This is a genomic window from Nostoc sp., assembly GCF_036917395.1.
GTDB lineage: Bacteria > Cyanobacteriota > Cyanobacteriia > Cyanobacteriales > Nostocaceae > Nostoc.
Genome location: NZ_JBALDI010000079.1, coordinates 115,343 through 161,283, shown reverse-complemented (window position 1 = coordinate 161,283; position 45,941 = coordinate 115,343). Strand labels below are relative to the sequence as shown.

Below are 45,941 nucleotides of genomic sequence, written 5' to 3'. Positions count from 1 at the left end.
ATGCATACGCCGAAATAACAAATGCATACGCCGAAATAACAAATGCATACGCCGAAATAACAAATGCATACGCCGAAATAACAAATGCATACGCCAAAATAACAAATGCATACGCCGAAATAACAAATGCATACGCCGAAATAACAAATGCGTACGCCATGATTACTCAGCAGTCGCCTGCGTGGGGAAGAAGCCTTTTCGGGGTGTACTGATTTTTTTTCAATTTCTTAAAAGTTTTGATCACGCTTGTTTGATCATTACTGCTAAATTCATCACACATTCCGGAAATTGGCGCTTTAATGCTGGAAAAACCGGACAAGGCGCTTGTTCTTGTAAATTATCCGGCTTACTCCAAGTAAAGGGGGCTTTCTGCGCTGCTGACATCCACACCAGACGCTTTGCTCGTGTCATTGCAACGTAGAGTAAACGGTACTCCTCAGATATTTTCAAATGCTTCGCTTGTTCCCATGCTTGCGTAACATCTGGGATGGTAGATTCTCCGTGGAGAGCAGCACGAATTTGGGCGCGGGCTACTTCTGATAAGGTAAAATCCCCTAAGAACTGGCTTTGGGGAGGAACCCAAAATCTACCAGGAATCAAGTTTTCGTGGAGGAAGGGAAGAAACACATAGTCCCAATCTAGCCCTTTGGCTTTGTGCATGGTAATAATAGTCAGTTGACCGCGACGAGTGTAACGTTCTTCCGAATCTTCGGTTTCCACTGGTTCAAACCGTTCGGAACTGACGATTTCACTTAAAGCTGACAGCATTCCCCCCATCGAACTATTACCAGCTATCTGCTGGTTTACCCGTTCTGCGAGTTTGTCAGCAGTTGCCAATTCTGCCTGGTCATAATTTAAGGTTAAGGCAAGAAAGGAAATTAACTGGTACAGAGGCAATTCCAAGCGAGCGCGGAGTAAACTGCGACACAAGCGAGCGGCTTTTTGGACTGTTTCTGACTGGGGTGCTGCTAAGGGACCAGGATACAAAAATTCTTCTGGGAGACTAGCAAGGGCGTTGAGGTCTTGGGTAGGAATTAATTGGCGCTGTACCAATGCCTCTAAGGCGGCTTTGAGGTAGTCGGGGGAGTGGGGACGATCGCAAAATTGCAGCAATGCTAAAATCTCTTGGGGAACATGGGAACGGCGATCGCGTTCTCCCACATCGTAGAGTATAATATTATGCTCTTTGCACACAGGTGTCAGAGCCTCTGCTAACCATCTTCCTTGGCGATTTTCTCGCACTAAAATCGCTGCACTATTTTGTGTTGGATCTTCGCTAAATAACTCGATCACTCTTTGAGATAACAATTCAACGGTGTGATGAATGTCACGCGGGGTATAAAGTTCTAATCCTCGTCCTATTGGTGCTGGGTTGGCGTTATTTTGCGGATCACCAGCTTCAACAGGGTGAATTGTTTGCAAGCGAAATGGTACTTGTCGATTGTCAGGAGTCTGTTGTTTTTTATTGGTTGTTGCTAACCACTGATTATTGATCCATTTGAGGGCAAAGTTAGCAGCTTCAATGATAATTCTAGTACTACGTCCAGCTTGATCCATCGTTGCTAATCGTTTGATGCGATCGCACTCTTCGCAAAATTGCCGAAAATAAATTGGATCGGCTGGGGTAAAGGTGGAGTTAATCGCTTGGTTGGGGTCGCCAACTCGTACTAGATTGAGTGAGGAATTAGGAGAGACGCGATTAATCGCGTCTGTACTGAGGAGTGAGGAGTTATCTCCCTTGTCCCCATCACTCGCCAAAATTTCTAACAGCTGCGTCTGTAGGGGGCTAGAATCTTGGGCTTCGTCTTCAAAGACGGCGAATACTTGGTTTTGCTCGATGCGACGGGCGCTGTCGTTTTCTAAAACGCGTAGTGCAGCTAAAATCATATCGTCGTAGTCGATGAAATCACGCGATCGCATTAAGTTTTGATATTGCTCATATAATCCCGCCGCTACGCTCAAAATTGCATATTCGTCTGTGGTTTGTTTACTCCACTCCCGCAATAATTCTGGGGATATCCCAGAACTTTTTGCTTCATGAATTACCGTATTAGCCAATTCCGGCAATACTTCTGTTCGCAGCACTGATTGGCGACGCAACCTTTCTGTCTCTTCTCCGTCAAATTGATGACCTTCTAATAACCGCAAATATATTCCTGGATTATTCGCAATCCATTGCTCTACGGCTGTGCGGATAAAGCGGTGACTTTGGGTTGGTGTAATTAATGTGACATTTTCTAACTGCAAACCCGATAAATCTGAATGGCGACTGGCAATATTCAACGCTAGACCATGTAGGGTATAGACAAAAAAGCCCATCTGAGGTAGGGATAATTCCTTTAAGTCTTTGCGGATCTTCGCTTTAATATTGGCAGCAGCGGAGCGAGTAAAGGTGACAACCACCAATTGACGGCGGGAGGATGAACGTTCATACTGACGGGCGATCGCGATCGCCGCCGCCGCCGCCATCCCAGTAGATTTGCCTGCACCAGGAACGGCAGAAATAGCTAGAGGGCCAGATTGCCAGTCAGCCATTTGTTGTTGTCCAGGGCGCAGACCGTTGCGGATTGCTAGAATCTTCTCACGCAGGTTAGGAAGAGGCGATCGCTCAGACAATTCTGAATGGAGTGATTCTTGAGCCACAGAAGCAGTAAATTTAGAGTCTGACATATCAAATTTTATATTTTAAATAGATCAGGACTTACGCATTGACAGAAAAGCCAAAATAACAGGTATAGTTTTCAAGGCTTATAGCTAGATTTTTCAATGATATTTTAGCGATCGCACCCAATCAAGGGTGATTGACCAAAGCCTGAAACAAGGTATTTACGTTGAGGCACAAGATAGTTATTTTGTACAGTGCGTAAGTCCTATAGATGTAGCCCTTTCAAGGTGACTCGAAAAATCTCGTTTTTTCTCTCTGCGCTACGGGCAGTTTGCTCAAGTCGGGAAACCCGCCCACGCAACTACCCTCCTCTGTGCCTCTGTGGTTTAAAAGTAATTTATCTAACCACTCCAGACGCAGAGAACACAGAGGTAAGAAGTTAAAAAGAGGTTTTTTGACTAACATTTTTACCCACCTTGAAAGGACTAGTCCTATAGATGTTGAATGTAATTCCCAAACCACAGATATGAATAATCTTTGGTGATTCTCTGTAAATATATCTTAAGCCCCCCTTAAAAAGGAGGGTTGGGGGGATCTTCCGGCTCGAAATATCACTAATTAGTACACTGAGGCGTAAGTTTGCCTAACGTTTAACAAGGAGATTTTGCCCCTTGTTAAGACCCAAGTCTTGTTAATTAAGATGGTATGTGGATTGACGCGCCCGCTGCACTAGTTAATTCGCAGCTAAGTCTAATGATTAAGAATGTAGAATAATTAATATATCGGTTGTTTACTATTAAAATAATAATCTAATTTTTGTTACGAGAGTGTATATAGCAACCCTGAATCATTCGTGAAAAGTAAGATACCCGACAACTTTTATGAAGTCGGGGATCTGGACACCGTGAATTTTCATAAACTTAAATATTCTGTCAATCCTGTGACTAAACAAATTAGCCAAGCGTTATTTGTTCAGTCACGGGATTGTTAAGAAATCTAAAAACGAAATCTCAAGCGATGCCTACGGCGGGCTGTATCTACGCAGCCTCACCTGAAGATTGATTATAGGCACAATGCAGATCCAACTATTGCCCGTTTTCATGAACTGCTATAAAAACCAGAAATACCGGGCTAACTTGTACAGTTGAAAATGACTTTTAGACTAGCTCTTTGAGATTTTACTGTTCTTCCACAGTTGATTCACTAAAGATAGCTACGTACAACCATCCTGCTAAGATAGCCCCGAAGATAGGAGCTATCCAGAACAGCCAGATTTGCGAAAAGAGTTCTGCACCTGCAAATAGAGCAACTCCAGTACTACGGGCAGGATTAACCGAGGTATTGGTTACAGGAATACTAATCAGGTGAATTAAAGTGAGTCCAAAACCAATTGCCAGTGGTGCAAATCCTTTAGGAGCACGGCTATCAGTCACACCCAGAATAATCAGCAGAAACATGAAAGTCATCACAACTTCAGTAATCAGGCAAGCAAACAGCGTGTAACCACCTGGAGAATGAGTACCATAGCCGTTGGTAGCCAGTGGGTTGAAGCCAGTCAGCGTAAATCCAGTTTTGCCGCTAGCAATCAGGTAGATAATGCCCCCAGCAACAACTGCGCCGATCACTTGAGAGAGGATGTAAGGTAGTAAGTCAGACCCCGGAAAGCGCTTACCTGCCCATAGTCCAAACGAAACAGCTGGGTTGAAATGACCACCAGAAATATGACCAAAAGCATAAGCCCCTGTGAGGACAGTAAGCCCAAATGCCAGAGATACACCTACTAATCCAATGCCCAATGGAAAAGAAGTATTCTCGCTGATTTTTGCAGCATCTTCTGTGTAGGCGGCGGCTAGAACAGCACTACCACAGCCACCTAAAACAAGCCAGAATGTGCCGATAAATTCGGCCAAACAACGTTTCGTCAGAGACATTTTCGGAAAACTCCTTGTTCAGCTATAAACGAGTAATGGCTATGTTGAATAATGCTTGAGTCATTCCTGTCAACAGGAAATCTATTGCGTTTGTTTCGTTATGAAACTAAATCGAAAAAATAGTAATTTGTTTTTTCCTCAATAATTGTGATGATAAAATATGCAGATGCTGGAAAAGCTAAAATTCCCTAAAAATGCTTAATTTATGAAGAATTTTGCTCTCATGATATAAAACTCATATTTGATTTTTGAAATATCCGTAGCGTAGCAAGTGCGTTTTTTTCAAAAATAAAATCGTATTGGTATATATCTGTTGAGATTCTTGATCCAGTGCGTTCTCTTAAAAGTTATTACAAAATTTAAATAGGTTTTGTGCTCTATACACTTTCATCTGAAAAAAATTGGGTTTTTCCTGTTACGGTCGTTACTTCATGACTGTTCAAGGGATATTATCATCCCTCAAAATGTGGACTTAGAGACGATTTATAAAGTAAAAATAAAATTCTTGTAGCGGAGCAGTGCGTTGTCCGGGTTCCCCGGCTTGTACCCATACGGAGAAGCAAGCAAGAGCGTCTCCCTTATGAGAAGCAACTGGCGTTGTCTTAGGCGCATATTTCGATATGATTTGTCACAAAAAATATGACTCTCGGCGATCACGCACCGCTATATAATACGTTGCGTTAGGCTAAAGCCGTAACACACCTTAACTTTTGATTTACTTTATAAATAGTCTCTTACACAGTTCAACGAAAAATCAAGGGTTTAGGCAAAGCACTGCGGAGCCAGTGCCAACTTCATGTTAAGAGAATTAAAGCAACTGGCGGCATTGGCCAAACAGAAAATTGAACCAATGCCGCCAGTTGCTATCTACTGTTTGGACAGTCTTAACAGATCAGATCACGTAGTTAGTTCTGTCTAAAATTAAATTTATTCGTCAATCTGCCAGGAATCCTTAGTTAATTCTTCATCCAGAATTTTCTTAGGACGAACAATGATAATAATTTGTCCTAGTAGAGGAATTTCTGGCTCATTTTCAAACCACTGAAAATCTAATTCACCACCATTTTCAACGACAAAGTAGCTAGAGACATCCCATTTTCGTTGGGCACGATCTACCACAACTACGACTGGCCCTGTTTGGGTTTGGGTTTGGATGGGGAAGCGATCGCTATTCGCTAAAATCACTACTGGATCTTCCGCCGCCAACAGCACTTGCCAACCTGGTAATGGTACCCAAGCTTGCTCTCCAGAAAACTTGACTAGGCGAAATGGTTCAATTTCTGTGACTATGGGCACAGCTTGCAAGTCTTGCCGTGACAATGGCAACTCGCCTACCACGGGCAAAATTCGGGGTAATTGTTCTTCAAATTCCAGGCGGTAAAAGGGTAAAATTGGCGCTGGACGCTGGGGAACGCTAGTAAAATCAGTCAGTAGCTGTTCGATTTTTTGCCTTGCTGCTGGCGTGTGAGCAAAACGCAAACCTTTGGCAATCAGGCGCGATCGCTGTTGTAAATCTGCATTTTGACGTGCCAGTTTCCAAACTTGGTGAGCAACAGCATCCCCAGGATGAGCAGAAAACCCTTCTGGCAAAGTGCGGAAATACGAAAACTCTTTAATTGCTTTTGCTACTTCCTTCACCTCATCCGCGTCGATTTTGTGGACGAAGATCAGTTCGGCGGCGGCGGCGCGTTCTTCTTGGGTAAGCAAACGCAGTTCGTATAAAACATCACTGCCACGTGTGGCGTAGTGCGATCGCGTTTCTTCCGATACTCCAGAGTTTTCTAAAGAATTGTAAACTTGGGAACCAACAACCACCTGATTTTGTTGAATCGGCTCAAATCCAGTCGCCTCAAAAATGTCTTGGGGATTGTAACCGGTTTTTAGCAATGAGGCGATCGCCGTTCCCCATTCCACCCAGTTGCCTTGTTTTTGCCTCAGCCTTCGCAGTAATTCTTGTGCTACATCGTTGGTAGTATTTTCTTCGGGATTCTGAGCGTTGGGTGGTAGATCAGTCATAATCGGAGTGCGAGCTTCAACTTGAGAGGTTAATTAACACCTCATGAGCAAGTCTTATTCTAATCTATGAACTACCCAGACCTACTGCCTTGAGTTCATCTGTAGAAACTTATCTCGACTTTAATTGTGTGGAATACAGATTGTCGGGTAGCACAGTTAGCTGTGCACCCCTACTGCACGTAGAAGGTTTGTTAAACTACCTCATCCATCACAAAAATTGCCATATTTAGGCTGATTTAGTTGGTTTTTCTAGTGCGACTTTTTTTAATTTAGATATTTGGGCAGGTAAATATCCTCTGTAGCACTCATAATAAACGTATTGAAACATGCAAATTAAGTCCGTAAAAACCCTTGATAGTTTCCAGCTATTCTCAACTAAACTTGGTATGGAATATAACAAGATAGTGAATATTTAAAGGAAATATCTTATGGATAAGGCCAGTCTCGAAATTGATAAAGTCCAATATCAAGTGATGACTCTCGAACGCTCAAAAAAGCTTAAAATCCTGGTAGTTGACGATGAGCCAGATAATCTCGATTTGCTTTATCGCACTTTTCGACGCGACTTTAATGTTCTCAAAGCTGATAGTGGGGTGAACGCCCTAGAAGTTTTGGCAGCAGAAGGGGAGGTAGCGGTGATTATCTCCGATCAACGGATGCCACAAATGAAAGGAACTGAGTTTCTCAGCAAGACTGTACCTCAGTTTCCCGATACGGTGAGGATAATTCTTACTGGATTTACTGATATTGAAGACTTGGTAGAGGCGATTAATGCCGGACAAGTCTACAAATATATTACCAAGCCTTGGGACCCAGGGGAACTGAAGGCAGTGGTGCAAAGAGCAGCAGAAACTTACGACTTGCTCAAGCAACGTACAGAAGAATTACGCCGTGCTCATGCTGAAATGGCGCTGCTAAGTGTTTTGGTACAGATAACTCAAGCAGCTTCTAGCTTAGAGGAAACTCTCACTCCAATTGCTAGGGCTGTGAGTCAGACTTTTGGAGCAGAAGGCTGTATCCTACAACTTACAGATGGAAATACTCTGGTTGCGACTCAAGGAACTTACAGCGATACAGGTACAATAGAGAATTGGCTATCTCTTGACCCACTAACAAGGGAAGCGATCGCCACCGGGCAAATGCAAGTTTCCTTAAATGTACTTAAAGACACTAAATTAGTTGATGCTATTCACTACAACAACACGGGTGTGCAAGCACATTTAGTTATCCCAATTAGCTACCGTAATGAACTTTTGGGTGTATTGTCATTACAGTGGAAACAACCCTGCACTTTGCGGGAAGATGAATTAATGCTAATTAATTTATCAGCCGAACTGCTGGCGATCGCTCTTACTAGTAGTGGTTACCATAAAACAAAAATTTAGCCTATAGTCAAGAGTCCAAAGTTGAACTCTTGACCCTTGAATTTTGAACGCCAGTTCAACGCCACTCCCCTCAACGGAGGGAACCCCGCACATGACTGGCTCCCCTTGACCCTTGATTCTTGACCAATGACTAACGAAATTCAGTCCATTTTTAACCGTATTGCTCCAGTTTATGACCAGTTGAACGACTGGTTGAGTTTGGGACAGCATCGAATATGGAAGGAAATGGCAGTTAAATGGAGTGCAGCTAAATTAGGTGATACTACATTAGATTTGTGTTGCGGTAGTGGTGATTTAGCCTTACGTTTGGCACGGCGTGTAGGAGCAACAGGACAGGTGTACGGAGTAGATTTTTCCCCAAACCTGCTAGAAACTGCTTCATTACGTTCCCAAAGGCAGTACCCTCAACCTGCTATCACCTGGGTAGAAGCCGATGTGCTTAATTTACCCTTTGATGACAACCAATTTGATGCCGCAACAATGGGCTATGGTTTAAGAAATGTTAAAGATATTCCCCGTAGTCTCCAAGAGTTATACCGTGTTTTGAAGCCGGGTGCTAAAGCCGCAATTTTAGACTTTCATCGACCGAGTAATCTTCAGCTACGTACCTTTCAGCAGTGGTATTTGGACGGTTTCGTGGTCCCAGTTGCCAATTATTTAGGTTTAAAAGAAGAATATGCTTACATCAGTCCCAGCTTAGACCGTTTTCCCATCGGAAAAGAGCAAATAGAGTTAGCACGTCAAGTTGGTTTTGCTGTTGCCACACACTACCCCATCGTGAACGGTATGATGGGAGTGCTGGTAGTCAGCAAATTTTAGATTTTAGATTTGGGATTTTCGATTGGGGACTGCGGAATAGGTAATGGCTAATGGATAATTGTTAGTAGTTAGTGGAAAAATAACTCATAACTAATAATCGCCAATTACCAATCCCCAATCCCTAATTTCTAATCTAGAATCCAAAATCCAAAATCCAAAATCCAAAATCCTGTGGACTGGTCTCATCTTTGGCTTTATGTGTCTCCCCCGGTACTGGGTGGAATTATTGGCTATTTCACAAATGATATAGCCATCAAAATGTTGTTCCGTCCTTACCGAGCAATTTATGTTGCTGGACGAAGAGTACCCTTCACCCCTGGATTGATTCCCCGCAACCAGGAACGTCTGGCTCTGAACATTTCCAAGACAATTATGGGGTCACTGTTGACACCACAAGAATTGCAAAATCTAGCGCGGCGATTGTTGCAAACAGAACGCGTGCAGGCAGGAATTCTCTGGTTGTTGCAGCTGGCGATCGAACAAATCAAAACAGATAAAAACGAGAAAAGTGCTAAAATTGTGGCGGGAATTTTGCGGGATTTGCTAGGGGAATCCTTGCCACGATTACTCAAGGTTTTAGCGCGACGTGAAGACTTTTTGGAAGTGCAGATCAATCAAATTTTTGACCAGATATTGCTGGAATTTCAACTGAGTGAAGAACAAGCTACGCGGCTTGCTGATTGGTTGTTGCAAGCAGTTTTACCGCCGGATATGCTGCGTCAAGCAATAATTGATTTTTTGACCGATCGCACAATTCAAATTATTGATGAAGGCTTCCGCGAAAAAACCAGTGGTACTTATTGGGTAGTAGCAAATTTGTTTGGCTTACGTAATACTCTTACACGGTTACGAACTTTTTGCTTGGATGAAAAGGAGGCTACTAATACTCGCTTGCAGGAATTGACTCAAGATTTACAAATGCGCGATCGCATTAGAAAATTACTGCAAAATTTATCATTACAAAACTTGCCAATGGGTACGGTGCGTCAACTTAGAAAGACCACCCGCGAAAGTGTCCGCCATTATCTGCAAAACAGTGGCAGTGATTTTTTACAAGGATTAACTGATTCCGTTGATTGGGAAAATATTGCTGGAGTCCTACTGAATCGTCTTAGTACTTCACCTGTTGTCAGTACTTCTTTAGAAGTCATGAGTCAAGAGTTGGCTCTACTTTTAGATAAGTATTTAGAAAAAGATTTAGAAGTAATTGTGGCGCAGGCAATTCCGATTTTGTCGATAGATCAAGTGATAGTTGACCGGGTAAAATCAACTTCCCCGGCTGATTTAGAAGCTGCAATTGAGGGAATTGTAAAAAATGAATTGCAAGCGATTGTGACTTTAGGCGGTGTTTTAGGTTTTGTCATAGGGTTATTGCAGACAGTGTTTTTAATCTTAAGTCAATATTAATTTTTTGTTTTTGTCTGTAAGTTTTTGTCAAATTATAGTTACAAGTTACACATATTCTGAAATGAGTGAAATTGAGCGATGTCTACGACATCGCTCTCGTTTTTATTCAGAGACACCCGAATTCATCCGTGAGGTAATAATTACGAATTACGTAGCTTGCTTCTTGCCCAAGGCGAGTATTACTAATTACCAATTATCTCTGTTTGCAATAATTGTACATCTTCAACTGATAAACCAGTTAATTTTGTCACTTCCTCTAAAGACATTTGGCTTTTGAGCAGATTCGCAGCCACCAGGCGAATGCCTTCTGCCTTACCTTCTGCTCTACCTTTTGCTTTAGCTTCAGCCTCAATTTCTTGATAAATTACAGATTCGCGCATAATGTCTCGGACAGCAATGCTCATTGGTGTCAATTTAAGCCAAAACACTTTTAAAGCCTTGTTTCCAGGTTCTACCCACCCCTGAAAAGAACTCACGTTAGCTTACAGCCGGATTGAAAACTGAGAGGGGAGTGGCAGTGATACCGCGCACAAAAATATCTACACAGGTTTCGATATAGTCTTCACAGCTATAGCTGCGTTGATTGAATTTTGCACTGCGGCATAGCATTCCAGCTAACAGCATTCCTGTAAACATATCGACTGCTGGAAATGGTTCGAGGTCTGCTCTGACGATGCCTCGTTTCTGACTCGATTGCAGGTAAGCTATCAGTTTTTCACCTAAAGGCTTGGCAGCTTCTTGAATCACTTGTTTGGCTGCCTCTGGATGACGTTTAGCTTCTCCAATGAAGGTACGAATTAAGTCCTCGTGTGCCTCTAGCATACTATTGTAAAGACGGGCATACTGTGTTAGATCAATTTTTAGATCCTGCGTCCACGCTTCGGGGTGTGCAAGGGCTTCTGTCTGGAGTACAAAGGCATTTTCGATTACTGCTCCCAGAAGTTGTTCTTTGCTAGCAAAGTGGCGAAATAAAGTTACCTCATTCACACCAGCAACACGAGCTATTTCACGGGTAGTTGCTCCTTGAACACCTAAACTGGCAAATACCTGCGAGGCAGCTTCTATCAAACGTCTACGGGTGAGAGTTGATGAACGGATGGTTTTATTCATTTATGCTGGCAAGTACTTACTTACATCGTAGGTTATGTAAAAAAAGTGGTGGCAATTTGGGATAAAAGAGTAATAATAAAAGTTGTCTTATTCGACACTAAAGTTCTATTAAGATTAACTATGAGTTTTTAAAATATATAATCATATAACTATTTTACAATCCCAAATTTCAGAAATACGAGATGTTTTTCTAAAACTAATCGAACTTTATCAAAAAAATAAACTCACAATTGGCTCTAACTTCAATCAATTTCATCATATTGTGGTAGCTAATGCTTTACTCATTTTAGTAACTGGCACAACTACCCCACTTCTTAAATAATGAGGTGCTCTTTGGATGGCAGTAAATCCCAGTCGTAAATAAAACCCTTCAGCATAAAGGCTAGCAGTTGTAATTACCTTATCTATACCTTGATCAGTTGCTTGCTCGCAAAAATGCTGAACTAAAGCACGCCCGATGCTTTTACCTTGATATTTAGGATGGACATACAGCCCGATGAGTTCATCAACAATAAAACTAGCGAAACCTATAACAACATCTCCCTCAATCGCAACCCAGAAAGTTTCCACTTTCATCCTCTTTAAGATATTTGAACCATCGGGCTTGTCGCAGTTATTACGCCAAGCTAAAAGTTCTTTTTTTGTGTAGAAAGTTGCAGGCAGAGCTTTGATAGCAGCAATATGAATTGCACTCAGCACCCACGCATCTGTTTCCTTAGCAGGTCGAAGAGATATTTCGTTAGCGCTCATAGGTTCAGGGCAGACATTCACTGATCCAAAGTTATCAAGTTTGGTTATGAGAAATTTTAGTTGCCCCAGCTTTGCCCGTCATAGACATCGCAACACATCAACTAGCCAAATTCTCAACTGCTTTACTGATATTAGCAGTTTGCAATTGAGTTACAACTCGCTGGACAATCTGCCGTCTGATTTCCTGAACATTTTGACTCGCAGCTGTAACCTGAGCAAGTACAGCCGCAGGGGCAGTTTGGGGAGAACCACTGTTAAAAGGAGGTTGGGGATTGTATTCAATCCCTAGTTGAATTGCTTGAGCGATCGCTTCCCCAAATAACTCAGCTGCTAAAGCCAGCCCAAAATCAATGCCAGCTGTCACACCGCCGCCTGTAATTCGATTGCGATCAATGACAACTCTTTCTGAAACTGTCTCAACTCCCAACATCTCAAGCAAATCCAGCGATCGCCAGTGAGTAGTAGCGCGATAGCCCTGAAGCAAACCAGCCGCCGCCAGCAGCAGAGAACCAGTGCAGACAGATGTAATGTAGCGGGCTTGTTTGGCTTGGGTTTTGAGAAAGTCGAGAAACTTTGGATCTTCCATCTTGGCATTGATACCTGGGCCTCCTGGCACAAATAACACATCTAAGCCTGGGGCTTGAGCAAAGGTTGTGTCCGGTAGAAAGGTAAGGCCGCAATCGCTTTGAATTGGTTCGAGTGTTTGGGCCAGCAGATATAATTGCGCGTTTGGCAATTTGGCAAAGACTTCGTAGGGGCCCGTGAAATCTAACTGCGTCACATTTGGGAACAATACTATTCCAATGGATAGAGAAGAAACTTGTTCATTTACAGTCATTATTTATGTCCTCGTTAAAAATACTCAAGATGCCGATACTTAAGCAAAATTATAATGTATCTAGTTATACTATTTACCGACAATCTTCAGCCAATTGCTCACCCAAGCTCAATAGTATAACTCCTGAAATATAAACACCTATAATCCTATCGACAAAACGTATAATTAGAATTAAAGTACGGTAAGTCTATCGACAATACGTTTATTATAGATAAAGCAATAAAATAACCAACTTCAAAAGACAAATTTTGAAGTAATCAAGCAATATCGTTTGATATTTGGCTAGTTTTGCTGTGTTTACTTGAATATATCCTCAAAGCTTGCTTATTAGAGTATTTACCAAGCCAGAAGACATCATAAAGTCAAAAGGAGTGAATGTGATCAACGCCATACAGATTAACGAAAATTTGACAACCACAGGACAAGTCATACCAAAACAGCTTGAGCAAGCTATCCAAGAAGGTTTTAAGTCCGTTCTAAATCTGCGATCGCCTGATGAACTAGGATTTTCCCAGGATGAGCAAAAAGTAGCAGAAGCATTGGGGCTGCATTATACGAATGTTCCACTCAAGGTGGATTTAAAAAATTTGAATGAAGAGGCGATTACCAAAATCCTTATGATCCTAGAACAAATCCCTAAACCAGCAGTTGTGCATTGTGCAGCCGGGATGCGATCAACTGGAATCGCGCTATTGAGTATCGCTATCCACGAGGGATTAACACCAGAGGAAACCTTAACAAGAGCTAAGAATCTGGGTTTTGGATTCTTTGAACACGCTGGTGTTAGTCCCAGGCTGAAGCAATTATTTGTGGACTACGTTAACAAACACGCGAAAGTAGCTGTGCCTACTCACTGAAATATCTGTACTTAGCTAACAATAAGGCATGTATATCAATACTTTGTAAGACTTGGGGCTTAAGCCCCTTGTTCAGGTATTGTGCGGCATTATTTAATGCGATCGCCCCAAGAGAGTCGCGCAAAGATATAGGATTTTATGAATTTCAACGCAAGTATCACACACCTACAGCTAAAAAACAATCTCTGTTAAAAATACCTTCACAAAAAAATAAAACGTAAAATATCAAGGTCTAAATCTGCGTTTTGACTAACTATTGCTAGTTCCTCGTATCCCACAAGTTCCCGATTTTTAAGCTAGCTTCACTGTAAATAATACGTAAATAGGTATGCTAAAAACTACAAAAATAGATAAGTAAGCTAAAGTAGGAAAAAATACAATTCTAAGTAGTGACCCTTAAAAAAATAAAGGTTATAGTAATTAAATTAACTAACTCTTTATGTAACAGGTTAGCTGGATAATGCTTATAAGCCAGTCAAAAAGCTGAAATGCACTGAAAAATTAGTGTTTTAAAATTTGGCAAAAACTATACCGAAAACGTCAACTTTCGGCTAAATTTTTGTGCCTTAAAACAGCAATACTCGCAGGTTAATATCTCAAGTTCCTGAAAAATTGATTTAGGTAGATAGAAGTTATGGCAATTATCAATGGTACTAACGCTAATGACATCCTTAATGGCTTGGGGAGGAATGATAACCTCTATGGTTTCGAGGGCGATGATGTCCTCCATATTAGCAATTCTTCTGGAAAAAACCTCTTAGACGGCGGCTCTGACAATGATAAACTTTATGCTACAGCTACCACTGGCAATAATACCCTCAAAGGAGGAAGTGGGGATGATTATTTAGATGTTTCTAATTCTTCTGGGAAAAACCTCTTAGATGGCGGTTCTGAGAGTGATCAAATTTATGCTATAGCTACCATTGGCAACAATATCCTCAGGGGTGGAAGTGAGAATGATTATCTAGATGTTTCTTCTTCTTTTGGGAATAACACCCTCTCTGGAGATACGGGAAATGACGAATTTTCGATTCAGGATAGTTTTGGCAAAAATATTGTTTCAGGCGGAACTGGCTCTGATAAATTTTACGCCTATGGAGTCAGTGGTGCTAACACCCTGAATGGGGGGGATGGCGATGACTCCTTCTATTTCAGGGCCCCATCTACCTCTCCTTCTTTTTTAGTGACTCAAAGGGTAGATGGGGGTACGGGTTCGGATTATTTGGAAGTCAATTACAGTAGTGATACTACCGAGGGAATCACCTCGACTTTCAATGCAACCACTAACCAAGGCTCGATTACATCTGGCATGAATCGAGTTAGCTACAAGAATATTGAACGATTAAATATCACTGGTACAGCCTACACTGACAATATTGTTGGGGGCAATGGCGAAGATGTACTCAACGGAGGCACTTCTGGTAATGACACTATTAGTGGGGGTGCAGGTAACGATTACCTTGATGTTTCCTACTCGTCTGGCAATAACATTGTGAATGGAGGCGATGGTAACGATGCCTTTTACATCTATGGAGTCAAGGGTGCTAACATCCTGAATGGAGGGAATGGCGATGACTCTTTCTATTTGAGCGCCCCATCTAGCGCCCCCTCTGTTTTAGTGACTCAAACGGTAAATGGGGGTACGGGTTCGGATTATTTGGAAGTCAATTACAGTAGCTATGCTACCAAAGGAATCACCTCGACTTTCAATGCAATCACTAACCAAGGCTCGATTACGGCTGGCATAAATCGAGTTAGCTACAAGAATGTTGAACAATTAAATATCAGTGGTACAACTTACGCTGACAAGATTGTGGGGGGTAATAACGGCGATATGCTTTATGGGTATAATGGCAACGATCTCCTGACTGGAGGGAGAGGCAATGATGCTCTGTACGGGGGAGATGGGACTGATACTTTTGCGTTCAATAATTATAGTGAAGGCATTGATAGTCTTAATGACTTCAACACAACTGGTGAAGTTATTCAGGTATCGGCTGCTGGTTTCGGCGGCTCTTTAACAGTAGGTACACTCTCAGCTAGTCAGTTTACCATCGGATCAGGTGCGAGTGCGATCGCTCAACGATTTATTTACGACAATATTACAGGCGCACTGTCCTTTGACCAAGATGGCAGCGCTGGCGCTTTTACTCAGGTACAATTCGCGCAACTCAGCAGTGGACTCTCACTAAGCGCAACCAATTTCGTTGTAGTCTAACTGGATGAGTCAAGCGTACAAAATCAAGGCGATCGCATAATACCTGGTAATTAAAAGCTTTTGGTTGAAGGGCGTGAGGGATGCGATCGCCTTTAATATAGCCATCAAGCTATATAGGACTTACGCAAAATATCTCTCAAACTTTCATTTCTCCGTGACCTCTGCGCCTCTGTGGTTCGATTTTCCGTTAGCTGTGCGTAAGTCCTGTATAAAGAGAATTAGCACTTGCCCAAAAATCTCAAAATCTTATCAAGATATAAGAAATTACGACGGGCTGCGCCTACGCCAGACTCCGAAAAAACGGCTTAACACCACCTCACCTCATAAATTGTTAACACCCTTGTTCCCAGATATAACGAAGGTGGTACACTACATCCATGCTAGGGGTGCCTAACCAGGCTGAGATCACACCCTTAACACCTGAGTCTGGGTAATACCAGCGGAGGGAAGCTGTTTATTGAGGAATATACAATATGCGGACAGAATGGGTTGCTAAACGACGTGGGCAAAGTAATGTATCTCAAATGCACTACGCCCGCCAAGGTGTTATCACCGAAGAAATGCACTACGTCGCCCAGCGGGAAAACCTCCCTGCGGATCTCATTCGTGAGGAAGTGGCGCGGGGGCGAATGATTATTCCCGCTAATATTAATCACACTAATCTAGAGCCGATGGCTATTGGCATCGCCTCCAAATGTAAGGTAAATGCTAATATCGGCGCTTCCCCAAACTCTTCCAATCTTCAGGAAGAAGTGGATAAGCTGAATCTGTCAGTGAAGTATGGTGCTGATACCGTGATGGATTTATCCACAGGCGGCGGTAATTTGGATGAAATTCGTACCGCCATCATCAAGGCTTCACCTGTTCCCATTGGTACGGTGCCGGTTTACCAAGCTTTAGAAAGTGTCCACGGCACAATCGAAAACCTGACTGCTGATGATTTTCTCCATATCATCGAAAAGCACGCCCAGCAGGGAGTAGACTATCAAACTATCCACGCAGGGATTTTGATTGAGCATTTGCCTTTGGTGAGAAACCGCATCACTGGTATTGTCTCTCGTGGCGGTGGTATTTTGGCGCGGTGGATGCTGCATCACCACAAACAAAACCCGCTTTACACCCACTTCCAAGACATTATTGAGATTTTTAAAAAGTACGATGTCTCCTTCAGTTTAGGAGATTCACTCCGTCCCGGTTGTACCCATGATGCCTCAGATGAAGCACAATTAGCTGAATTGAAAACCCTTGGACAGCTAACTCGCAAAGCCTGGGAAGATAATGTCCAGGTGATGGTGGAAGGTCCTGGACACGTGCCAATGGATCAAATTGAGTTCAACGTTCGTAAGCAGATGGAAGAGTGTTCTGAAGCACCTTTCTATGTGTTGGGGCCATTGGTGACAGACATTGCTCCTGGTTATGACCACATCACTTCAGCCATTGGAGCAGCGATGGCTGGATGGTACGGTACTGCAATGCTGTGCTATGTAACACCCAAAGAACATTTGGGTTTACCAAATGCCGAAGATGTTAGGAATGGGTTGATTGCCTATAAAATAGCAGCTCATGCGGCTGATATTGCCAGACATCGCTCTGGTGCAAGGGATAGAGACGATGAACTTTCAAAGGCGCGTTACAACTTCGATTGGAACCGTCAGTTTGAATTATCACTCGATCCAGAAAGAGCTAAGGAATATCACGATGAAACTCTGCCAGCAGATATCTATAAAACTGCTGAGTTTTGTTCGATGTGTGGGCCTAAGTTCTGCCCAATGCAAACTAAGGTTGATGCTGATGCGCTGACCGAATTAGAGAAGTTCTTGGCGAAACAGCCTGTGACTCAAAGCTAACAGATTGTCTTCTGCCGTTACAATAGTTTTTCATCAATAGGACTTACGCAAAACTACACGCGCTCTGGGGCAATTCATGAATTGCCCCTACCTAAAAACCAGGGTTTCGGCTATTGTTTGCGAACTGCCGAGTAAAAAGACTCAACTGCCGAGTGAAAAGGCTCAACTGCCGAGTGAAAAGGCTCAACTGCCGAGTAAAAAGGCTCAACTGCCGAGTAAAAAGGCTCAACTGCCGAGTAAAAAGACTCAACTGCGGAGTGAAAAGGCTCAACTGCCGAGTAAAAAGACTCAACTGCGGAGTGAAAAGGCTCAACTGCCGAGTAAAAAGACTCAACTGCCGAGTTCAGAGGTGGTAATGAATACAAAACTCACCTTGATAGCGCTAGGGGTTGGATGGGTATTTTCCAAGGTAGGTTGAATTATGCGATCGCAAATATATGAAACAAAAAATGCTCTGCCGATTGTGATTCTCAAAGGTGGTTTTGCAGGATTGTTTACAGCACTCCATCTCAGAAATTTACAGAGTTCCGTCCGATATCATTAGTAATTAGCTGTATATTCAATCCAAATATTGTGAGATTTCTTTTTCCCAGTGATTACTTCAATCCGAAGAAAGCCGATTCAGCATACTTGGAGCAAGTTACTTGTATGCAAAATGCTGGGTTTGCAACTTCCGTTATTTCTTTGGAGTCGCTGGGATCTGGTTCATCAAAGATTATCCCACTCCCTACTCCTGATTCAAAAGTGGTCTATCGGGGTTGGATGCTCTCGCCCGGAGATTATGAGTTATTAGTTAGTGTTGTAGAGAGTACAGGGACAGGTGTCTTAACTTCTAAGGCTGAGTATCTAGCCACACATTATCTGATCAACTGGTATCCCCTGATTGCTGATTTAACTCCAGAGACTAAATTTTATTCCGTCGATGATGATTTAGAGAGTGAGTTGAATCGACTTGGCTGGAATGGATTTTTTATCAAAGATTATGTTAAGTCTCTCAAAACCTCAGTTGGTTCGATGATTGATAAGCCTTCGGAAATTAAAACAGTGATTGCCCAAATGCAGACATTTCGGGGCAGTATTGAGGGAGGTATTTGTGTGCGGCGGATTGAAGATTTTGTGTCTGAAACCGAGAGGCGTTACTTTGTCGTATCTGGTAAACCTTTTGCCGCTTTACCAGATGAAGAAATTCCAGAGATTGTTTCTGAGTGTGCCAAGCGGATTAGAAGTCAGTTCTTTTCTGTGGATGTAATAGAGCGTAGAGATGGTATTAAGCGGATTGTAGAAATTGGTGATGGCCAGGTATCAGATATTGTTGGATGGACGGCTGAACGTTTTACTCAACTGTGGGTATGATGATTGAAGCTTTGCGATCGCTATGCGTTTACAACTATTTTCATGTATTTGAACTATATCTGTCGTCAGGGCACAGCATTGCTGTGCCCCTACCGCGTAGTCTATTTACCTGAAAATAGCTGTAACCGAAGGATATTGGTTTAAAATCCAATTTCAATGGTCAAGCTGCGAATCTTTCCTGTATCTGTCTCAGCTTTATCTGCAACTTCAAGAGTCCAGGTTCCTTGGGGACTTTTACCTTTGAAGGCAGCAAGTTTAAGGGTGTTTACCTCGTCATAGGTTGTTTTAATATTATCTGTAGCTCCGCCCTGGCGATCGTGCAGAATGATCGGAAGTATGCCTATTTGCACCGGGGGAAGGAGAGTAACTACAAGATCACCAATATAAGTATGCTCGATGTCTACATTAACTTTGATGGATTTCATCAGGCTGGTATTAGCGATCGCCACCGACAATGTTGATGTTTGCAAGTCGTTAATTGGGATATCTTGCACTGCCTTGAATATGCTAATGGGCGATGTTTGAGCCGGCTTGGCCAATTCTACAGCTTTGAGAGCATTCATTCGACCGTAACCGTAAAAGGGACTACGACCATTGGCATCATATTTACCTTTAGCTGGATCAATGCGATCGCAGGAGCGTTTAATAATATCTCGCACTTCGTCCCAACGCAGATTTGGGTTTCTGGCAATAATCAAAGCTGCTACACCAGCTGCACCTGGACAAGAACTGGAAGTTCCGCCGAATTCGTTCGTGTAGTTGCCTCCGGCGTCACCCAGATTCCGATTAACTGAATTATAGCCAACGACACCAGAGCGATCGGTTGTCCAAATGCCAGGGGTTTGAGAACTGTCACCATTGTTGCTGGGGAAGGCACACCAAACCGCCTGACCAAAGTCGCTGTAAGCGCTTCTCGTGCCAAAGTCGTTACAAGCTGCCACCGCAATCACCTTTTGGTAGCTGGCGTAGCCATCATTATCCACGCTTTCGTTACCATTGCCAGCTGCAAATAAAATTACACATCCCTTGCCGTTGCGTCCTTTATTGATTGCAAAATCCATAGCAAGTCGTGTGGAGTCAGGTAGAGGTGCTTTTTGGTTGTGTACAGGATCGTTTGGCTCAAACCAAGTCCCATCTGCTGGCCCCCAGCTACAAGAAATGACATCAGCACCATTTTGAGCCGCCCAAACAAAAGCATCTGCTTCGTCTTGTGACCCTAGCGCTGAAGCTAAACGAATTGGCATCAGCTTTGCACCTGGTGCCACACCAGATGCACCAAAGTTGCCGTTTGCACAAGCTACGCCTGCACACGCTGTGCCGTGGTTATTGTCGTTTCCCGGTCTGGGATTGTTAGTTTTACGTGTGACATCACGCGGGGCAACAATTTTTCCAGAGGAACGGAACTCTTCATGATCGAGATCCATACCGTCATCGATAATTGCAATAATCGTCCCTGTGCCATCGCTTAATTTCCAAGCTGCCTCAACGTTGGCATGGGCGTTAATTATCTTACCATTAATTGTTATTTGCTTTAAGTGCCACTGCTGCGAGAAAACCTGACGTTGGCGTGATTCACGTGCTAGTTCAGGATGGCACAGTTCGACTGATTCCTCATTCAGAAGTCTCTCGGCGATGTCAAAGATGGCTATACCAGTGTTTGCAGGTGCACTGACAAAGTAAGCATTTCGTGCATATTCAAGTTGGCGTTTAATTGTTAAGCTGTAACGTCTTAATACTTCTTGGCAAACCCTTAACTCTTCTTCGTTATCGAATTTAACGAAAAGGTTTTCGGTGTAGACTACAGGTTGTTTGGATACTGGATCGAGAAGGACACGTCCAGCAAATTGGACTTTAGACTCTTTGTTGAGAATTTCACGGGCGTGATCGCGCAAACCGACACCCTGAGTCGGAACTTTCGATCGCAGAATTTCTACACCCGCTTGCCGAAACCGCGTTACTAACTCGAATTGATTGAGGATATTGCGAGCTGTGGGTGATACAGGTGCGACTTCAAATGGTCTTGCACCGACAAGAGTAGTACGGCTTTCGGTACGCACTACAACGTGTTCGTTACTGATAGCAAGTTCATACTGTTGGCCGTTCTGTCCACCATAGCGAACCTGAACCATAGTTTAATCTCCTGGGATATTGAATGTCTATTGGGCATTGGGGAGCCAGCGCCGTGGGCGGGTTTCCCGACTTGAGGCGACTGGCGTCATGGGACATTGGGCATTGGCAAACCCTATTATGCCCAACTTTTAAAGCTTGTTACACGCAGTGTGCGCGGGTAGCGTTTTTAATGCAAGCCGATGCATTAACAATGTAAGCTGACGCGTTGGCATTGTAAGCTGATGCATTGGCATTGTAAGCCGACGCATTGGCATTGTAAGCTGACGCGTTGGCATTGTAAGGTGACGCATTAACAATGTAAGCCGACGCATTGGCATTGTAAGCTGACGCGTTGGCATTGTAAGCTGACGCATTGGCATTGTAAGCCGACACATTGGCATTGTAGGGTTATTGCCAAATTTAATTCGCTACGAATTAATGAAATGCTGTACTGAGTTCATCCAAGCTTTCGATTCTTCTTTCCAGACAAGAGGGATTAAAAGTCAGGTTGTTTTAAAAATCTTCACTATCAATAAAGGCGTATAGTTTGCATCCCGATGAAAGATTTGTATTCCATAAGTTAGATGCATCTAAATAAATTATAAGATAGTTCGTCATTGCGTTGGCGCAGCCTTCCCGTAGGGTACGAAGTGTTCGCGGTAGCGTCGTTTAAGAGTTGCAATCTTAGTCTTTGCGATCGCAACTCTACCAGACGCTACGCGAACACTTCACTGCGTTACGTACCCTACAGTTAGGCTTACGCCAACGCAATGACATTTTATATTTAATTTCGCCCAACTACTTACCCCTGAAAAACGTTATAACATCATTAGAACTTGAGAAAGATGTTTTACTTTCCGGCTGAGTATTTTCTACAGGTGTACTCTTTACCCCTGATTGCTGAAGTGAGATTTCAAAAAGACTACTTTTGTGAGTATCCTGAACAAATTCGCGTTGGCAGCGATGTCTACGACGGGCTACGCCTACGCACTGCTGTATCCTACACTCGTAAGCCTGGGTACTATGCAATACATTACAATCAACCCAAGACCGTGGCATCAGGAGCAGTTTTACACCTTAACGATGGTGCAATCGCAGTTTTTCCAGGCGAACCTAATCAATCTGAACAGGGGATAGTAAGCCCAATTTACACACTACAACCCAATGGTTCTTTGGCAGTACCAACTGGACTGGTTTTCATCCGCTTTGCTGAAGACGTTGATGTGGAGTCCCAGCGCGAAGTAATTAATCAAGCGGGTTACGAAGTAGCGCAAAGTCTTGACTATGCACCTCACGCCGCTTGGTTGCGTGCCCAATCAGGTAATATTGCAGATGCGATCGCCGGAATTCCTCAATTAGAAGCGATACCTAAAGTTGAGAATATCAAACCTCAGATGCTTATGGAAAAAGGTTTGAGACTAGGGCATTGATTTTGTCGCAAATGAGCATGATATTTTTCATTACAGCTATTTTCAGGTAAATAGACCACGCTCTACGGGCACAGCATTGCTGTGCCCCTACGGTTCAGTCGAAGCACTTTCCCCAAGTGCGCGACAAGTTGTAAAGTTCTCATCCTGGCTGAACCCCCCTTTTTAATGTGTTGGGGGGATATCTTATCTATAATCTTGCTTTTGAATACTTCCCAAACGAGCCGCATCACGAATATTGTAGTCGGATCGAGTAAAGCGATTTAGCTGCATCTCAAAAAAATCTCGATTGGCTTGTAAATGCTTGGGATTTTGGTCATCTAAAGGATATAAAAGTGCAGTTCGCAAGGCTTGGATTACCGCAGAAGTCACACAGTACATTGACCGTTGAAAACTAACTCCCAACTGAATCAACATATCTTCTTCACCGCGGCAATGTTGGCTGTAATAATCAACAAGATATGGTGGCAAAAAATGCAACATGTCTTGCATTAATAATGTGGGGGGAATGCCAGCAGTACCCACTGGAAATACATCAGCGTAAAGAATGCCATAATGAAAGTCTTTCTGGTCTTCCGGTACTTGACGCGCTTGAGCATTATAAGATTTTGTGCCTCGGAAGGGTGCGGTGCGGTAGAAAACAGCTTCTACATAAGGTAATGCTGCTTCATATAGCCACATGAAGCCCTTGGATTTGGGGACAATTTCGTAACATTCACCACGAATATAAACATGATGGTAAATGGGACGACCTGCGATCGCAAATATACCATTAACTAAGAAACTCATCGCCTCTGGGACGCTGCTAATGGTACCTTCGTCATAGCGATCGGACATTTCAAAGAATACTGGGGCCATGACTTCCCAGAATAAGCCCAGATTTGCGTAGTATGACATCTGGCGGCACTGCTCCAAAAACATCTCTGGAAATAGCTTGTAAAGCCCCAGCATTAGGGGGTTCCCTTGGAAGTAAGCTTTAATTGCCCTATCGGCGTTGGCTTTGTATTCTTCAGAATCTAAGTAAGGGTCAAATTGTCCACCCATCCCTCTGTGCCACAACATCGCCCGCATACAAGCTTCAGCAAATTCCATGTTAATGCGATCGTGAAACAAGTGATGCAACAACTTCGGCATTTTGAAGGTTTCACCTTTCTCAATAAATGCCAAAAGTTCTGGATGTGCAGTTGCTTCACCGCGCCAAATTCGTAAATCAGCATCATCGCCAGCGTAATGATTATGCCGTTCTAAATACTCTTTGGGTAAGAAGTATTTAAAGAAGGAAAGCGGATTTAAAAATTCTTGTTCAGCAATATAAAGTAGGTCACGCCAGTAAAAATCCATCGGCACAGCATAAGCTTTGTATAAACCGATGATTTGCATCAAATTTTCTGGGGTATCGGGTAACATTGCACCGCCTGCTTCTAGACGATGAATTACTTCAGGAAATTCATGCTTGGAAGGAGGTAATTTAGTAGGTGTTTTAATTGCTGTCATAGTGATGGTGTTTGCTAAATTGCGTAAATTTCTAGCGAATAAAATTCCCAAACTCTGCGTTTAAATTCCAACTATCAATTATTTGGTACTTCAGAGATTACGGTTTTTTCCAAGGAGGGAATTACAGCCACCATTGCTGTAGTTGTGGATTCACTCCAACGCACTAACCAAGTAGGTTGTACTCCCAAAAAGATGATAAAAGCTGCCAAAATTAAAGCTGGCATTTTTTCAGACCAAAGGGCTTTAGGATAGTAGGCTAAGTTATCGAGTCTGCCAAAACAAGTGCGGTTGAGGAGGATAACAAAATAAACTGCGGTTAATCCACTAGCTATTACACACAAAATTGTCGGAATGGGAAAGATAGAGAAACTACCTTGAAAGACGATAAATTCGGCGATAAATCCTGTTAAACCGGGAATACCAGCACTAGCCATGCCACTTAAAACCAGTAAGGCACTAATTAGAGGTAAACCACGGATAGGACTCATCAAACCATTGAGTTTATTTAATTCGCGGGTGCCAACTTTGGCTTCTACGACTCCCACCAAATGGAAGAGGATTGCAAGGATGATACCGTGGCTAAACATTTGGGCGACTGCCCCCACAAGTGCTAAGGAAGTACTGGCAGCACCAGCTAGCAAGATATAGCCCATGTGACCGACGGAACTGTATGCTACCATGCGCTTGATATCATTTTGAGCGATCGCAATTACTGCTCCATAGATAGCGCTGACTGCTCCCCAAATTGCCAGAGTCGGTGCAATAATACTCCAAGCATGGGGAAACATACCCAACCCAAATCGCAGCAGTCCATAGGTTCCCAGCTTTGCCAACACGCCACCAAGAAGAATGGCAATTGGTGCTGAAGCCTCAACGTAAGCATCGGGTAGCCAAGTATGGAAAGGAACTAAAGGAATTTTAATACCAAAACCTAATACTATCCCTGCTAGTAAAAGGATTTGCTTTGCTGTTGACAGATTTTCTGTAGAAACTGCATCAAAAGCAAAATTTGTAGAACCACTTAGCCATACCATACCTAAGAATGTAGCCAGAATTAATGCTCCTGAAACGGCAGTATAAATCAGGAATTTAATCCCAGCATAACCCCGTTTTGCCCCTCCCCAAATGGAAATTAGTAAGTAGAATGGGATTAATTCTAGTTCGTAGAACAGGAAAAATAGCAGCAAGTTTTCAGCTAGGAAAGCACCTGCGACTCCTCCACTTACTAATAAAATCATGGAGTAAAACAGCCGGGGGCGTTCAGTTTCTTTACTACTGCTATAGATAGCAATCCAGGTGAGCAGGCTATTTAACACCAACATCAAGATAGAAAGCCCGTCCACACCTAGTTGATAGCTCAAACCAAGGGTTTCATTCCAAGGTAAATACTCTTGAAATTGCATTCCAGGATTGCTGATATCAAATTTCAGCAGGATAATAAGGTTCCAGAAAAGAACTATCCCTGAAAAAATTAATGCTATTAAACGAACGCGATGTTTAGGGATACTTACAGGTAATATTGCTATGAGAATAGCAGCGAAAATTGGGAGCCAAATCAAGACACTTAACATGGTATAATTGCCCTTTAATTTTGGTTATTTACCCTTTGTCTTTTGTCCTTTATGATTTACTTTTAGGGACTTCCAAGAAATAAATTATCCAAAGAAACGAACCACAGGCACACAGAGAAGCCAGTGCGCCCTTCTCCCAAAGGGAGACGCCAAGGGCGATGCGGTTAAGAGACTTGTCCCTTGCGCGTCTCCCTTAGGAGAAGCAACTGGCGCGACACAGACAGAGGAAAAATGAGAGGATTTTTGCGTCAGTTTTGGGACATTTTTTTGGAAGTCCTTTAGCCAATGACCAATACTACTCTTAGAGAGGCTGTGCCCTAAGCGTAGGGATGCCGCAGGCTTTACGACTGCGCTCAGTACAAGTGACTAATGGCAAAGGACAAAAAACTAACTTACTAGACTAATTTCTCCAGTATCTAAATCGTAATAGCCACCCACTATTTTCAGCTTTTCAGCTTTGATCAACTCAGATAGAACTGACGATGATTGCAATCTTTTAATTTGTGCCAAAATATTTGCTTTACAAACATTTTCTACCATATCTCCTGATTTACCTTTTGAACTTTCTACACTTGGGTTAATTGCTTCCAGCAAACTTCCAATATTTCCCGGTACTGGAGCACCTTTAATCGCCGCTTGTACCGCACCACATCTTTCATGCCCTACTACCATGATGACTTTGGTGCCTAATACTAAACTGCCAAATTCTAAACTACCAATTTGCTGTGTTGTGGCAATATTACCAGCTATCCGGCAAACAAATAAATCTCCAAGCCCTTGATCAAAAACAATCTCTGAAGGTACTCGTGAATCTGCACAACCGAGAATAGAAGCGAAAGGCTTTTGACCTTTAGCAACTTCGACTAAACGTGAATAGCTTTGGTCAGGATTACGACGTTTTCTCTTGGCAAATCTTTCATTTCCATCTAATAACTCTTGCAGTGCTTTATCGGGCGTAATATCTTCTTCTACTGGTTTTTTTTCGGCTGCAAGTAAGTTTGAACCAAGTCCGACTGTCAATACACCTGTACCGATCGCACCTGCACCAAACTTAAATAAACTTCTTCTAGAAAGATTGATTTTGTGACGTTGTATGCTCATGGAATTATTCTCAGAATATTAAACTATCTGTTTGTAAGAAAACGGTGATTAACTACCTGGGTGTAATAATTTGGAAAATCAAATCTAAAAACTGCACTCCCCAAAATGGCCAACTTACCCACACTCCTAAAACACTTACTCCTAAAAGGACGGTTAAGGCGTAAAACTGGGTTTGTCCAGAGGTGCTGTATTTGAGACTCTCGCCACCTAATAGCGAAAATAAACCAACCAAATTAACGATGCCATCAACTACAAAGCGGTCAATCATATCGGCAAGTTGAGAAATCTTGGCAACGCTGAAAATAATCGTCATTCGATAGATATTGGGAGTGTAAAAATCGTATGCGATTAAGTCTTGTAAACCTTTCCAAGGCAAACGAATCGGTTTAGGAATATTCCCTAAATAAATTATGCCAGTAATAGTGCAACCGAGAATACTCGACCACATTAAAAGTAGTGCGACATCTTTATTGAGGTTTGTCCAATCTGGTAAAAGTGATAAGCTTTGCAACACTAAAGAAAGATGTAGACTGACACCAAGTAAAATCATTGTTGGCAGAATCATCGGCCAGTGGACTTCAGGCGATCGCTCACTCATTTGCGTAGGTTTACCACCAAAAATTAAAGCGAATTCTCTCGTTAAACTGACGGCTGTCAAAGCATTTACCGCTATCAATACTCCCACTAACCAAGGTTGGGTTTTCCATAACCCATCTGCTAATTCCAGCATCGCCGAAAAGCTACCCAGGGGTGGAAAACCAATTAACCCCAAACTTCCAACGATAAAGGCGATTCCGGAAATTGGGCGGCGTTTCCACAGTCCACCAAGTTGGGTTACGTCTTGGGTGATGCTATTCCAGATAATTCCGCCGGTACTCATTACCAATAGTGCTGCGGATATGGCATGGGTAAGGACTAACAATAGTGCTGCTTCGTCTTGTTGGACTCCCACGGCGATGAATACTAAACCCATGTATGCACTGACAGAATAGGATTGGCAGCGTTTGAGATCAATTTGAGCGATCGCAATTAAAGAAGCACCCAGTGCTGTCACTACCCCAATCCCCACCATCGCCGAGGAAACTATGGGCGACAGGCTTAATACCGGTTGCAGTTTAATCAGCACCCATGCACCACTAGCGACTACTACCGAGTTCCGCAAAATGGTACTGGGAACAGGGCCTTCCATTGCTTCATCCAACCATAAATGCAAGGGAAACTGGGCACATTTGCCCATTGGCCCGGCAATTAAGGCTAAACCTACCAGTGCAATCGCTGTGGGGTTAACATTTGCAGTAGCCGCCCATTCAGCTAGTTCTGTATAATTCCAGGTTCCAGCTAGGGGCCATAATGCCAACACGCCCATCAGCAAGAATAAGTCTCCCACCCGCTTGGTTAAGAAAGCATCTCTAGCACCTGAGACTACCAACGGCTGGCTAAACCATAAGCCGACTAGTAGGTAGGTTCCCAGTGTGAGGATTTCCAAAATTACATAGCTAAAGAACAAGTTATTACACAGAGCAAGGGCACATAGTCCTGCTTCAAATAATCCTAATAAAGAATAGAAGCGTCCCCAACCCCAATCCATTTCCATGTAGCCGATCGCATAAATCTGCGCCAGCAAATTCAAGCCAGTAATCACAACCAAAGCGCCGACACTCACCGAGGATATTTCCAAAGCAATGGTGAGGTCTAAACCAGCCGTAGATAACCAGGGAATAAATATTTCTTGGGGTGGCTGATTCCAAGTTGCTTGTAAGGCGATCGCAGAATGCACAAACGCCAAAAATGTCATCACCAAGTTTACATAACCCGCCGGTCTTGGCCCGGTTTTCCGAATGATTCCCGGTGACCAAGGCACGGCTAACAAGCCACCTATTAAGGCATAGCAAGGAACTAGCCAAACAGTCTCAAGTAGAAACTGAGCCATCAACTTACCTCTATATTATGATCAAAAATTTGGGGTTTTGAATCAACTTGTGTTGATCCCAGTTAACCCAGGGATTGCAGATAATGCAAATTTATCTTTGCTTTCTTTTCTTAGAAACAGCTTACCGTTATATTTGTCCAAATGGAATTAATTAATTAAATAAATTTCCGATAAGAACTCTAATTATTTCTTATCCAATCAACTATTTGACTAATCAATAATAACTATTATTTTTTATCTATGAATTGACTGTGGTATTAATCAATAGTCATCATTAGTTTTTATTTATTGACATAAATCACAAGAGACGCAAGTCCCTTGCGTCTCTATAAGTCAACTAAATATATACTAAACTTTGGCAATTTTGTCAATCTGCCAACAATTAGAAATAATTGCAGGCGCTTGGTCAAATTGGCTGATAGGAGCGGGTTTCATGTCCCGGTAGTCCAGGAGTTGGACTAAGATTAGGTAGGCGATCGCTAAAACGATCGAAATCACACCTGTAATAATGGCAACTAATTTTGAACGATCCATCACTATTTCCTGTAATGCAAGTTATTGTGCAGTGTCTATATCTACATTAATACTTGAGACACACACTTACCGATATACTCGCGGTTGCTCAAAGCAACGGTTTAGAGGTTCTGTTAGTCATGCATCTACTTGCTGATAAAACTTATCTACTTTGCGAATTAATACCAGCATCTACGTCTAGCCGATTATTACTGCTTGGTCTTTAACTCCCTGTGTTTGTCTGCTGTTTTAAAGTAAAACATAAACCATCAGTAGTTCCTGTAATGCAAGTTATTGTGCTGTGCCTATATCCACATTTTTCGCTATAAACTTGTAAAATCATCTACTTAGTAATGTATAATAAAGCCCAATAGTTTAGGGTGCAAGTCAAGTATTAAACTACTTGCTAGTACTGCCAAAGCATATTGTATGTCTAAATCTGCAATCACCGTTACCGTCAAATTGTTTGCTGCTTATCAAGAAGCCTTTAGGGTTTCGGAACTTGTACTAGAATTTCCCAATAGTATGCCAGTCAAAGCAGTATGCGATCGCCTCATAGCTGAACACCCGGAACTCTCCCAATGGCGTGACATCACCCGCTTTGGGATTAATTTAATATTTGTCGAACCAGATACCCTACTACAAGATGGGGATGAAGTCGTGCTGATTCCACCAGTCAGCGGTGGCTAGCAAAACAGTTATGAGTGATGAGTTAAAGATTCAAAACTTTTAACTGAACAAGGCTTGCGATGGTGTACCCGTCCGCCGTAGGCGATCGCACCCTTTGTTTGGCTGCAATTTTTCCTCCCGCCTAAACTTGAATAAATGCAGTTTTGCTTAATAACCCAAGATAAGCCGCAACTTTGGTTAATATATTTTTGCCAAAGTGGGATACTCCCCTATTAACCTCAGTACCAGCACCATAGGCGATATAGTCAATAATTAATCAACCAGCATCTCATGTAAATGATTCATTTGTTCAATATTATATTAATTTGCAATTAAATATTTTTTTGATTTAGTTTGCCACCATTCTTTTTTGAGCTTGGATATCACGCCTAAACCAAAATATAATTAATGCTAAAGTTGGGATAACCGTTACAACATTGAAAGGTGGGAAACCTTGTATTAGATAATAAGCAACAGTACTTGTAGTACTAAATACTATACTAGTAATCACAAATCTTTTTGAATGTATGTTTAAAGCTACGACTGCCAGCAGCACAGAGGAATACCAAGAGCAATACCAAGGAGCAGCAAACAGAAATAATATTAAGGTAATCCATCCAATATTTATACTAAGATTAGTTTCAGAATAATTTTTTTTAAAATATGGTTTTAGCAGAACAACAAAATAAGCAACTAGAAATGGAAAAAATATTATAGGTTTAAATATCGAGAATATAGTCTGTTTAAAACTTAGAGAAAAATTTATAAATTTAAAATGTAGTACTTGCGTAAGCAAAGCATATAAGGAACCATTTACTTTATTTGAAACCCCAGGATTTAAAAGGCTTTCCCAAGCCTCGACTGTAGGTAAAGCTATAATGCCAACTGCAAAAATTATAACTACAGAGATACAAATAGCACTGAATAAGCTTTTCCACCGTTGTTGCTTAATCAAATAAACAAAAATTAAAGGCAACCAAATAATTGGTAATGTTTTAATTAAAAAACCAATCCAAACTGTAACAATTGCAGCTATATAATTATGGTTTTTTAGGCAGATTATTAAAGTAATTAAAATTGTAGAAATTAAGACATCAATATGTGCATTTGTAACCTGCTCAAACAGCAAAATTGGGCTAACTAAATATGCAATTGTTACATTGATTTTCTGAGGAGAATTTTTTAATTGCCCCCAGATTAAGTAACTATTTAATATATGGAATAAAAGACATATTAATTTAAATACATAAATTCCCAAACTAGGAGTAATTGCAACGAAAGCAGCGGAAATAATAAAAAATATTTGAGATACAGGCCCATAAGTTGAAGTCTGTTTCCAGACAAGAAATGAAGACAACTTTGAGGTAAATGTGCTTGCAGGATTAATAAAAGGGTTAATTCCATTTAAGTCCATTAAACCATAATGCACATATAAATTAATATCAGTAGTTATTGGATAACTTATGAAGGCGATTAACAAAAAGAATGAACTATTTCTTAGTATTTTTAGAAAAGTTATATCTCTTTTTTTATTTTTGTTTTTATTTATGATTAACCAAACAATATATATAATATTTAAACCCAGGTATTCTATGCCTGTTCTTACTTTGTCAAAACGGTTAGAAAAATCAGGTAAATATTTACCTGTGTGATTAGTTAAAGCTTCAATATCAAAAGAATAAGCTCTAATTGCTAATTCTCCACATAAGATTAACGACAAAATTATGGCAAGCCCTAACAATATTTTATTTTTTTTATTGAAATTATAATCATTCACATTTAGCATAATTATATAAAAATTAAATTAATCAATAAAATTTTCACTTATATTATAGCAATCCGAATTGAATCCTGAGAAAATATGGAGATTAAAATTACATATTTATAGAATTTTCAGTCTTTTACTTTCTTACAAGTGATTTAGGATTGCTATATCATAATAAACGTTTATTTTTCATGAAATTTTATATAATTAAATGCGTTTTATTTAAAAGTACTATAAAGTTACACAGTAAAACTGAACATTTTCAATTACTTCAGCCTCTATTTTTGGCAAGGTGTTGCTTATGGATCACTTTTAGGATGGCGAGTGGTATAGTTCAATTAATTGAAAAATGCACTCAATAATTTTTGCGCTGGTCACCATTGGCAGGATAATCCTCGTGCTGTCCTTACTCGGATGAAATCAAGTTAGTTGGAAGTTGTCCGTGCCAATTCTACTCAATACCTCTAGGATTTAGCAGTTAGCTTCACTAAGTTATCTAACTCTTGCTGCATCTGACTAACAACTAATTCATAACATTCATTGACATAGTGGCGATCGCTAGCTGCTTTAGGGCCATAGCGTTCAAATACAATTGGCGGACAAACCCGCGTGTACATGGGCACAGGTAATGGAATGTTGGGCAACGGGCCAATTGCTAATCCCCAAGGCAGTCCGAGATAGATCGGAAAAACTTCCGGATCAATCCCAAACAGCCAAGGCATTCCCCATTCATGGAGTTGCTGCACAATTTTGTAGCAGTCTGTCAGTATAATCAGCGTATCGTGAGCACCCCAGGAAATCACAGGCACAATTGGCACATTTTCCCGCAACGCTAACTTGATAAATCCTTGCCGCCCCGCAAAGCAGATTTTGTTACGTAAATAATGCGGTCGGAAGATATCTTGCGCTCCACCAGGATAAACTAGGACACTAGCTCCAGAGTGCAAAGCAGCGTAAGCCATTTTCGGATGGGCAATGATTGCTCCAGTCTTGGCAACTAGTTGCGCTAGTGGCGGGCTAACCTGCCAAGCGTTAGGATGCATTAAACCATAAACGGGTTGCTCTACACCAAATCGTCGGAACCAGTCGTACATCATCATTGTCATATCGGGTGCAGCGAGTCCCCCATTATGCGAACCGACAAATAGGACTTTTTCTTGAGGTGCAATATTATCCCAGCCACTAGTTTGAACTCGGAAATAGTAGTGATATAAAAAGCCAAACAAAGGCATCATAAATTCTATGAACTTTGGATCTCGCTCATCCAAAGACCAACCTGGTTTTTTGTTTAAGAGATGTTGCTTTTTTGATGACATCGATACATTCTAATCCCTTGCTCTGCTTTAGAGGCTGTGTATATACCTTAACTTTCATCGCTGTTTTGCTTCTGCTTGACTAACCAAACAGAGAGCAGAGCGAGTGCAACACCAGCCACAATAAAACAATAAATGTAGCCGAAGTTATCCACAATCCTACCAAATACTGCTGCGCCGATTCCCTGGCCGACAAACAGGTTGAAGACGAACAGCGAAACAGCAGTGCCTCGTGCTTCCGGGGAAAGCTCAGTGGCTTGGGTCTGGAGGGTGCTGTGCATCATATAAAAGCCTAATCCCATTAAAATACTCAAGGGGATAAACAGCATCCAGTTCTGGAACAATGCGATCGCCAAAAAGCTGATACACATCAAGCCTCCTCCCACCCCCATTAAACCAATTTCACCCAGTCGCCTGACTAACCATTTAACTGAGCGACTGTAAATTAGTCCACCCAATCCAAAACCACTGAGCATAAACCCGATCGCTAGATAACTTAGACTATAGCGATCGCGCAGAAATGCACCGACGTAAGCAAATGCCCCAAACACGCAAAAGCCTTCCACAAACACTCCTATAATTACAGTCCGAGCGATTGGTTGGGTCAATAGTTGGTAATAAGGTCGAAATGTTATCCTACCGACGCGACTTTGGGGACGATGACCATCGCTAAGATGGCGCGTTCCCCGCCACAAAAGTCCAACAATGCCAAGGGAGACGATGCCAAATAACAGAAATATATCACGCCAGCTGATATATTCTCCAAAGATACCGCCCAAACTACCACCGAGAATTTGACCCAACACTAGCGCACTTAAATACTTGCCGATCGCAGCTTGGCGTTCTTCATAAGGAAAGTTGTCACCAATATAAGCTAGGGTGATGGGGATGACCCCAGCAGCAGCCATGCCTGTGAGAAACCGTAGCAAGGTAAGTAAGACGATATTTGTCATCAAGGCACAAACAGCAGTACCTACAGCAAATGCTGCCAGCGCTGTTGTAATTACCTTGAGTTTGCCGATGCGATCGCTTAGTGGCCCATAGACTAACTGAAATAGTCCGTAGGGAATAGTGTATGCGGAGATAATCACCGCAGCACTGCCAACACCGACTTTAAACTCGTCAGCAATGATGTGTAGCAGGGGGTCAATCACCCGTGCATCAGCAATCACCATGAAGGCAGCAGCGCCCAACAATCCTAATGAGACAGGTGTTTTGCCTGCTATATCCTTTGCTAACCTGCCCACTGCTATGTTCTCCTGTAGTTTGAGTTTTCGCACTTCTAGAATAGACTTTTTGCAGAAGGGCAAGGGCTGAGGAAGTAAGAGAGTTGCTATTGAGTAACTCTCTTACTTCCCGTTCTTCGGTAATTTATATTTATAAAAAAAGCGTGCGAATCGTCATGCAAATAGAGCAGCCTTTTAGAATTAATGCCGCCCAACCAGACAAGCTAAAACAATTCCTTCCCAAACCTTTAATTATCGTCAGCCCAGTCGCCGGTTGGAATGGTTTTTATTTTGCCTATCATCGCCAGTCGAACTATCAACTCCCTGAGACATCGCCTTTTCAGCACATTATTACCATTTACACTAGAGAGTTTGAGGCAAAATTAAAAATTAACGGACGTTGGCAAAGTAAATTTTATGCAACAACTGATGTGGGTATCTTTCCTGCTCACCAAATTTCTCCAGCAGTACAATTTGAACAGGAATTAGGGTTTATTCACGTCGGTCTTGAACCAGCGATGATTACTCGTGTTGCTTACGAGTCAGTAAATCCTGATGCCGTTGAAATTGTCCAACAACTGCAAACCCACGATCCGCTGATTCAACAAATTGGACTGACACTCAAGCAAGAAATAGAAACTAGTGGATTTGATAGTTATCTGTATATAGAGTCAGCGGCAAATCTGCTAGCAGTGCATTTATTGAAACGTTACTCAACGCAAAAATTCCTGATTCGAGAATACACAGGTGGATTACCAAAAAATCAATTAAAAGAAGTGATCGCCTATATCAACGATAACTTAGACCAAAACTTGTCCCTTGCAGAAATTGCTGCGATCGCACAGATAAGTCCGCATTATTTTGCTAGCTTGTTTAAGCAATCAATGGGAATAGCACCTCACCAATATGTCATTAAATGCCGAGTTGAAAAAGCAAAGTATTTACTTGCAAAGCGAGAATTATCAGTTCTAGAAGTCTCCCAACTAGTAGGATTTCAAAGTCAAAGTCATTTCGCCAAGGTTTTTCGCAAATATATCGGCATCACTCCTCAAGCATTTAAGAAGCTACACTGAATTTTTCGGAAGATAACGCTAGTTTTCGGAAGATTGCGTGAGACAGCATGATCTTGTTAAAGCTATCAATAGTTATCACTATCCTTTCAGTTCATAGTCCAAAAAATGACACAACTAAAACCAGCCGAGGAAATGCCCGGTAGCTTTGGGCTACCCATTTTAGGTGAAACTCTGCGATTATTTGCTACCCAAGGATGGGGGCTGACGAAGAACTACCAACGCTACGGGCCGGTTTTTAAAACCAGCATTTTAGGAAAGAAATATGCAGTTTTGGTAGGGACAGAAGCAAATCGACTAATTTTGCAAGAAAAAGCCGATCATGTATCTTCCTACTTAGGATGGAAACTGGCTATGGAGCATATTTTCGGGCAACCAATGATGCTTCAGGATGGCGAAGAACATCGCCGCACTCGTCGCTTAATGGCTCCAGCATTTCATGGAAAAGCCATTGCTAACTATTTTGACATCATGCAAACTGAAGTTAACAAGTGCCTAGAAAACTGGATGGAAGGCAGTCCAATTTTCATCAAAAATGAATTTAATCAGTTAGCATTGCGAATTGGGATTCGGCTATTATTAGGTGTTCAACTACAAAGCGAAGTTGAGCAAGTCGAACAGTTGTATAACACTTTAACGCAGGGAGCATTGGCACTATTGCGGTTAGATATACCGTTCACAAAATATGGTCGTTCCCAAAATGCCCGTCGTCAACTTAAAGCTTTCTTGGAAAAGATTATCAGTAAGCGCAAACTTCAAGGCAACTTACAGGAGTCTTGTGAGGTATTAGGATTGTTTTTGGCAGCAGTAGATGAAGACGGAAATGCTTTAACTCAATCGCAGATCATAGACGAACTGATACACTTATTAAATGCAGCGCATTTCACTACTGCTACATCCTTAACGTGGGCAATGGTTGAATTGGCAGCGCGTCCGCAATGGCGTGAGAAACTCCGTCAAGAACTGGCAGAAGTTGTAGGAGATGAACCTTTGAACTTGGGACACCTCAAGCAACTTAATCAAATGACTTACTTTTTAAAAGAAATAGAACGACTTTACAACCCCGCAGGTGTAGTACTGTTTCGGGGAGTTGTCAAGGAAATTGAATACGCAGGGTACCGCATTCCTCCTGGTTGGGTGGTGATTGTTGCTCAAGGATTAACGCATCGCATGAGCGAGATTTATACTAACCCAGAAAGTTTTGAGCCAGAACGCTTTGCCCCTCCCCGTGAAGAAGATAAAAAAGACTCCTTTGCTTTAATTGGTTTTGGTGGTGGTGAACATATATGTATTGGAATGGAGTTTGCCAAAATGGAAATGAAGATTTTTTTGGCAACATTGCTGCAACGATATGATTGGAAAGTTACACCAAAATATGAAGATAATAACTATCATCAAGCACCGTTTAAAATAGAAGAAAAATTACAAGTAAAAGTTAAAATTAGATAATGCCAGTAGTGTGGGTCACTTCATGTTTCAATAAAGTTTTCCTTGGCTTAATTCTTTTTACGATAATGCCCTTGAACATAAGTTCCGTCTTGACGAGGGTAGCCCTGTACATATGTTTTTTCCTTGAAATATAGAATTCATATTTAATTTTTTAAATACACATAGATGTGTTAAGGAAGCGTAACACACCCTATATATAGCAGTTCTAAACCATTCGTGGTGTCTAGATCCCCGATTTATCAAAGAAGTCGGGGATCTAGACATCGCAAATTTTCACAAATCAGATAGGATTGCGATATACTTATATTTTTTCAAAAATCAAATCGGATTGCTATTTCAGGAAATACCTTTGGTTCACTCTAGACATTTTGTCACGTTTCTAAAGCTGCCTTTGGTGCGATCGCCATAAGACTCAAGACAAACCAGCAGATAGATGAACAGTGGGGGAACTGATGATAGGTTGAGATGAGCAAAAGCTTCTATCAATCCCATTATCAAAAAGTAGCAATTATGATCGTTGTCCATCATCTCAACAACTCGCGATCGCAGCGCGTGCTATGGTTACTCGAAGAATTAGGTATCGAATACGAGATTAAGTTCTACGAACGCGACCAGAAAACGATGCTGGCACCGACATCGCTGCGTGAAGTCCATCCGCTCGGCAAGTCACCAGTGATCACAGATGCAGACCTCACTGTTGCAGAGTCGGGCGCTATCATCGAATATATAGTGGATCGCTACGGCAATGGTCGGCTAATCCCGCCATCTGGTACGCCGGAGCGTCTGCGCTACACCTATTGGCTGCATTACGCCGAAGGCTCTGCAATGCCACCTCTGGTGATGAACCTTGTCTTCAACAATTTTGGTATAGGAGACAGCAGCGTAAAGGACGAATTTATCGCACCCCAGATCAAGCTTCACTTTGACTACATAGAAGGTGAACTTCATAAGAGTACATGGTTTGTAGGTGAAGAATTTACTGCCGCCGATATCCAAATGAGCTTTCCTCTGGAAATAGTCGCTATGCAAGCTGAACTCATCTCAAGCCGACCAAAGATTAAGCAATTTATCGAGGGCATCCATGCACGACCTGCTTACAAACGCGCCCTTGAACGTGGAGGCGCATACGACTTCGCCAAAAGCATTCAATAATTCACTCAACTAAGAACCGCTATATCCTAAAACTGCCAGTTATTAAACAAAAATCTGTATCTCCAGCTAGATGTGGTAATCGTAAATGTTATATGTATTCAAACACCATATCAAATTCAAGTTCATCTATGATTACCAAGCCTTGGGATGCTCAACTTGCTTACTGGCTAGTTAAACCTCTAAAAGAGAGTTGGGTAAACCCCAATCATCTCACGACAGTGCGACTTGTGACAGGGTTGGCGGCTGCGGTAGCGATTGCAGTTGGTGATGCCATCTGGGCTAATATTGGGGCAGTGCTATTTGCTTTATCCAACTTTCTAGATCACACAGACGGGGAATTAGCTCGTTTGAGTGGGAAAAGCAGCAAATGGGGACATCAGTATGATCTTGCTAGTGACGCCATCATCCACATTCTTTTGTTTGTGTGTATTGGATATGGTCTTAAAGAGGGAAAATTTGGTTGGTGGGCGTTACTAATGGGGATAATATCTGGTGTATCTGTTGCTTGCATCTTTCATTTGCGAAACCAAATGGAACAGCGTTTAGGTAAAGACGCCAGTCGTCAACCAAATTTCGCTGGGTTTGACATTGAAGACGTGCTGTATTTGTTTCCCATAGTTACCTTACTGCATGGACTAGAGGCGTTACTAATGGCAGCTACAATTGGGGCACCAACTTTTGCTACATGGGTAATTTGGCAATTTTGGGCACTCCCGCAGCCTGAATCAAACTAGTATAACGGGGCATGGGGCAGAAAGCTAATAAAACAGGCTTTTTAGCTTTCTTGAATGCATAATTAAATTTTGCGATCGCACTTCCTAAACTTAGTAACAGTACTTACTTGTTTCATTCAAACATGATACTATTATTTTATTAAAAGTTTTATCATTATGCCAAAATCAATATTTCAACATCTGGTCGATAGTGTGAACAAAGATTATGAGGATACCTATGCATATGTAGGTAGAAATTTTGATTTTATCCGCGAACTGATTGATAAAATCGCTTTACATATTGAATGTAGTCCAGGAAAAGATATATATATTGTAGATGAAAAAGGCTCTAAAATTGCTCCTTATAATTTTATTCAAGATGCTATTATTGTAGACAATGAATGTTTTTTTAGTTTCAAACTAGTGATTTCTGCACCCAATATAGGTTTTAATATTAGTAGTTGTGGGAAAAGCTTTTTTAATAAAAATTTAGTACCGCCTTCAGGAATTGCTATGTATATCTCTATTAAACAAGAGGATGATATTTTTATTGTTATAGCACCATCGATAAAAGAAGAAAAAGTAGTTACTGAAACTTTTAAAATATATTCTGATAATCCTTTATGGACTGATTTACTTGAATCGGTTACTCAAGTAATAATGAACTTTTCAAAAAAAGACCTAAGATATAGAATTAATCAGTTATCTGAAAAATCATCTCAACAATTAAAACCAAAAGGTTTTAATGTTACCCCTGACATAAAGATTATTAACACGTCGGTAACCCAGGACAATAACGATATGTAGTTGCGGTGTTTTCTAAAAAAAATTTTGTAAAAAGAATAAATTATGCTGAATGCAAAAGTGCGATCGCATTTATTAAACATCTTACCAAGTTGAGAGTGAAATTATAATCAGCGTAAAGAATGAAGGATAGAGTTACACTCCTCAGATAAGTAAAACAAATCCATGCAGCCGGAAAAGCCCTTGATAGAGTAAGCAAGCGGCTTTTTCATATATAAACAGAGATTATGATATTTGCTATTACAAATATCAAGTAAGGATGGAACTGTGAAGGTTGTGGGTATTGTGGGACAATAGAGAGAATGAATGGTATGTTTATTTTTGCAATCTTGTATTAGTATCAAATTATCAATGGAGCTTCAAACTGAAATTGATAAAGCTATAGCAGGTGTTGATTACCAGAAATTTCAAGCTGAGTTTCAAGCTCAAAATGAATTTTTGGTGGTTGAGAACTTTCTTCCTAACTCCATCATCGAGAAATTTTTGGCGCTATTGCCATCTTTGCAACCTGCTATAAACCGCAACTATATTCCCAATCATAAAAAGGGCGGTAGTATTAGCCGCTATAGTTTAGACAGCCTTGCTCCGATTTTTGGAGAGTTTTATCAACTTGGTGCTTTTTTCGAGTTCCTCAACAAAATTACGGCAGAAAAACTCCTTCCTTGTCCTAATGCTGATCCTCATACTTACGCGCTGTACTATTACACTGAGCCTGGAGACCATATTCAGTATCATTATGATACCTCTTACTATCGCGGGAAACGCTATACAGTGTTGCTTGGTTTAGTTGATAATTCATCCAGTAAGCTGGAATATCAACTTTACAAGGATATTCCTGAACGGGAGACACAAACGCGATCACTCTCCTTAACCCCTGGTACTATAGTCTTATTCAATGGTGACAAACTTTACCACAGAGTTACTCCTTTGGGTGAAAATGAACAGCGCATTGTCTTAACTTTGGAGTACGTCACCGACACCAACATGGGTATGTTAAAACGTTTTGTCTCGAATATGAAAGATGCGATCGCCTATTTTGGTTTTCGCCAAGTGTTTCGCAGTTGAGGCGATACAGAGTTAATCTTTCTTCTATGTTAAGAATTAATTAACAAATATTGTCTTGAGCAAAAAACAGTCATTATAAAATACGGGAAAATTTCCAGATTTCCTGGTGTCTAAGCTAGTGTTGGTGACTTGACAATGAAGGCAATTATATTAGCTGCTGGCGTTGGACGACGCTTAGGTAAAGATGGGCAAATCCAACCCAAATGCTTACTGAAATTTAACGGCAAATCTTTATTAGAGCGCCATTTGAACAATCTCCATCATTACAAAATTGATGAAGTAGTGATTGCTGTGGGTTATCAAGCACAAAGAATTCAGGATGAAATCAAAGCATTAGCAGCCGAAAATTGGGTCAGTACAGTTTATAATCCTGACTACACCAAAGGCAGTACAATCAGCCTTTGGACTGTACGTCAGCATTTAGTTGCTGGCGATGACATATTATTAATGGATGCAGATGTTTTGTGCGATCGCCGCATCATCGAACGATTAGTAAAGACAAATATCCCCAACAGCTTTTTACTGGATCAAGATTTTGAACCGGGAGATGAACCCGTGAAGCTTTGCGTCAGAGATAATTATCTAGTGGAGTTTCGTAAACAAATAGCTCCTGGTTTGATTTATGATTTTGCAGGTGAGTCAGTGGGATTCTTTCGTTTTGGAAGTATTGCTGCTTACCGGATTGCTACTCGCACAGAACAATATGTTGCAGACGGACGACATGATGAACCTTATGAAGAAGTCATTCGGGATCTGCTATTAGAAACTCCCGAAAAATTTGGCTACGAAGACATCACTGGTTTAGCTTGGCTCGAAATCGATTTTCCACAGGATATTCAACGTGCCCAAAATGATATTTTACCTCAGATAGAAGTTGTAGAAAATGTCTGAAAATATCTTCATTTATAGCGGTTTTGGTTTGGATGCGTTACAGTTTGACCTCTCTCCAAACCTCTCTTCTAAAAGGAGAGAGGCTTTGAGGTTTACTCCTAACGCTAGCTCTTAAGGGGCTGTTCTTATTAGGTCTGTGTTCCATGCAATTGAGAACCGCTATATTATATAGGTTGAAAAAAGCAGAATAGATGCATCAAATATTTGCACCCACTGATACCGCTGCAAAATTAAACAAGTGTGCCCAACTGCGGGCCTTACTAGAATCGCCTCAACTCGACTTCATCATGGAAGCTCACAATGGGATTAGCGCCCGCATTGTGGAAGAGGCTGGATTTAAAGGAATTTGGGCGAGTGGACTCGCCCTTTCGGCTCAATATGGCGTTCGAGATAATAATGAAGCCAGTTGGACTCAAGTTGTGGAAATGCTAGAGTTCATGTCTGATGTTACCAGCATCCCCATCTTATTAGACGGGGATACTGGTTATGGCAACTTTAATAATATGCGTCGCCTGGTTAAGAAGTTAGAACAGCGAGGTATCGCTGGAGTCTGTATTGAAGATAAGCTTTTTCCCAAAACCAACAGTTTCATCAATGGGAGTCGCCAAGCTTTGGCTGATATTGATGAATTCTCCGGCAAAATTAAGGCAGGTAAGGATAGTCAGACAGATCCAGATTTTTGCATCGTCGCCCGACTCGAAGCTTTGATTGCCGGGTGGGATCTTTCAGAGGCAATGCGCCGAGCTGAAGCATACCACGCCGCAGGAGCCAGCGCCATCCTGATTCACAGTAAATCATCGCGTCCTGACCAAGTGCTAGCCTTTGCTAAAGAATGGGCGGGTCGTTCCCCGTTAGTAATTATACCAACCAAATATTACAGCACCCCCACCGATGTCTTTCGCAAAGCTGAAGTGAATTTGGTCATCTGGGCAAATCATCTGATTCGAGCTGCTGTTGCTAGTATGCAAGCGATCGCTCGTGAAGTGAAAGCCAGCGAAACTTTAATCAACATTGAAGATGAGATTGCGCCTGTAAAAGAAATTTTCCGGCTACAGGGGGCGGATGAACTCCAAGAAGCTGAAAAACGCTACTTTAACAATGGACGCCACGATACCCAAGCGATCGTTCTGGCTGCTAGCAGAGGCCAAGAATTAGCAGCGTTGACGCAAGATAAACCGAAAGTAATGTTACCCCTTGGAGGTAAACCCTTACTCAGGTTGTTGGTGGACAAATTTAAGAAACTTGCCATCAACGATATTACGGTTGTCGCAGGTTACAAAGCAGAAACTATTAATGTTCCGGGGACTAAGGTCATCCGCAACCCAGATTATGAAACAACCGGAGAATTAGCATCCTTAGCCTGCGCTCAAACCAACTTCAGTGACGAGATGCTGGTGCTTTACGGCGATTTACTATTTAGAAGCTACATTCTGCGGGATTTATTAGAATGTCCTGGAGAAATTGTGGCTGTGGTTGATTCTGTGGCGAACAGCAAGTCTGTTAGCGGTTCACCTGACTACGCCTATTGCTCAATTCCCGACGATCTTTCTCTGTTTGGCCAGGATGTCAACCTGTTAGACATTTCTAAAACAACACAAACGCAATTAGGAAAGTATAGTGGCCGCTGGATTGGGATGCTGCGCCTGCGGAGTCAAGGTAGACAGTGGATGAGTGAAGCACTCAATGAATTGCAAAAACGACCGGAATTCAACAGTTTGGGTTTGCCAGAATTATGCAATTATTTAATCGAGCAAGGCAAACCGATTAAGGTGCTTTATATTCGCGGTAACTGGTTAGATGTTAATTCTTTAGATGATCTTGACCTTGCTTTTCAATTAAAGCAATAGAGGAGACGCGATTAATCGCGTCTGTACAAGAGTTTGGAGTTGAGACGCGATTAATCGCGTCTGTACAAGGGTTAGGAGTTGAGACGCGATTAATCGCGTCTGTACAAGAGTTCTAAGCTTGAAGCTTTGTATTGTGAGGTTAAAGTTTTGAGTTCTGAAGTTGAGGTTTCGAGTTCTGAGGTCGGAGTTCTGAGCTAAAAGGTCGGAGTTCCGAGTTCAAAGGTCGAAGTTCCGAGTTCAAAGGTCGGAGTTCCAAGTTCAAAGGTCGGAGTTCCGAGCTAAAAGGTTGAACTTCCGAGTTCAAAGGTGGAACTTCCAAGTTCAAAGGTGGAACTTCCGAGTTCAAAGGTCGAACTTCCGAGTTCAAAGGTCAAACTTCCGAGTTCAAAGGTCGAACTTCCGAGTTGACTTTAATGATACAAATACGTTGGTAGGAAACATTACTACTTTGATGTCAACTTAAGCCCAAACCCCATTAAAACCTCGTTTCCAGCCTCTGGCTGGAAATGCCCTTCATTGCGGCAGAGCCGCAAATCTTGAGGCAAAGCCTCCCATTAGGCATTCCCAGTCAGAGACTTCTTTTCAAGACGACTCCCCACTCCCCATCTCAATCGTTTAAATCCCTGAAAATTGCTGTAAATTTTTAATTATGATTCAGGCAGAGGAATTTGTAGAAGCTGCACGTAATCTTGGCTTTGAGTGGTACACTGGCGTACCCTGTTCTTTTCTCACGCCTTTTATTAACTACGTCATTAATGACGTTCAACTTAGATATATCTCCGCGGCCAATGAGGGAGATGCTGTAGCGATCGCAGCTGGAGCAGCAATTACTGGAAAACCAGCCGTGGTAATGATGCAAAACTCTGGTTTGGGTAATGCAGTTAACCCGCTAACCTCGCTCACTTATATCTTTCGGATTCCACTGCTGCTGATTTGTACTTTAAGAGGCGATCGCTTATTGCAAGATGAACCGCAACATCAATTAATGGGGCAAATCACAGATAAATTGCTGCAAACAATAACTATACCTTGGGAATTTTTTCCCACAAACGCAGCAGAAATAGAACCCGTTCTGCAAAGAGCCACAGCCTATATGCAACAAGAACGCTGTCCTTATGCTTTAATTATGCGTAAAGGAGCGATTGCACCCCATGCACTCACCCGTTCTTCTATCCCCGAACGAGAAAATAGTAGTAGCGCTCATATTCAGCAAAGCTTTTTTCGGGATCACAAAGAACAACGCATTTCTCGCAGCGAAGCATTGGCTCGGATTGTGGAACTCATTGATGCAGAAAACACTGTAGTAATTGCCACCACTGGATACACTGGACGGGAACTCTTCGCCAGCAAAGACAGCGCCAATCATCTTTATATGGTCGGGTCGATGGGCTGTGCTTCATCTATGGGATTGGGGCTATCCCTAGCACGTCCAGACCTGAAGGTAGTAGTGATTGATGGCGATGGAGCAGCACTAATGCGAATGGGTAATTTTGCTACCATCGGCACTTATGGCGGTGCTAATTTAATCCATATTCTCTTAGATAATGAAGTCCATGATTCCACAGGCGCACAAGCCACCGTCTCTGCGGGTATCTCCTTTGCCAAAATTGCCGAAGCGTGCGGTTACGGCATTACATTAGCCGGAGATGATCCCGCGCTTTTAGATGCCTTATTTACCGCAGATACCAACATTAGACCGAAATTCGCGCATCTGAAAATCCGTCCCGGAACTTTAGAAAAGCTACCTCGACCCAACCTCACCCCGGAAGCAGTTTTGCAACGCTTCATGAAACATATTGGTTCCGACTGGCAATAAAATTCTAATTGTACAGACGCGATTAATCGCGTCCCTTTGTAATGATTTTATTAAATCCCGGCCCCGTCAATTTAAGCGATCGCGTCAGAAATGCCCTGTTGCGTCCCGATTTGTGTCATCGTGAAGTAGAATTTTCCCAACTTCAAAGCAAAATCCGCGAACAATTACTTCAAGTTTATGATCTTGAAAGCAATCGCTGGGCAGCAGTTCTCCTCACTGGTTCTGGTACCGCAGCGATGGAAGCGATGATCAGCAGTCTAGTCCCCAGAGATGGGAAATTGCTGGTGATTGAAAACGGTGTGTATGGCGAACGACTATCCAAAATCGCCAAAATCTACGGCATTGATTACATAACACTTTCCCATCCTTGGGATGCCGAAATAGACATCAACGGTTTAGTCAAACTTCTAGATGAAAACGCTGATATCACCCATCTTGCTGTCGTCCATCACGAAACTACTACCGGTCGCCTAAATAATTTGGCAGAACTTGCGCCAATTTGTCAAGAACGCCGCATCAAACTATTAGTAGATGCAGTCAGCAGTTTCGGTGCCGAGGAACTAAATTTTGCAGATTGGGGAATCACCGCTTGCGCTGCAACAGCCAATAAATGTCTGCATGGCGTACCCGGAACCTCCTTTGTCATCCTGCGACGGGATGCACTGCCGTCAGTTGCCACAATCCCCCGCACCTTATATTTAGATTTAGGAACCTATTGCCAGCAGCAGGATCGAGGCGGCACACCTTTTACGCAATCAGTACAGACATTTTATGCTTTAACAGAAGCTTTGCAAGAAATGGCAGAAGCAGGGGGTTGGAGTGCCAGACACAGCCATTACAACCAACTTGCTAGCTTAGTTAGAGACGGGTTAGCCTCAAT

The 45,941-nt window shown here is 42.0% G+C and carries 39 protein-coding genes and 1 riboswitch (1 of these 40 cut by a window edge); of the genes, 22 read left to right on the top strand and 17 right to left on the bottom strand.

Going from position 1 to position 45,941, the window contains the following annotated elements:
• Nucleotides 1-212 (top strand): hypothetical protein (locus tag V7K46_RS28035; RefSeq protein ID WP_442939880.1); only part of this gene is annotated, 212 nt, incomplete at its 5' end.
• Nucleotides 213-240: 28 nt separating this feature from the next.
• Here V7K46_RS28035 and V7K46_RS28030 read toward each other — a convergent pair.
• From V7K46_RS28030 to V7K46_RS28020, 3 genes are all read right to left on the bottom strand, one after another.
• Entirely contained in the window at nucleotides 241-2,670 is a 2,430-nt protein-coding gene (locus V7K46_RS28030; RefSeq protein WP_335119074.1) for an ATP-dependent helicase, read from the bottom strand.
• A 1,113-nt stretch (nucleotides 2,671-3,783) separates the two neighbouring features.
• Nucleotides 3,784-4,536 carry an aquaporin Z gene (aqpZ, locus tag V7K46_RS28025; RefSeq protein WP_335119072.1) on the bottom strand — a complete coding sequence of 251 codons (753 nt, stop codon included), beginning with the start codon at nucleotides 4,534-4,536 and terminating at the stop codon, nucleotides 3,784-3,786.
• Between the two features lie 927 nt (nucleotides 4,537-5,463).
• A complete protein-coding gene (locus V7K46_RS28020) occupies nucleotides 5,464-6,552 on the bottom strand; it encodes a RuBisCO accumulation factor 1 (protein ID WP_335119070.1) in 1,089 nt (362 codons plus the stop codon).
• A 428-nt stretch (nucleotides 6,553-6,980) separates the two neighbouring features.
• On the opposite strand from V7K46_RS28020, the gene V7K46_RS28015 reads away from it, so the two are divergent.
• From V7K46_RS28015 to V7K46_RS28005, 3 genes are all read left to right on the top strand, one after another.
• Nucleotides 6,981-7,937 carry a response regulator gene (locus V7K46_RS28015; RefSeq protein ID WP_335119068.1) on the top strand — a complete coding sequence of 319 codons (957 nt, stop codon included), beginning with the start codon at nucleotides 6,981-6,983 and terminating at the stop codon, nucleotides 7,935-7,937.
• Nucleotides 7,938-8,063: 126 nt separating this feature from the next.
• Nucleotides 8,064-8,756 carry a bifunctional demethylmenaquinone methyltransferase/2-methoxy-6-polyprenyl-1,4-benzoquinol methylase UbiE gene (gene ubiE, locus V7K46_RS28010; protein WP_273767858.1) on the top strand — a complete coding sequence of 231 codons (693 nt, stop codon included), beginning with the start codon at nucleotides 8,064-8,066 and terminating at the stop codon, nucleotides 8,754-8,756.
• Nucleotides 8,757-8,927: 171 nt separating this feature from the next.
• Nucleotides 8,928-10,163: a DUF445 domain-containing protein gene (locus V7K46_RS28005; protein WP_335119066.1), complete on the top strand. Its 1,236-nt coding sequence runs from the start codon at nucleotides 8,928-8,930 to the stop codon at nucleotides 10,161-10,163.
• A 182-nt stretch (nucleotides 10,164-10,345) separates the two neighbouring features.
• Here V7K46_RS28005 and V7K46_RS28000 read toward each other — a convergent pair whose 3' ends face one another.
• From V7K46_RS28000 to V7K46_RS27985, 4 genes are all read right to left on the bottom strand, one after another.
• Nucleotides 10,346-10,639, bottom strand: a complete 294-nt coding sequence (locus V7K46_RS28000; protein WP_335119064.1) for a hypothetical protein — start codon at nucleotides 10,637-10,639, stop codon at nucleotides 10,346-10,348.
• Between the two features lies 1 nt (nucleotide 10,640).
• Nucleotides 10,641-11,273 carry a TetR/AcrR family transcriptional regulator gene (locus V7K46_RS27995; RefSeq protein WP_335119062.1) on the bottom strand — a complete coding sequence of 211 codons (633 nt, stop codon included), beginning with the start codon at nucleotides 11,271-11,273 and terminating at the stop codon, nucleotides 10,641-10,643.
• Nucleotides 11,274-11,528: 255 nt separating this feature from the next.
• Nucleotides 11,529-12,023, bottom strand: a complete 495-nt coding sequence (locus V7K46_RS27990; protein WP_335119060.1) for a GNAT family N-acetyltransferase — start codon at nucleotides 12,021-12,023, stop codon at nucleotides 11,529-11,531.
• Nucleotides 12,024-12,120: 97 nt separating this feature from the next.
• Nucleotides 12,121-12,861, bottom strand: a complete 741-nt coding sequence (locus tag V7K46_RS27985; protein ID WP_335119058.1) for a DJ-1/PfpI family protein — start codon at nucleotides 12,859-12,861, stop codon at nucleotides 12,121-12,123.
• 377 nt (nucleotides 12,862-13,238) lie between these two features.
• Between V7K46_RS27985 and V7K46_RS27980 the strand changes: the two genes are divergently transcribed.
• The 5 genes from V7K46_RS27980 to V7K46_RS27960 all read left to right on the top strand — a co-directional run bounded on the left by V7K46_RS27980 (nucleotide 13,239) and on the right by V7K46_RS27960 (nucleotide 19,136).
• On the top strand, nucleotides 13,239-13,718 hold the full coding sequence (locus tag V7K46_RS27980) for a beta-lactamase hydrolase domain-containing protein (RefSeq protein ID WP_334966670.1): 480 nt from the start codon (nucleotides 13,239-13,241) through the stop codon (nucleotides 13,716-13,718).
• Nucleotides 13,719-14,352: 634 nt separating this feature from the next.
• On the top strand, nucleotides 14,353-15,936 hold the full coding sequence (locus tag V7K46_RS27975) for a calcium-binding protein (protein WP_335119056.1): 1,584 nt from the start codon (nucleotides 14,353-14,355) through the stop codon (nucleotides 15,934-15,936).
• Nucleotides 15,937-16,308: 372 nt separating this feature from the next.
• Nucleotides 16,309-16,401, top strand: a riboswitch (TPP riboswitch).
• An 8-nt stretch (nucleotides 16,402-16,409) separates the two neighbouring features.
• Nucleotides 16,410-17,783 carry a phosphomethylpyrimidine synthase gene (gene thiC, locus V7K46_RS27970; RefSeq protein ID WP_335119054.1) on the top strand — a complete coding sequence of 458 codons (1,374 nt, stop codon included), beginning with the start codon at nucleotides 16,410-16,412 and terminating at the stop codon, nucleotides 17,781-17,783.
• A gap of 76 nt (nucleotides 17,784-17,859) precedes the next feature.
• Complete coding sequence (locus V7K46_RS27965; protein ID WP_335119052.1) at nucleotides 17,860-18,201, top strand: hypothetical protein; 342 nt, start codon at nucleotides 17,860-17,862, stop codon at nucleotides 18,199-18,201.
• Between the two features lie 155 nt (nucleotides 18,202-18,356).
• The gene (locus V7K46_RS27960) at nucleotides 18,357-19,136 is read left to right on the top strand and encodes an ATP-grasp domain-containing protein (RefSeq protein WP_335119050.1); all 780 of its coding nucleotides are present in this window, start codon (nucleotides 18,357-18,359) and stop codon (nucleotides 19,134-19,136) included.
• 140 nt (nucleotides 19,137-19,276) lie between these two features.
• Here the strand turns inward: V7K46_RS27960 and V7K46_RS27955 are convergent, their stop codons facing one another.
• Nucleotides 19,277-21,265: a S8 family serine peptidase gene (locus V7K46_RS27955; protein WP_335119048.1), complete on the bottom strand. Its 1,989-nt coding sequence runs from the start codon at nucleotides 21,263-21,265 to the stop codon at nucleotides 19,277-19,279.
• 23 nt (nucleotides 21,266-21,288) lie between these two features.
• Between V7K46_RS27955 and V7K46_RS27950 the strand changes: the two genes are divergently transcribed.
• Nucleotides 21,289-21,462, top strand: coding sequence for a hypothetical protein (locus V7K46_RS27950; protein ID WP_335119046.1), 174 nt, complete (start codon nucleotides 21,289-21,291; stop codon nucleotides 21,460-21,462).
• A 628-nt stretch (nucleotides 21,463-22,090) separates the two neighbouring features.
• A complete protein-coding gene (locus V7K46_RS27945) occupies nucleotides 22,091-22,675 on the top strand; it encodes a hypothetical protein (RefSeq protein WP_335119044.1) in 585 nt (194 codons plus the stop codon).
• 183 nt (nucleotides 22,676-22,858) lie between these two features.
• Here the strand turns inward: V7K46_RS27945 and V7K46_RS27940 are convergent, their stop codons facing one another.
• The 5 genes from V7K46_RS27940 to V7K46_RS27920 all read right to left on the bottom strand — a co-directional run bounded on the left by V7K46_RS27940 (nucleotide 22,859) and on the right by V7K46_RS27920 (nucleotide 29,302).
• A complete protein-coding gene (locus V7K46_RS27940) occupies nucleotides 22,859-24,166 on the bottom strand; it encodes a CO2 hydration protein (protein ID WP_335119042.1) in 1,308 nt (435 codons plus the stop codon).
• Nucleotides 24,167-24,240: 74 nt separating this feature from the next.
• Nucleotides 24,241-25,737, bottom strand: coding sequence for an NADH-quinone oxidoreductase subunit M (locus tag V7K46_RS27935; protein ID WP_335119040.1), 1,497 nt, complete (start codon nucleotides 25,735-25,737; stop codon nucleotides 24,241-24,243).
• A gap of 387 nt (nucleotides 25,738-26,124) precedes the next feature.
• Entirely contained in the window at nucleotides 26,125-26,838 is a 714-nt protein-coding gene (locus V7K46_RS27930) for a carbonic anhydrase (RefSeq protein ID WP_335119038.1), read from the bottom strand.
• Nucleotides 26,839-26,890: 52 nt separating this feature from the next.
• A complete protein-coding gene (locus V7K46_RS27925; protein ID WP_335119036.1) occupies nucleotides 26,891-28,768 on the bottom strand; it encodes an NAD(P)H-quinone oxidoreductase subunit F in 1,878 nt (625 codons plus the stop codon).
• A 348-nt stretch (nucleotides 28,769-29,116) separates the two neighbouring features.
• Entirely contained in the window at nucleotides 29,117-29,302 is a 186-nt protein-coding gene (locus V7K46_RS27920) for a hypothetical protein (protein WP_335119034.1), read from the bottom strand.
• A gap of 408 nt (nucleotides 29,303-29,710) precedes the next feature.
• Here V7K46_RS27920 and V7K46_RS27915 point away from each other — a divergent pair, with 408 nt between their 5' ends.
• Nucleotides 29,711-29,971, top strand: coding sequence for a MoaD/ThiS family protein (locus V7K46_RS27915; RefSeq protein WP_229483813.1), 261 nt, complete (start codon nucleotides 29,711-29,713; stop codon nucleotides 29,969-29,971).
• 328 nt (nucleotides 29,972-30,299) lie between these two features.
• On the opposite strand, the gene V7K46_RS27910 is transcribed toward V7K46_RS27915, so the two are convergent.
• From V7K46_RS27910 to V7K46_RS27900, 3 genes are all read right to left on the bottom strand, one after another.
• Nucleotides 30,300-31,727, bottom strand: coding sequence for a hypothetical protein (locus V7K46_RS27910; RefSeq protein ID WP_335119032.1), 1,428 nt, complete (start codon nucleotides 31,725-31,727; stop codon nucleotides 30,300-30,302).
• Nucleotides 31,728-32,179: 452 nt separating this feature from the next.
• Nucleotides 32,180-33,031 carry a lysophospholipid acyltransferase family protein gene (locus V7K46_RS27905; RefSeq protein WP_335119030.1) on the bottom strand — a complete coding sequence of 284 codons (852 nt, stop codon included), beginning with the start codon at nucleotides 33,029-33,031 and terminating at the stop codon, nucleotides 32,180-32,182.
• A gap of 47 nt (nucleotides 33,032-33,078) precedes the next feature.
• Nucleotides 33,079-34,275, bottom strand: coding sequence for an MFS transporter (locus tag V7K46_RS27900; RefSeq protein ID WP_335119028.1), 1,197 nt, complete (start codon nucleotides 34,273-34,275; stop codon nucleotides 33,079-33,081).
• An 89-nt stretch (nucleotides 34,276-34,364) separates the two neighbouring features.
• Between V7K46_RS27900 and V7K46_RS27895 the strand changes: the two genes are divergently transcribed.
• From V7K46_RS27895 to aepX, 8 genes are all read left to right on the top strand, one after another.
• Nucleotides 34,365-35,327, top strand: coding sequence for an AraC family transcriptional regulator (locus V7K46_RS27895; protein ID WP_335119026.1), 963 nt, complete (start codon nucleotides 34,365-34,367; stop codon nucleotides 35,325-35,327).
• 105 nt (nucleotides 35,328-35,432) lie between these two features.
• On the top strand, nucleotides 35,433-36,773 hold the full coding sequence (locus V7K46_RS27890) for a cytochrome P450 (protein ID WP_335119024.1): 1,341 nt from the start codon (nucleotides 35,433-35,435) through the stop codon (nucleotides 36,771-36,773).
• Nucleotides 36,774-37,283: 510 nt separating this feature from the next.
• Nucleotides 37,284-37,925: a glutathione S-transferase family protein gene (locus tag V7K46_RS27885; RefSeq protein ID WP_442939882.1), complete on the top strand. Its 642-nt coding sequence runs from the start codon at nucleotides 37,284-37,286 to the stop codon at nucleotides 37,923-37,925.
• A gap of 128 nt (nucleotides 37,926-38,053) precedes the next feature.
• Complete coding sequence (locus V7K46_RS27880; RefSeq protein ID WP_335119020.1) at nucleotides 38,054-38,659, top strand: CDP-alcohol phosphatidyltransferase family protein; 606 nt, start codon at nucleotides 38,054-38,056, stop codon at nucleotides 38,657-38,659.
• A gap of 156 nt (nucleotides 38,660-38,815) precedes the next feature.
• On the top strand, nucleotides 38,816-39,445 hold the full coding sequence (locus V7K46_RS27875; RefSeq protein WP_335119018.1) for a hypothetical protein: 630 nt from the start codon (nucleotides 38,816-38,818) through the stop codon (nucleotides 39,443-39,445).
• A gap of 348 nt (nucleotides 39,446-39,793) precedes the next feature.
• Entirely contained in the window at nucleotides 39,794-40,507 is a 714-nt protein-coding gene (locus V7K46_RS27870) for a 2OG-Fe(II) oxygenase (protein ID WP_335119016.1), read from the top strand.
• A gap of 135 nt (nucleotides 40,508-40,642) precedes the next feature.
• The gene (locus V7K46_RS27865; RefSeq protein WP_335119014.1) at nucleotides 40,643-41,398 is read left to right on the top strand and encodes a phosphocholine cytidylyltransferase family protein; all 756 of its coding nucleotides are present in this window, start codon (nucleotides 40,643-40,645) and stop codon (nucleotides 41,396-41,398) included.
• A 191-nt stretch (nucleotides 41,399-41,589) separates the two neighbouring features.
• Nucleotides 41,590-43,245 carry a phosphoenolpyruvate mutase gene (aepX, locus tag V7K46_RS27860; protein ID WP_335119012.1) on the top strand — a complete coding sequence of 552 codons (1,656 nt, stop codon included), beginning with the start codon at nucleotides 41,590-41,592 and terminating at the stop codon, nucleotides 43,243-43,245.
• 139 nt (nucleotides 43,246-43,384) lie between these two features.
• Here the strand turns inward: aepX and V7K46_RS27855 are convergent, their stop codons facing one another.
• Nucleotides 43,385-43,612, bottom strand: coding sequence for a hypothetical protein (locus tag V7K46_RS27855; RefSeq protein WP_335119010.1), 228 nt, complete (start codon nucleotides 43,610-43,612; stop codon nucleotides 43,385-43,387).
• A gap of 282 nt (nucleotides 43,613-43,894) precedes the next feature.
• On the opposite strand from V7K46_RS27855, the gene aepY reads away from it, so the two are divergent.
• Both aepY and V7K46_RS27845 read left to right on the top strand, forming a co-directional pair.
• Nucleotides 43,895-45,061 carry a phosphonopyruvate decarboxylase gene (gene aepY, locus V7K46_RS27850; RefSeq protein ID WP_335119008.1) on the top strand — a complete coding sequence of 389 codons (1,167 nt, stop codon included), beginning with the start codon at nucleotides 43,895-43,897 and terminating at the stop codon, nucleotides 45,059-45,061.
• 41 nt (nucleotides 45,062-45,102) lie between these two features.
• Nucleotides 45,103-45,941, top strand: the 5' portion of a protein-coding gene (locus V7K46_RS27845; RefSeq protein WP_335119006.1) for a 2-aminoethylphosphonate aminotransferase. Its footprint extends 238 nt past the window's final position; the window shows 839 of its 1,077 coding nt (coding positions 1-839); its start codon is at nucleotides 45,103-45,105; its stop codon lies off the right edge, out of view.

Bases quoted from the DNA above. Each gene is read 5' to 3' on its own strand.
- V7K46_RS27965 (WP_335119052.1), top strand. From the start codon at position 17,860: ATGAATTGCCCCTACCTAAAAACCAGGGTTTCGGCTATTGTTTGCGAA.
- aepY (WP_335119008.1), top strand. From the start codon at position 43,895: ATGATTCAGGCAGAGGAATTTGTAGAAGCTGCACGTAATCTTGGCTTT.
- V7K46_RS27930 (WP_335119038.1), bottom strand. From the start codon at position 26,838: ATGAGCATACAACGTCACAAAATCAATCTTTCTAGAAGAAGTTTATTT.
- V7K46_RS27950 (WP_335119046.1), top strand. From the start codon at position 21,289: ATGTCTATTGGGCATTGGGGAGCCAGCGCCGTGGGCGGGTTTCCCGAC.
- V7K46_RS27985 (WP_335119058.1), bottom strand. From the start codon at position 12,861: ATGACTGTAAATGAACAAGTTTCTTCTCTATCCATTGGAATAGTATTG.
- V7K46_RS28030 (WP_335119074.1), bottom strand. From the start codon at position 2,670: ATGTCAGACTCTAAATTTACTGCTTCTGTGGCTCAAGAATCACTCCAT.
- V7K46_RS27945 (WP_335119044.1), top strand. From the start codon at position 22,091: ATGTTTTACTTTCCGGCTGAGTATTTTCTACAGGTGTACTCTTTACCC.
- V7K46_RS27885 (WP_442939882.1), top strand. From the start codon at position 37,284: ATGATCGTTGTCCATCATCTCAACAACTCGCGATCGCAGCGCGTGCTA.
- ubiE (WP_273767858.1), top strand. From the start codon at position 8,064: ATGACTAACGAAATTCAGTCCATTTTTAACCGTATTGCTCCAGTTTAT.
- V7K46_RS27935 (WP_335119040.1), bottom strand. From the start codon at position 25,737: ATGTTAAGTGTCTTGATTTGGCTCCCAATTTTCGCTGCTATTCTCATA.
- thiC (WP_335119054.1), top strand. From the start codon at position 16,410: ATGCGGACAGAATGGGTTGCTAAACGACGTGGGCAAAGTAATGTATCT.
- V7K46_RS27905 (WP_335119030.1), bottom strand. From the start codon at position 33,031: ATGTCATCAAAAAAGCAACATCTCTTAAACAAAAAACCAGGTTGGTCT.
- V7K46_RS27920 (WP_335119034.1), bottom strand. From the start codon at position 29,302: ATGGATCGTTCAAAATTAGTTGCCATTATTACAGGTGTGATTTCGATC.
- V7K46_RS27865 (WP_335119014.1), top strand. From the start codon at position 40,643: ATGAAGGCAATTATATTAGCTGCTGGCGTTGGACGACGCTTAGGTAAA.
- V7K46_RS27940 (WP_335119042.1), bottom strand. From the start codon at position 24,166: ATGACAGCAATTAAAACACCTACTAAATTACCTCCTTCCAAGCATGAA.
- V7K46_RS27880 (WP_335119020.1), top strand. From the start codon at position 38,054: ATGATTACCAAGCCTTGGGATGCTCAACTTGCTTACTGGCTAGTTAAA.
- V7K46_RS27975 (WP_335119056.1), top strand. From the start codon at position 14,353: ATGGCAATTATCAATGGTACTAACGCTAATGACATCCTTAATGGCTTG.
- V7K46_RS27995 (WP_335119062.1), bottom strand. From the start codon at position 11,273: ATGAATAAAACCATCCGTTCATCAACTCTCACCCGTAGACGTTTGATA.
- V7K46_RS28015 (WP_335119068.1), top strand. From the start codon at position 6,981: ATGGATAAGGCCAGTCTCGAAATTGATAAAGTCCAATATCAAGTGATG.
- V7K46_RS27925 (WP_335119036.1), bottom strand. From the start codon at position 28,768: ATGGCTCAGTTTCTACTTGAGACTGTTTGGCTAGTTCCTTGCTATGCC.
- aqpZ (WP_335119072.1), bottom strand. From the start codon at position 4,536: ATGTCTCTGACGAAACGTTGTTTGGCCGAATTTATCGGCACATTCTGG.
- V7K46_RS27955 (WP_335119048.1), bottom strand. From the start codon at position 21,265: ATGGTTCAGGTTCGCTATGGTGGACAGAACGGCCAACAGTATGAACTT.
- V7K46_RS27890 (WP_335119024.1), top strand. From the start codon at position 35,433: ATGACACAACTAAAACCAGCCGAGGAAATGCCCGGTAGCTTTGGGCTA.
- V7K46_RS27875 (WP_335119018.1), top strand. From the start codon at position 38,816: ATGCCAAAATCAATATTTCAACATCTGGTCGATAGTGTGAACAAAGAT.
- V7K46_RS27990 (WP_335119060.1), bottom strand. From the start codon at position 12,023: ATGAGCGCTAACGAAATATCTCTTCGACCTGCTAAGGAAACAGATGCG.
- aepX (WP_335119012.1), top strand. From the start codon at position 41,590: ATGCATCAAATATTTGCACCCACTGATACCGCTGCAAAATTAAACAAG.
- V7K46_RS28020 (WP_335119070.1), bottom strand. From the start codon at position 6,552: ATGACTGATCTACCACCCAACGCTCAGAATCCCGAAGAAAATACTACC.
- V7K46_RS27915 (WP_229483813.1), top strand. From the start codon at position 29,711: ATGTCTAAATCTGCAATCACCGTTACCGTCAAATTGTTTGCTGCTTAT.
- V7K46_RS27870 (WP_335119016.1), top strand. From the start codon at position 39,794: ATGGAGCTTCAAACTGAAATTGATAAAGCTATAGCAGGTGTTGATTAC.